At 65.9% G+C, this 56048-nt stretch carries 56 protein-coding genes; 34 read left to right on the plus strand and 22 right to left on the minus strand.

What is annotated here, in order from left to right; translation table 11 throughout:
* Positions 1-633, plus strand: a 633-nt coding sequence (locus FNL14_RS17945) for a zinc-binding dehydrogenase (protein WP_142062748.1), incomplete at its 5' end; no start/stop codon positions are given.
* A gap of 30 nt (positions 634-663) precedes the next feature.
* On the opposite strand, the gene FNL14_RS17950 is transcribed toward FNL14_RS17945, so the two are convergent.
* Positions 664-1812: an ROK family protein gene (locus FNL14_RS17950; RefSeq protein WP_142062750.1), complete on the minus strand. Its 1149-nt coding sequence runs from the start codon at positions 1810-1812 to the stop codon at positions 664-666.
* Positions 1813-2112: 300 nt separating this feature from the next.
* On the opposite strand from FNL14_RS17950, the gene FNL14_RS17955 reads away from it, so the two are divergent.
* Genes FNL14_RS17955 through FNL14_RS17970 form a run of 4 tightly spaced genes read left to right on the plus strand, consistent with a single transcriptional unit; the run spans position 2113 to position 6666 of the window.
* The gene (locus FNL14_RS17955; protein ID WP_142062889.1) at positions 2113-3528 is read left to right on the plus strand and encodes an ABC transporter substrate-binding protein; all 1416 of its coding nucleotides are present in this window, start codon (positions 2113-2115) and stop codon (positions 3526-3528) included.
* Complete coding sequence (locus FNL14_RS17960) at positions 3525-4526, plus strand: carbohydrate ABC transporter permease (RefSeq protein ID WP_142062753.1); 1002 nt, start codon at positions 3525-3527, stop codon at positions 4524-4526. The genes FNL14_RS17955 and FNL14_RS17960 overlap by 4 nt, the downstream gene beginning before the upstream one ends.
* Complete coding sequence (locus FNL14_RS17965; RefSeq protein ID WP_142062756.1) at positions 4526-5455, plus strand: carbohydrate ABC transporter permease; 930 nt, start codon at positions 4526-4528, stop codon at positions 5453-5455. The genes FNL14_RS17960 and FNL14_RS17965 overlap by 1 nt, the downstream gene beginning before the upstream one ends.
* Positions 5455-6666: a trehalase family glycosidase gene (locus FNL14_RS17970; RefSeq protein WP_142062759.1), complete on the plus strand. Its 1212-nt coding sequence runs from the start codon at positions 5455-5457 to the stop codon at positions 6664-6666. Before FNL14_RS17965 ends, FNL14_RS17970 begins: the two co-directional genes overlap by 1 nt.
* Here FNL14_RS17970 and FNL14_RS17975 read toward each other — a convergent pair.
* The gene (locus FNL14_RS17975) at positions 6647-7210 is read right to left on the minus strand and encodes an SGNH/GDSL hydrolase family protein (RefSeq protein ID WP_142062762.1); all 564 of its coding nucleotides are present in this window, start codon (positions 7208-7210) and stop codon (positions 6647-6649) included. The genes FNL14_RS17970 and FNL14_RS17975 overlap by 20 nt on opposite strands.
* Before the next feature lie 101 nt (positions 7211-7311).
* Between FNL14_RS17975 and FNL14_RS17980 the strand changes: the two genes are divergently transcribed.
* Positions 7312-9075 carry a class I mannose-6-phosphate isomerase gene (locus FNL14_RS17980; RefSeq protein WP_142062766.1) on the plus strand — a complete coding sequence of 588 codons (1764 nt, stop codon included), beginning with the start codon at positions 7312-7314 and terminating at the stop codon, positions 9073-9075.
* Here FNL14_RS17980 and FNL14_RS17985 read toward each other — a convergent pair.
* Complete coding sequence (locus tag FNL14_RS17985) at positions 9039-10037, minus strand: ROK family protein (RefSeq protein WP_142062769.1); 999 nt, start codon at positions 10035-10037, stop codon at positions 9039-9041. The two genes, FNL14_RS17980 and FNL14_RS17985, sit on opposite strands and share 37 nt — an antisense overlap.
* Before the next feature lie 80 nt (positions 10038-10117).
* Between FNL14_RS17985 and FNL14_RS17990 the strand changes: the two genes are divergently transcribed.
* The 10 genes from FNL14_RS17990 to FNL14_RS18035 all read left to right on the plus strand — a co-directional run bounded on the left by FNL14_RS17990 (position 10118) and on the right by FNL14_RS18035 (position 19964).
* A complete protein-coding gene (locus FNL14_RS17990) occupies positions 10118-11215 on the plus strand; it encodes a LacI family DNA-binding transcriptional regulator (protein WP_220126200.1) in 1098 nt (365 codons plus the stop codon).
* A 173-nt stretch (positions 11216-11388) separates the two neighbouring features.
* Positions 11389-12453: a zinc-binding alcohol dehydrogenase gene (locus tag FNL14_RS17995; protein ID WP_142062772.1), complete on the plus strand. Its 1065-nt coding sequence runs from the start codon at positions 11389-11391 to the stop codon at positions 12451-12453.
* Positions 12450-13247: a sugar phosphate isomerase/epimerase gene (locus FNL14_RS18000; protein ID WP_142062775.1), complete on the plus strand. Its 798-nt coding sequence runs from the start codon at positions 12450-12452 to the stop codon at positions 13245-13247. Before FNL14_RS17995 ends, FNL14_RS18000 begins: the two co-directional genes overlap by 4 nt.
* Positions 13244-14575 carry a hypothetical protein gene (locus FNL14_RS18005; RefSeq protein ID WP_142062778.1) on the plus strand — a complete coding sequence of 444 codons (1332 nt, stop codon included), beginning with the start codon at positions 13244-13246 and terminating at the stop codon, positions 14573-14575. Before FNL14_RS18000 ends, FNL14_RS18005 begins: the two co-directional genes overlap by 4 nt.
* Positions 14572-16587, plus strand: a complete 2016-nt coding sequence (locus FNL14_RS18010) for a glycogen debranching N-terminal domain-containing protein (RefSeq protein WP_181762695.1) — start codon at positions 14572-14574, stop codon at positions 16585-16587. The genes FNL14_RS18005 and FNL14_RS18010 overlap by 4 nt, the downstream gene beginning before the upstream one ends.
* Positions 16588-16594: 7 nt before the next feature.
* Positions 16595-16825, plus strand: coding sequence for a hypothetical protein (locus tag FNL14_RS18015; protein WP_142062783.1), 231 nt, complete (start codon positions 16595-16597; stop codon positions 16823-16825).
* 50 nt (positions 16826-16875) lie between these two features.
* On the plus strand, positions 16876-17226 hold the full coding sequence (locus FNL14_RS18020) for a GNAT family N-acetyltransferase (RefSeq protein ID WP_142062786.1): 351 nt from the start codon (positions 16876-16878) through the stop codon (positions 17224-17226).
* A gap of 178 nt (positions 17227-17404) precedes the next feature.
* A complete protein-coding gene (locus tag FNL14_RS18025; RefSeq protein WP_142062789.1) occupies positions 17405-18316 on the plus strand; it encodes a serine hydrolase in 912 nt (303 codons plus the stop codon).
* A 48-nt stretch (positions 18317-18364) separates the two neighbouring features.
* The gene (locus FNL14_RS18030; protein ID WP_142062792.1) at positions 18365-19726 is read left to right on the plus strand and encodes an MFS transporter; all 1362 of its coding nucleotides are present in this window, start codon (positions 18365-18367) and stop codon (positions 19724-19726) included.
* Between the two features lie 31 nt (positions 19727-19757).
* The gene (locus FNL14_RS18035; RefSeq protein WP_142062796.1) at positions 19758-19964 is read left to right on the plus strand and encodes a hypothetical protein; all 207 of its coding nucleotides are present in this window, start codon (positions 19758-19760) and stop codon (positions 19962-19964) included.
* A 57-nt stretch (positions 19965-20021) separates the two neighbouring features.
* Here the strand turns inward: FNL14_RS18035 and FNL14_RS18040 are convergent, their stop codons facing one another.
* Both FNL14_RS18040 and FNL14_RS18045 read right to left on the minus strand, forming a co-directional pair.
* The gene (locus FNL14_RS18040; protein ID WP_142062799.1) at positions 20022-20774 is read right to left on the minus strand and encodes a metalloregulator ArsR/SmtB family transcription factor; all 753 of its coding nucleotides are present in this window, start codon (positions 20772-20774) and stop codon (positions 20022-20024) included.
* Between the two features lie 42 nt (positions 20775-20816).
* Positions 20817-22052 carry a mechanosensitive ion channel family protein gene (locus FNL14_RS18045; protein ID WP_255470907.1) on the minus strand — a complete coding sequence of 412 codons (1236 nt, stop codon included), beginning with the start codon at positions 22050-22052 and terminating at the stop codon, positions 20817-20819.
* Between the two features lie 121 nt (positions 22053-22173).
* On the opposite strand from FNL14_RS18045, the gene FNL14_RS18050 reads away from it, so the two are divergent.
* The 3 genes from FNL14_RS18050 (at position 22174) to FNL14_RS18060 (ending at position 24752) form a co-directional block, all read left to right on the plus strand.
* Positions 22174-23148, plus strand: coding sequence for a phosphotransferase (locus tag FNL14_RS18050; protein ID WP_181762696.1), 975 nt, complete (start codon positions 22174-22176; stop codon positions 23146-23148).
* 96 nt (positions 23149-23244) lie between these two features.
* Entirely contained in the window at positions 23245-24192 is a 948-nt protein-coding gene (locus FNL14_RS18055) for a 2-hydroxyacid dehydrogenase (protein ID WP_142062805.1), read from the plus strand.
* A 92-nt stretch (positions 24193-24284) separates the two neighbouring features.
* Complete coding sequence (locus FNL14_RS18060) at positions 24285-24752, plus strand: SRPBCC family protein (RefSeq protein WP_142062808.1); 468 nt, start codon at positions 24285-24287, stop codon at positions 24750-24752.
* Positions 24753-24768: 16 nt separating this feature from the next.
* Here FNL14_RS18060 and FNL14_RS18065 read toward each other — a convergent pair whose 3' ends face one another.
* Positions 24769-26028: an MFS transporter gene (locus FNL14_RS18065; RefSeq protein ID WP_142062811.1), complete on the minus strand. Its 1260-nt coding sequence runs from the start codon at positions 26026-26028 to the stop codon at positions 24769-24771.
* The gene (locus FNL14_RS18070; protein WP_370455881.1) at positions 26025-26402 is read right to left on the minus strand and encodes a MarR family winged helix-turn-helix transcriptional regulator; all 378 of its coding nucleotides are present in this window, start codon (positions 26400-26402) and stop codon (positions 26025-26027) included. The genes FNL14_RS18065 and FNL14_RS18070 overlap by 4 nt, the downstream gene beginning before the upstream one ends.
* Before the next feature lie 208 nt (positions 26403-26610).
* On the opposite strand from FNL14_RS18070, the gene FNL14_RS18075 reads away from it, so the two are divergent.
* On the plus strand, positions 26611-27108 hold the full coding sequence (locus FNL14_RS18075) for a GNAT family N-acetyltransferase (RefSeq protein ID WP_142062817.1): 498 nt from the start codon (positions 26611-26613) through the stop codon (positions 27106-27108).
* A 35-nt stretch (positions 27109-27143) separates the two neighbouring features.
* Here the strand turns inward: FNL14_RS18075 and FNL14_RS18080 are convergent, their stop codons facing one another.
* Complete coding sequence (locus tag FNL14_RS18080; protein ID WP_142062820.1) at positions 27144-28478, minus strand: amidohydrolase family protein; 1335 nt, start codon at positions 28476-28478, stop codon at positions 27144-27146.
* Between the two features lie 173 nt (positions 28479-28651).
* Here FNL14_RS18080 and FNL14_RS18085 point away from each other — a divergent pair, with 173 nt between their 5' ends.
* Both FNL14_RS18085 and FNL14_RS18090 read left to right on the plus strand, forming a co-directional pair.
* The gene (locus tag FNL14_RS18085; protein WP_142062824.1) at positions 28652-29518 is read left to right on the plus strand and encodes an alpha/beta hydrolase; all 867 of its coding nucleotides are present in this window, start codon (positions 28652-28654) and stop codon (positions 29516-29518) included.
* Between the two features lie 97 nt (positions 29519-29615).
* Positions 29616-31322 (plus strand): HNH endonuclease signature motif containing protein, encoded by a 1707-nt coding sequence (locus FNL14_RS18090; protein ID WP_142062827.1) that lies wholly within the window; start codon positions 29616-29618, stop codon positions 31320-31322.
* A gap of 158 nt (positions 31323-31480) precedes the next feature.
* Here the strand turns inward: FNL14_RS18090 and FNL14_RS18095 are convergent, their stop codons facing one another.
* Positions 31481-31882, minus strand: coding sequence for a DUF1801 domain-containing protein (locus FNL14_RS18095; protein ID WP_142062830.1), 402 nt, complete (start codon positions 31880-31882; stop codon positions 31481-31483).
* A 126-nt stretch (positions 31883-32008) separates the two neighbouring features.
* On the opposite strand from FNL14_RS18095, the gene FNL14_RS18100 reads away from it, so the two are divergent.
* A complete protein-coding gene (locus FNL14_RS18100; protein ID WP_091417515.1) occupies positions 32009-32353 on the plus strand; it encodes an iron chaperone in 345 nt (114 codons plus the stop codon).
* A 4-nt stretch (positions 32354-32357) separates the two neighbouring features.
* On the opposite strand, the gene FNL14_RS18105 is transcribed toward FNL14_RS18100, so the two are convergent.
* On the minus strand, positions 32358-33542 hold the full coding sequence (locus tag FNL14_RS18105) for a metallophosphoesterase family protein (protein ID WP_142062833.1): 1185 nt from the start codon (positions 33540-33542) through the stop codon (positions 32358-32360).
* Positions 33543-33727: 185 nt separating this feature from the next.
* On the opposite strand from FNL14_RS18105, the gene FNL14_RS18110 reads away from it, so the two are divergent.
* The 5 genes from FNL14_RS18110 to FNL14_RS18130 all read left to right on the plus strand — a co-directional run bounded on the left by FNL14_RS18110 (position 33728) and on the right by FNL14_RS18130 (position 37204).
* On the plus strand, positions 33728-33919 hold the full coding sequence (locus FNL14_RS18110) for a hypothetical protein (RefSeq protein ID WP_091417519.1): 192 nt from the start codon (positions 33728-33730) through the stop codon (positions 33917-33919).
* Positions 33916-34428 (plus strand): DinB family protein, encoded by a 513-nt coding sequence (locus FNL14_RS18115; protein WP_142062836.1) that lies wholly within the window; start codon positions 33916-33918, stop codon positions 34426-34428. Before FNL14_RS18110 ends, FNL14_RS18115 begins: the two co-directional genes overlap by 4 nt.
* A 221-nt stretch (positions 34429-34649) precedes the next feature.
* On the plus strand, positions 34650-35030 hold the full coding sequence (locus FNL14_RS18120) for a VOC family protein (RefSeq protein WP_091417525.1): 381 nt from the start codon (positions 34650-34652) through the stop codon (positions 35028-35030).
* Positions 35031-35402: 372 nt separating this feature from the next.
* A complete protein-coding gene (locus FNL14_RS18125; RefSeq protein ID WP_370455880.1) occupies positions 35403-36434 on the plus strand; it encodes a DUF1524 domain-containing protein in 1032 nt (343 codons plus the stop codon).
* 62 nt (positions 36435-36496) lie between these two features.
* The gene (locus FNL14_RS18130) at positions 36497-37204 is read left to right on the plus strand and encodes an excalibur calcium-binding domain-containing protein (RefSeq protein WP_255470908.1); all 708 of its coding nucleotides are present in this window, start codon (positions 36497-36499) and stop codon (positions 37202-37204) included.
* 109 nt (positions 37205-37313) lie between these two features.
* On the opposite strand, the gene FNL14_RS18135 is transcribed toward FNL14_RS18130, so the two are convergent.
* A complete protein-coding gene (locus FNL14_RS18135; protein ID WP_142062842.1) occupies positions 37314-37748 on the minus strand; it encodes a nuclear transport factor 2 family protein in 435 nt (144 codons plus the stop codon).
* Between the two features lie 130 nt (positions 37749-37878).
* A complete protein-coding gene (locus FNL14_RS18140; protein ID WP_142062844.1) occupies positions 37879-38277 on the minus strand; it encodes a DUF1304 domain-containing protein in 399 nt (132 codons plus the stop codon).
* Between the two features lie 119 nt (positions 38278-38396).
* Between FNL14_RS18140 and FNL14_RS18145 the strand changes: the two genes are divergently transcribed.
* Positions 38397-39434 carry a helix-turn-helix transcriptional regulator gene (locus FNL14_RS18145; protein WP_142062847.1) on the plus strand — a complete coding sequence of 346 codons (1038 nt, stop codon included), beginning with the start codon at positions 38397-38399 and terminating at the stop codon, positions 39432-39434.
* Positions 39435-39447: 13 nt separating this feature from the next.
* On the opposite strand, the gene FNL14_RS18150 is transcribed toward FNL14_RS18145, so the two are convergent.
* The 3 genes from FNL14_RS18150 to FNL14_RS18160 are packed head-to-tail and all read right to left on the minus strand — an operon-like array spanning position 39448 to position 42581.
* Positions 39448-40701, minus strand: coding sequence for an amidohydrolase family protein (locus FNL14_RS18150; protein WP_142062850.1), 1254 nt, complete (start codon positions 40699-40701; stop codon positions 39448-39450).
* On the minus strand, positions 40702-41190 hold the full coding sequence (locus FNL14_RS18155) for a GAF domain-containing protein (protein WP_255470909.1): 489 nt from the start codon (positions 41188-41190) through the stop codon (positions 40702-40704). It lies immediately after the preceding gene.
* The gene (locus tag FNL14_RS18160; RefSeq protein WP_142062853.1) at positions 41187-42581 is read right to left on the minus strand and encodes an MFS transporter; all 1395 of its coding nucleotides are present in this window, start codon (positions 42579-42581) and stop codon (positions 41187-41189) included. The genes FNL14_RS18155 and FNL14_RS18160 overlap by 4 nt, the downstream gene beginning before the upstream one ends.
* A 109-nt stretch (positions 42582-42690) precedes the next feature.
* Here FNL14_RS18160 and FNL14_RS18165 point away from each other — a divergent pair, with 109 nt between their 5' ends.
* Both FNL14_RS18165 and FNL14_RS18170 read left to right on the plus strand, forming a co-directional pair.
* Positions 42691-43572: a MurR/RpiR family transcriptional regulator gene (locus tag FNL14_RS18165; protein WP_255470910.1), complete on the plus strand. Its 882-nt coding sequence runs from the start codon at positions 42691-42693 to the stop codon at positions 43570-43572.
* A gap of 99 nt (positions 43573-43671) precedes the next feature.
* Positions 43672-44106, plus strand: coding sequence for an SRPBCC family protein (locus FNL14_RS18170; protein ID WP_142062856.1), 435 nt, complete (start codon positions 43672-43674; stop codon positions 44104-44106).
* A 1-nt stretch (position 44107) separates the two neighbouring features.
* Here FNL14_RS18170 and FNL14_RS18175 read toward each other — a convergent pair whose 3' ends face one another.
* From FNL14_RS18175 to FNL14_RS18185, 3 genes are all read right to left on the minus strand, one after another.
* Positions 44108-45406 (minus strand): hemolysin family protein, encoded by a 1299-nt coding sequence (locus FNL14_RS18175; RefSeq protein ID WP_142062859.1) that lies wholly within the window; start codon positions 45404-45406, stop codon positions 44108-44110.
* An 89-nt stretch (positions 45407-45495) separates the two neighbouring features.
* Entirely contained in the window at positions 45496-47172 is a 1677-nt protein-coding gene (locus FNL14_RS18180) for an FAD-binding dehydrogenase (protein WP_142062862.1), read from the minus strand.
* 14 nt (positions 47173-47186) lie between these two features.
* On the minus strand, positions 47187-48092 hold the full coding sequence (locus FNL14_RS18185; protein WP_142062865.1) for an SAM-dependent methyltransferase: 906 nt from the start codon (positions 48090-48092) through the stop codon (positions 47187-47189).
* Positions 48093-48255: 163 nt separating this feature from the next.
* On the opposite strand from FNL14_RS18185, the gene FNL14_RS18190 reads away from it, so the two are divergent.
* Entirely contained in the window at positions 48256-49125 is an 870-nt protein-coding gene (locus FNL14_RS18190; protein ID WP_142062868.1) for a DUF1295 domain-containing protein, read from the plus strand.
* A gap of 122 nt (positions 49126-49247) precedes the next feature.
* A complete protein-coding gene (locus FNL14_RS18195) occupies positions 49248-49583 on the plus strand; it encodes a cupin domain-containing protein (RefSeq protein ID WP_142062871.1) in 336 nt (111 codons plus the stop codon).
* A gap of 9 nt (positions 49584-49592) precedes the next feature.
* Here the strand turns inward: FNL14_RS18195 and FNL14_RS18200 are convergent, their stop codons facing one another.
* The gene (locus FNL14_RS18200) at positions 49593-49958 is read right to left on the minus strand and encodes a DUF488 domain-containing protein (protein WP_142062874.1); all 366 of its coding nucleotides are present in this window, start codon (positions 49956-49958) and stop codon (positions 49593-49595) included.
* A 72-nt stretch (positions 49959-50030) separates the two neighbouring features.
* Positions 50031-50960: an SGNH/GDSL hydrolase family protein gene (locus tag FNL14_RS18205; RefSeq protein WP_142062877.1), complete on the minus strand. Its 930-nt coding sequence runs from the start codon at positions 50958-50960 to the stop codon at positions 50031-50033.
* Positions 50961-51176: 216 nt separating this feature from the next.
* Here FNL14_RS18205 and FNL14_RS18210 point away from each other — a divergent pair, with 216 nt between their 5' ends.
* The gene (locus FNL14_RS18210; RefSeq protein WP_142062880.1) at positions 51177-53327 is read left to right on the plus strand and encodes a glycogen debranching N-terminal domain-containing protein; all 2151 of its coding nucleotides are present in this window, start codon (positions 51177-51179) and stop codon (positions 53325-53327) included.
* Between the two features lie 749 nt (positions 53328-54076).
* Here FNL14_RS18210 and FNL14_RS18215 read toward each other — a convergent pair.
* Entirely contained in the window at positions 54077-55315 is a 1239-nt protein-coding gene (locus FNL14_RS18215) for an MFS transporter (protein WP_142062883.1), read from the minus strand.
* Between the two features lie 147 nt (positions 55316-55462).
* The coding region (locus FNL14_RS18220; protein ID WP_142062886.1) for a DM13 domain-containing protein at positions 55463-56048 on the minus strand (586 nt) is incomplete at its 5' end.

Genomic DNA, 56048 nt, shown 5'->3' on the forward strand with positions numbered 1-56048 from the left:
GGCTCCACGGTGTACGTGGCGGGGGCCGGGCCGGTGGGCCTCGCTGCGGCGACGAGCGCGCACTTGCTGGGCGCCGCCGTCGTGATTGTGGGGGACCTCAACGAGGACCGGCTGGCACAGGCGCGCAGCTTCGGCTGCGAAACCGTGGATCTCAGCAAGGGCGGGCCGGCCGAGCAAATTGAGCAGATCCTGGGCGTGCCGGAAGTGGACTGCGGCGTGGACGCGGTCGGGTTCGAGGCCCGGGGCCATGGCCATGGAAAAAACGCAGAGGAAGCACCCGCCACGGTCCTGAACTCGCTGATGGACATCACGGCGGCCGGCGGCGCCCTGGGCATTCCGGGCCTCTATGTCACCGGCGACCCGGGCGGGATTGACGAGGCCGCCAAGAAGGGCGCGCTGAGCCTCAGCTTGGGCACCGGCTGGGCCAAGTCCCTGAGCTTCACCACGGGCCAGTGCCCGGTGATGAAGTACAACCGGCAGCTGATGATGGCCATCCTCAATGACAGGGTGAGCATCGCCAAGAACGTCAACGCAAAGCCCATCCCGCTTGAGGAAGCACCGCAGGGCTACGCGGAGTTCGACGCGGGGGCAGCCACCAAGTACGTCCTCAATCCGAACGGGTACCTGAGCTAAGGGGGAGGCGCAGTGCACCTCGGGGCATGACTAGGCGAGCCGGGTGTTGACCGCGGCGGGGGAGAAGACCTGGTTGACCAAGAGTGAGGTCATGCCCCGGATGCCGGCATCCTCACCGAGAGCAGCCAGCCGCACGTCCAGGTGCCGGGTGGCCCGGGGGAGCGACATCGGGTACAGGGTTTCCCGGATTCCGCCGATCAGGGATGACGAAGCAAGGTCGCCGGCAATGAGCAGGACAGCAGGATTCAGCAGGCACACCACCGTTGCCATCACCTCGCCCAGCCGCCTGCCTGCCTCGTGCGCGAGCCTCATCGTGTCTACGTTTCCCGCCAGGAGCTGCTGCCGCACGTCGCGGCCGGAGGAGGCAGGGATGCCCAGCTCCGTCAGCCTGCGGGCGATGGCGCCGCCGCTTGCTCCCGCCGCCAGGCAGCCGAAAGAGCCGCACTGGCATTGCAGTTCGGCGAAGGCAGGGTGGCGGACATGCCCGATGTCCCCGGCGCCGCCATCCACTCCCTGGTAGATCTGGCCGTTGATCACCAGTCCGGTGCCGATGCCGGTAGACACCTTCACCAGGCAAAGCGAACTCGTGCCGGCAAAACCGGCGCTGTATTCGCCCACCGCCATGGCGTCGGCGTCGTTCTCCACCAGGACAGGCACAGGGAAGACTTCCTGGATAAGCTCCACGACCGGGTAGGCGTCCCACCCGGGCATGATGGGCGGCTGAGAGGGCCGCAGCGTCCCGGGGTCGACGGGCCCGGGGATGGAGATGCCGAATCCGGAAACCTTGGCCAATGGCATCTTCGAGCGCTTCAACAGTTCGCGCCCCGCCTGGGCAATGGCGTGGAGCACCTTCTCCGGACCGTCGTCCACGGCTATGTCCAGGTGTTCGTCGGCGAGGATTGCACCGCCAAGATCCGTCAGGGCCACCCGGCTGGAGGTCGTTTCCACCGAGGCTGAGATCGCGCAGGAGTGCTGCAGGTTGAAAGCGAGGTCGGTGGGGCGGCGGCCGCCCGAGGGCCGGGCTGTGCCGGCCTCCCGGATCAGTTCGGCCTTGAGCAGGCTGTCCACACGCTGGGCCACGGTCATCCGGGACATGCCAGTTTCTTCCTGGATATCCCCCCGCGTCCGGGCCTGGCCGGACCGGATCAGGTGAAGGACATCCCCGGGTCCCACGTACATAAATGGCTCCTACCGCTCAAAAGGCACTCTTGCAATCCTAGGTGCTCCGGGAGCGCATCGGACAAAACACTCTCCCGCCCATGTCGAATGGTTCTGCAGCTAATGCTAGACAGCTAGGCAACATTTGGATAGCCTTTAGGCACAAGTCCCGGGCCTGTGACTGCGCTCACAGGCCCGGGAAGTATTCAGCACCTGTTCCGGCGGCGCGGCCGAAGTGGCCCGCACCGATTGGCGACGGGGGCCGAGCGCGCGAACCGCGGCACCGCTTCCGGCGCCGCTATAGACAGGAGCATCGAAGTGATGAGAACCAGAGGCCGGTCCACAATGGCCGTGCTGACCGCGGCGTCATTGACCATGGCAATGCTGGCAGGCTGTACACAAAATGAAGGTTCGAACGACGGCGAAAGCCCCAATGGGGAGGCCCAGGCGATCACGGTCTGGACCGCGGACACGCTCCCTGACCGGGTAGCGAAGACCGAGGCCATTATCGAGAAGTTCACCGCAGCCACCGGTGTGAAGGTTGACCTGGTGGGCGTTCCCGAAGACCAGTTCAACCAGGTCCTGACGTCCTCGGCCGCAGCCGGCGACCTGCCGGACGTCATTGGCTCCATCTCCCTTGCCCAGGTGCGCACGCTTGCCGCGAACGATTTGGTGGACGCGGGCACCAACAAGGCGATCGTGGAGAGCCTGGACGAAAGCACCTTCTCAAAGCGCGCCCTTGAGTTGACGCGCGACGGCGACCAGCAACTCTCGGTCCCGGATTCCTCCTGGCAGCAGCTCCTCTACTACCGCAAGGACCTCTTCGATAAGGCAGGCATCGCTGCCCCGAAGACCTACGACGACATCAAGGCCGCAGCCCAGAAGCTGGATACCCCGCAACTGGCCGGCATCGCGGCAGCCAACAAGCCGGGCGAGGCGTTCACCCAGCAGACCTTTGAGCACATCGCCCAGGGCAACGGCTGCGAGATGGTCAACGACAAGGGGGACATCACCTTCGACAGCCCCGAATGTGTGAAGGCGCTGGAGTTCTACCGCGACATGCTTCGTGACTATTCGGTGCCGGGCGCTCAGGACGTGGACACCGTCCGTGCCTCCTACTTCGCCGGCCAGGCTGCCATGGCCATCTGGTCCACCTTCCTGTTGGATGAAATGGCCGGCCTCCGCAACGACGCCAAGCCCACGTGCCCTGAGTGCGCCGCAGACCCGACCTTCCTCGCCAAGAACACCGGCGTGGTCACAGGCATCCAAGGTCCCGACGGCGACCAGCCCGCCCAGTTCGGCGAGGTTGTTTCCTGGACTGTCACCAAGGACTCCGCCTCCGAGTCTGCCCGCAAGTTCGTGGAGTACTTCATGACCGAAGGCTACGTTGACTGGCTGTCCATTGCTCCCGAGGGCCGGCTCCCTGTACGGGCAGGCACGAAGGACAACCCCAACGAGTACGCGGACAAGTGGAAGACCATGCCTGCAGGCGTGGACAAGAAGGAACCGCTCGGCAACTTCTACTCCAAAGATGTGCTCTCCGTCCTGGAACAGGGCCCGGACGAGCTGAAGCGCTGGGGCATCACGCAGGGCCAGGGCGACCTGGTGGGTGCGGCATTGGGTGAACTGCCCATCGCCAAGGCCGTCAGCGACGTCACCTCCGGCGGTGTGGATCCCGCCACCGCAGCCAAGCAGGCTGCGGAATCCCTCAAGTCCATCAAGGATTCGTTGAAGTGAGTTCCACCAAAAAGGACGCTTCTGCAGGGCCGGCGGCATCAACCGCCGGCCCGCGGGGGCGCCGCAAGCTTTCACCGATGGCCCGTGAAGAGCAGCGCGCCGGCCTCACCCTGCTTTCCCCCACGCTGGTCCTGGTGCTGGTCATGGTGGTCCTGCCGATCCTCTGGACCCTGGTCCTCGCCTTCCAGCGGGTCCGGATCCTGAACATCCGCACGGCGGGCATTTTCGGCCCGTACACGATAGCCAACTTCGACAACGTGTTCTCGAGCAGCTTCTTCACCTCGCTCGCCACCACGTTGGCGTACTCCATCTTCGGCACCGCCGGGGCCATCATCCTGGGCCTGATCGCGGCGCTCGCCCTCCGGAAGCCGTTCAAGGGCAGGACCCTGATCCGGGCGTCCATGCTGATCCCGTACGTTGCTCCCATCGTGGCGGTCACGTTCACGTGGAGCACCATGCTTGATCCGCAGTTCGGACTGGTCAATTATTGGGGCAAGCGCCTGTTTGGCTGGGAGGAATCCATTCCCTTCCTCAGTGAGCGGGCCAGGGACGTTTCCTTCCTGGGGCTGGAATTCCAGGTCCCCACAGCGCTGATCGCCGTCATCGTCTTCGAGTGGTGGCGGTCCTTCCCGTTTGCCTTCCTGTTCCTCACGGCCAGGCTCAACGCCGTGCCGGACAGCCTGGAGGAAGCTGCCAGGGTTGATGGCGCCACGCCCATCCAGCGGTTCAACCACATCATCCTGCCCCAGCTCCTGCCCACCATGGCCATGCTGTCCGTCCTGCGCTTCATCTGGACCTTCAACAGCTTCGATGACATCTATCTGCTCACCGGTGGCGGCGGCGGTACCGAAGTGGTGGCCGTGACAGTGTTCAACTACCTGACAGCCCGCGGCGACATTGGCGCCGCTTCCGCCCAGGCCCTGGTCCTGGCAGTGATTCTGGGCTTGTTCGTCGGCGTGTACATCAAGTTCTTCGCCAGGAAAGAGGAGGTCTCCTGATGGCGGTCCCAGTAGAAACGAGGCGCCCGTCCTCCCCGTCGAGGCCGCCGGAGGGTTCCCGCTGGACCCGCGACGTGGTCGAAACCAAGGTTTTCGGAATCCTCCGCTGGGTGGTGATCGCCGGGCTGGTGCTGGTGACGCTGTTCCCCTTCTATTACATGTTCGTCCTGTCCATCCGGCCCCTGGACTCACTGCTGCGGGATCCGGGCTCGTTGGTCATCCCGTTCGGCGAACTGGACTGGGGCTCCTATGTGAGCATCCTGACCCCCCAGGAGAACGGCGGCCAGGGCTTCCTGAAATTCATGGGCAACAGCGCCCTGGTGGCACTGGGCACAGTGGTGATCTCGCTGATCGTGGCCATCCCCGGCTCCTATGCGATCAGCCGGCTGAACTTCTTTGGCCGGCGCCAGGTCAGCGGACTGTTCCTGGCGGTGTACCTGTTTCCCAGCATCCTGCTGGCCATCCCGCTGTTCACCTTCTTCACACGGCTGGGCCTGCGGGGGCAGCTGGTGGCACTGCTGATCGTGTACGTGGCACAGGTCATTCCTGTCACCATCTACATGCTGCGCAACTACTTCGACACCATCCCCACCAGCCTGGAAGAGGCCGCCGCCCTTGACGGCTGCAGCAGGCTCGGCGTGCTGCGCCGGATCAGCCTGCCGCTGGCCATGCCTGCCATCATCTCGAACGGATTGTTCGTTTTTATGATCGCCTGGAACGAGTTCCTCTTCGCCCTGCTGTTCCTGGTCAACACCCGGCCCAACTGGACCGTCTCGCTGGGCCTGTCCCAGCTGGCGGGCAGCATAGAAGTGCCCACCACCGTGCTGATGGCCGGTTCGGTGATCCTGACGCTGCCCATCATCATCATTTTCTTCGCCGCCGAGCGGCTGCTCACCGAGGGCCTCACGGCCGGGGCGGAGAAAGGTTGATGGGGCAGCAGGGCGGTACGCGGGAGGGCGGCACCGCCCAGCAGGACGGACGTACGACGGCGGCACTCGCCGGCGACGTCCGGCGCCTCATGGAGGCGCACTGGCGCCCGGACCACGGCTACAGCGTGCCCAATCCGGGCACCTACCCCCACCTGTGGCTGTGGGACTCCTGTTTCCACGCGATCATCTGGGCGCGGTTGGACGATAACCGGGCGCTGCACGAGATCGAGGCCGTCCTGGCCGGCCAGCTGGCTAACGGGATGGTTCCGCACATGCGCTACGGCGGCGAAGGGCCGGACACCTGGCTGGGGCCCCTGGCGGAGACGTCGTCCCTTACGCAACCGCCCATGTTCGGCCACGCCATCCGGGTCCTGACCGAGGCTGGCATCAAGGTGTCCAGGGAGACCCTTGCCAAAGCGCAGGACGGCCTGGACTGGCTGTGGGAGAACCGGCGCACCCGGGAGGGGCTCATCTATGTGGTCCATCCCTGGGAAGCCGGCAACGACCATTCACCGCGCTGGGACGACTGGGGCGCCCCGGGCCGGACCCCGGAAGGTTACAGCCGTCCGGCCCGCACTGCCTGGAACAAGGAACGCATGAATGAAGTCTCGTTCTCGGATGATGGCGCGGCCGCCTGGTCCACCAGCTTCGTCGCGTGCCCGGCTGCCTTTAATGCCTACACGGCCTTCAACTTCCGGGAGCTGGCTGCCGTCACCGGCGACCCGGCGCTGGAGGACAGGGCCGCTGAGCTGGCGGCCGCCATGGACCGGCATCTCTGGGACGGGGAGGAACAGCTCTGGTCGGACCTGGCCGTCGTGGGCGGCGGAGCATCAGTGAGGATCCCCATCAGCGACGGCGTGATGGGCGCCCTGGTCACTGCCGACGAAACCAAGGCCCGGGCTGCCTTGCGCCAACTTGACGATCCGGCCCGGTTCGGTGCTGCGTTCGGCCCGGCAAACGTGGCCAGGGACCACCCCGCCTACGATCCGGACACGTACTGGCGGGGCCCGGCATGGCCACCGCTGAACTACCTCTTCCAGCAGGCGTTCAAGCGGCTCGGCCTGGAGCAGGAGGCCGCCGAGCTCGCGGAGCTCACGGCCGGAGGCGCCATCACCAGCGGCTGGGCGGAGTACTGGAACCCCGAGAACGGCCGCGGACTGGGCGCCGTGCCCCAAAGCTGGGCAGGCCTGGTCATTGCCATGCAGCAGTAACCGCCCGAACAGCGGCGCGGGCCAGGCAGGAGTGGCCCGCGTCGTTGGGGTGGACCGTGTCCGCATCGAGCATGGACGCGGCATCCCAGCCGTCCGGCTCCACCACCACAACCCCCGGCTGGGCACCGGCGACTTTCCGGAGGGTTGCGTTATAGGTGTCCACCAGGGTGTTGGAGCCCAGGTTGTGCGGGGCATGCAGGCTGAAATCCAGCAGGTGCGGCTGTGCGAGGGCTGCCACCACGGCATCCGGAGAGGCTTGGCGGACCGCTTCGAAAATTGTCCGCAGCGAGTCCGCGTACTGCTGGAGGGACGACGCCGATTCGCCGCCCAGGCGCAGATCGTTCAGTCCCGTCATCAGCAGGTAGAGGGCGGCCGCCGGGGGAGCGTCCGCAGTGATCAGTGCCGCCGTTCCCGTGCTGCTGCTGCCGCCCACGCCCCGGTTGTCCAGTTCCAGTCCCAGCCCGCCGGCCACCAGCGCAGCCATACATGATGCTCCCGTGGAGGCGCCGTCGCCGTCCACCCAGGAATGCCCGTAAGAAACCATCCGCCGCACCGCGGCACCTGCCCTTCGCTGTCAGCGCCTTCCATGGTGGAGCAGCGCAGTTCTGGTAACGTTATCAAGACGAACAGCCTGATTGGAAGACGATGAGCCACAACCCTCCCCGCAGTTACGACAAGTTCCCCACCGTCACTGTGCCCGGCAACCACCAGGCATGGTCCGGGCAGGACGCCTGGCGCGAAATCGCCCGGTCCGGGAAAGGCCCCGTTGTGGTGGACACCTATCCCGGAGTTGACCTGGATGACCTGGTAGCGGCCCTCACCCGGGCCCTCCCGGAACACCGGATCCTGAACGTGGAAGAATCCGCGGCCCATCCCATCAGCCACATCGATGCCCTGATTGCCCCGAACCTCACCGACGACCGCGTGTTCGGGGTCATGAGCCACCACACCCTCAGCGACTTCTACGACGTCGAAAGGCTGACCGACCTCGGCCGCCAAGTCTCGGCGTCGGACGTTCCCGTGATCCTGGTGGGCTGGGGAGCTGCCCTGGTGCCCCTGCGGGAGCGGACGCTGGTCCTCGCCGATATGGCGCGCTGGGAACTGCAGCAGCGGCAGCGTGCCGGAGCCCCCAACTGGCGCTGCAACAACGTTGACGAGGACAACCTTCGCAAGTACAAGCGGAGCTTCTTCGTGGAGTGGCGGGTGGCGGACCGGCACAAGCGGCAATTGTTCCCCGCCGTCGACTACGTCCTGGACACCAACCGTGGCACCGCCGACGCCAAGCTGATCACCGGTGACGCCTTCCGCGAGGGGATGGCGGCCGCCGCGGCTGCCCCATTCCGGGTGGTGCCGTTTTTTGATCCCGGCGTGTGGGGCGGCCAGTGGATGAAGCAGGTCATCGGTCTGGACAGCGACGCCGAGAACTACGCCTGGTGCTTTGACTGCGTTCCGGAGGAGAACAGCATCCTGCTGGACGTGGGCGGGGAGACGGTGGAACTGCCCTCGGTGGACGTCGTGTTCACCCAGCCCACGGCGCTGCTGGGGCCGCAGACCTACGCCCGCTTCGGCGCCGAGTTCCCCATCCGTTTTGATTTCCTGGACACCATGGAGGGCGGCAACCTCTCGTTGCAGGTCCACCCGCTGACGGACTACATCCAGGACCGGTTCGGCATGCACTACACCCAGGATGAGAGCTACTACCTGCTCGACGCCGGTCCGGACGCGGTGGTGTACCTCGGCCTGAAGTCCGGGACGGACCCGGAGGAGATGGTGAAGGCCTTGAAAAAGGCGTCCGACGGCGGCACCCACTTCCCGGCGGAGGATTACATCAATGCGTTCCCGGCGAAGAAGCACGACCACTTCTCCATCCCCGCCGGCACAGTGCATTGCTCCGGTGCCAATTCCATGGTGCTGGAAATATCCGCCACACCGTACATCTTCACCTTCAAAATGTGGGACTGGGACCGGGTGGGACTGGACGGCCGGCCGCGCCCCATCCACGTGGACCACGCCAGCCGGAACATCCAGTGGGACCGCGATACGGAATGGGCGCGGGAACAGCTGCTGGACCAGGTCCAGGAGCTGGGATCAGGCCCGGGCTGGACCGAGGAACGCACAGGGCTGCACGAGCTCGAATTCATCGAAGTGCGCCGGCACTGGTTCACGGACGCCGTGGACCACCACACGAACGGAACCGTCAACGTACTGAACCTGGTGGAGGGCAGCGAAGCTGTGGTGGAAAGCCCCACCGGCAGCTTTGCCCCCTTTGTGGTCAGTTATGCCGAAACCTTTATCATTCCGGCATCGGTGGGGGCGTACACCATCCGGCCGTACGGCAGCGGTGTGGGCCAGAAGCTCGCCACGGTGAAGGCCTATGTCCGCGGGACGGAAACCCGGCGGGCCCAGTAGGCGGCGCCCACCAGGCCCGCCTCCTCGGAACGCTTCGCGCCGTTGATGGGCAGTGTGCCCAGCGCAGGATGCGCCCGTTCAAGGCCACGTCGGATGGCGGGTTGCACAATGTCCCAGGAGCCCGCCATCGAGCCTCCGATGACCAGCATTTCGGCACCGAAGCGGTGGAGATACGGGCCCACAGCTTCTCCCAAAGCCGCGAAGGCATGCTTCAGCACCGCGGCTGCCACGGCGTCGCCGCTCCGGGCGGCCTCTGCAATGTTGTGAACGTCCGGCGCCCCGGTGCCACGGGCAGCGCCGGGGCCGTGCTTTCCGACGGCGGCGTGCTGGTCGGCGGGCACGTGCTGGCCAGCGGCGCCGGCAATCGCTGCAGCGTAGGCGCTCCTGATTGCCCGGCGCGAAACAGTGTCCTCAAGCGGGCGCCCCTGGTATGCCAGGAGATAGCTGCTGCCATCGGGTGGCACGTCGGGGCCGGTCTTTACCGGTACTCCATCGGCCAGGAAGCAGGACCCCACGCCGGTTCCCAGCGTGATGCAGGCGGCGCGCCGACTGTTGCCCGCGGCGCCCAGGGCGAACTCGCCGATTCCAAAGGCGTCGGCGTCATTGAGGAAAGTCATGCTCCGCAGCCCGTGCCCCAGGCGCCGGGCGAGTTGCGTTCCCACGTCCACGCCCCGCAGCTGGTCGAACTTTCCCACATGTTCGTACAGGGCTATTCCGCGGTGATAGTCGAACGGGCCCGGCAATGCCACGCCCCACCTGCCGCTGTGGCTGGAGCCCAGTTCATGGGCTGCCTTGGCAAGGGCGTCCAGCAGGGCCTCCGCGGAAGCATGCGCGTCCAATCCCCGCCGCACCAGGCTGCCGTCCTCGACCTTCCAGCCGCCCTCCGGCCCCCGGACCCGGGCCGCGGTGACGTGCGTCCCGCCGATCTCCAGGACCGGTGTGGACTGGCCGTCATTCTTCATTCGCGCTCCTGGCTGTTGGTAACGTTGACATCGCCCGGCAGGAACCTGCCGTGCGGCACTGCCGAAAGAATTTCCTGGGTATGACCATGTCCCGCAGCAAAGCGTCCGCCACTTCGGATCCGGGTGCGCCGGTCCCGCGTGATGCCGCGGTCCGGGGTGCCCCGACCGTCCGGGACGTCGCAGCCTTGGCCGGCGTCAGTCCGATGACGGTGTCCCGCACCATGGCAGGTGGCCTGAACGTCCGGCCAGAGGTGCAGGAGCGGGTCAGGGCGGCCGTGGAGAAGCTCGGTTACCGGCCCAACCAGAATGCCCGCAACACGCGCCTGCGCAAACCAACAGGCCTGATCGGTATCGCGGTCACCAATCTGGGCAACCCCTACTACGGGCGGTTCGCCCTGGGTGTCCAGGGGGTGGCGTCCGCCCACGGCCGGCAGGTTGTCCTGGGGAGCAGCGGCGAGGATCCGGAGCTGGAGGAACAGTTGCTCACGGAGTTCGCCGGGCGGCAGTTGGAGGGTGTCATTTTGGTTCCTGCGGGTAATGGGCTGAATCCGGAGGGGGTCCGCCAGCTGGCCGGGATTCCCCTGGTTCTCGCCACCAGGACAGTGGACGGCCTGGAGTGTGATGCGGTCCTGGTGGACGACGTCTCCGGGGCTGCCGCCGGGACCGCAGCGCTCCTGGCCGACGGTCACGTTCGGATAGGCTTCCTGGGCGACGTTGAGGGCATCTCCACAGCCCGGCGCCGGTTCCAGGGTTTCCGTATGGCGTTGGAAGGTGCAGGGCTCGGCTTCGACCAGGGGCATCTGGCGCGGGTCCGCGACTCGGAGGCGGCGGCCCGGGCGGTGACGGCACTGCTCACCGGGCCGCATCCACCCACGGCCTTTTTCTCCGCCAACAACCGCACCACTGTGGGCGCGCTGCGGGCCATCTGCGAATGGCGGGCCGGCAGCGTTGCAACCGATGCAGGGACCGCCCCACCCGTGCCCGCACTGGCGAGCTTTGACGACGTCGAACTCGCCGACCTGCTGGGCGTGCCGCTCAGTGTGATGTCCCACGATCCCCGGGAGCTCGGAGCCGCCGCCGCGGAGCTGCTGTTCAAGCGGCTGGCCGGGGAAGCTGCCGGTGGCCCCCACCGTAAGCCGGTCACTGTCCAGCTGCCCGTTTCCGTGCGCCGCTTCTGATCCTGCGATCCTCCCGGAGGCAGCGGGCGGGGCGGCGGGGGAGTCCAAAACCATGTGTTGAAGTTACTGCAGATTCTGCCTAACGTCTATACACAAGTTGGCTAGCGCTTATGCTAATGTCGTTTGCGTCACATCCTTTCAGGACTTTCCCACCACCCTAAGGACCGCCAAAAGTGTCCCGCTTCCTTCGTATTGCCGCACCGCGCAGCGTCGCCGTTATTGACCAGCCGTCCGTCCCGCTGGAGCCGGGGCAGGCGCGGGTCCGGACCATTTACTCCGGTATTTCGGCAGGCACTGAGCTCACGGCCTATCGCGGTACCAACCCTTACCTCACCTCCGTCTGGGACCCGGAATCCCGGCTCTTCCAGCCAGGGCAGGAAGATCTCGGGTATCCACTGGACGGCTGGGGTTATTCGGAAGTGGGCGAAGTCGTGGAGATTGCCCCGCCTGCCGCCCAGCCTTCCGGCACTGCTGAAAAGGATCCTGCGGTCCGTGTTGGCGATGTTGTGTGGGGGATCTGGGGGCATCGTGACGAGGGGGTTCTGGCCGCGGAGTCCCTGCGCGGCCACGTCCTGCCGGAGGGCATGGATCCGCTGGCCGGCGCATTCGTCCGGGTGGGCGCCATTGCCCTGAGCGCTGTCCTTGCCGCCGATCTGGGGCCCGGCTCCACCGTGGCCATCTTCGGGCAGGGCGTCATCGGGCTGCTGGCCACGCGCTTCGCCGTCCTGAACGGGGCCACGGTCATCGCGGTGGACGGCATCGAGGCCCGCCGGAACCAGGCGCTCGCATGGGGCGCCGAACACGCCCTGAACCCGTCACCGGAGCTGGCCGGCGCCATCCGCAGGATCACCAGCGGTGCGGGCGTGGATGTCGCCGTCGAACTCAGCGGAAACTACCGGGCGCTCCACGAGGCAACCCGGGCGGTGGGCGCTGACGGCACGGTCATCGCAGCCGGTTTCTACCAGGGCGAGGCCGCGGGGGTGCGCTTTGGTGAGGAGTTCCACCACAACAGGGTCCAGCTCCTGGCATCGCAAATCGGTTCCGTTCCCAACCGCCTCCGTTCGCGCTGGACGGTCCCGCGGCTTCAGCAGACCGTGGTGGACCATCTTGCCGAGGGGCTGCTGGATGCCCCCTCGCTTGTCACCCACACCTTTTCCCTGACAGATGCCGCAAAGGCTTATGAACTGCTGGACACGGATCCCCAATCCGCGCTTCAGGTTGTATTGGAGTTCTCATGACCATGATTACCGTTCAGGAGCAGCACCTTCCGGGCGGCAGCCTGGAAGAGAAATTCGGCAACGTGCTGGCCTGGGGCTTCGGGGGAATCGAACTCCGCTCAGCCGGAAACCTGCAGTTCCAGGCCCGGCTTCCTGAATTGCGCCGGGCCCGCGACGCCGGAGTGGTGATGCCCACGGCCTGCGTGGACATGGCCCATTTCATTGGCGCGTTCGACGACGAACTCCGGAAGGACGCCGTCGTCCAGCTGAAATCCCAGCTGAGCGTTATGGCCGAGATTGGCGGACGCGGAGTGATGACTCCTGCCTCCTACGGCATGTTCTCCAAGCGGCTCCCGCCGTTCGTGCCACCACGCACTGACGACGAAGACACCGCAGTGCTGGTGGAAGCCCTCACGGCGCTCGGCGAACATGCTGCAGCAGAGGGCGTGGAGATCTACCTGGAGCCCCTCAACCGCTACGAGGACCACATGATCAACACGCTCGCTGACGGCGTCCAGCTGCTCAAGCTGGTGGGGCAGGACGCCGTGCGCCTGGCACCGGACACGTATCACATGAACATCGAGGAAAGCGACCCCGCAGCCGCACTCCAGGACGCCGCCGCGTTCATCGGCCACATCCAGGCCAGCGACTCCAACCGGCTTGAGCCCGGTGCCGGAAACGTGGACTGGGCCCTGTTCGGCGCCACCCTGAAGTCGATCGGCTACGCGGGGACCGTGGCGCTGGAGTCCAGGTTGTCCGGTCCCGCCGAGGACGTCCTTCCCCGCGTTCCGTCCCTGTTGGGGCGCTACCTGTGACCGGCGGTGCAGGAAACGCCGACAGCACCGGCCTGCCGGTCGCCGATCCCGTCATCGCAGCCCGATCCACCGCGGTCCTGGAGGCCAACTGGCGCAAGGGCCACACAGTCCCGGCGGCGGGCCTGTACCCGCACCAGTGGAGCTGGGATTCTGCCTTTATCGCCATGGGACTGGCCAGGATCTCGCCGCGCCGGGCCGGGCAGGAAATGGACGCCCTCTTCGCCGGGCAATGGGACGACGGGAGGCTGCCGCAGATCGTCTTCGACCCCCACAGGGACCAGGAGTATGCACCGGGAGCAGCCTTCTGGCAGTCCCGCAGCATCCCGGGTGCCCCCGCATCGGTAGACACGGCAGGCCTGGTCCAGCCGCCCAACCATGCCTGGGCGGTGTGGAGGATCCACCAGGCCGATCCCGGCGAGTCCCGCCGTCGATCCTTCCTTCAGCGCAACTATCCCAAACTCCTGCAGTGGCACGCGTACCTTTCCGGGCGCCGGGACCGGGGCAATTCCGGCCTGGCCGCCATTGTGCACCCCTGGGAATCCGGCACGGATAACTCACCGCTCTGGGACACAGCCATGACCCGCGTCCCGGCGGACTGCAAAACGGAGCTGAAGCGCCCCGACCTCCGGCACGCCGACCCCGGAGAGCGGCCCAGCCAGAAGGAGTACGGCAAGTACTTCTGGATGGCCGAACGCTACCGTGACCACAACTGCGACGACGCAGACGCTGACTACCCGTTCCTGATGGAGGATCCGCTCTTCAACACCCTGCTCGCCGTTTCGGAACTCGCGTTGGCGGACATCGCCGCGGAACTGGGCCTGCCCGGAACCGCCCACCGGAAGCGGGCCAAGCTCATCACCGCCGCCCTGGAGGAGCTCTACGTTCCGGAACTGGGCTGCTATTCGGCACGCGACGTGACGGACGGAAGCATTATCCGCAAGGCCACCATCAACGGCCTCATCCCGCTGCTTTTGCCGGGAAACGCCCACGCCGATGAGCTGCTCGCAACGCTGAACGGCCCCCGCTTCATGGCAGGCAACGCCCTTCTGGTGCCCAGCTACGACGCCACGGCAGAGGACCACAACCCTGCCCTCTACTGGCGGGGGCCGGCCTGGTTCAACATGTCCTGGATGGTGGCCGAGGCGCTGGACGGGCTCGGACAAACGGACCAGGCGGATTTCCTCCGCGGCAATATCGGCAGGCTCGCCGTCGAACACGATTTTCCGGAATATGTGGACCCATGGACCGGCGCGGCGCACGGCACCCGCAGCTTCAGCTGGACAGCGGCGCTCGCGCTGGATACCACCTATCAGCGGAGCAGGCCGTGACCGCAACCGCCCCGCCATCGGCAGTTTCCGTACTGGTGGCTCACGGTGCCATGATGCGCGGCGGATCTGACGGCAGCGTGGGCCGCGCCGATACTCCTGCCCAAGGCACTGAGGGGCTCTACGTGGCAGACACGCGGCTCCTGTCCCGGTGGATCGTGGAAATCAACGAATCCACCTTCTGGGATGTGGGCAGTGTCCTCGAACCAGGCCGCCGCCGCACTGCCCTCAGCCCGGCAGCCCGGCGAAACCAGACCCACGATCTCTTCGTCCTGCGCACCCAGGACCTCGCCGCCGACGGACTCACCGAGACCCTGTCCATCCGCAACCTCGGGAGGGAACCCATGACGGCGCGGCTGGTCCTGCGCGCCGGCACCGACTTCGCTGACCAATTCACGGTCCGCACTGACGGACGCAACTTCGATCTCAGCGGCGCGGCCACCAGCCTCACAGTCCTGGACGAGGGCTCGCTGACCTTTGACTACACCCATACCCTGGGGGAGCGGACCTTCACAGCCGGCGTCCAACTGACAGCAAATATCGTCCCGGAAATCCGGCGCGAACGGGTGGACGGGCGCTTCGTGGGTGCCGTTCTGTCATGGGATCTGCCGCTGGCCGTCGGGGAAACCCGTGCCCTGACCGTCGCTGCCCTGTCCACCCGCGAGAGCCGCCCCTGTGCGTCCGCTGGCGCTGGATTGGTTGCCAGGGCCGCTACTGGCGGATCTGCTGAACAGACGGAACCGTTGGCGCGCCAGAGCCTTTTGGACCTGGACTCGTTGCTCATGCCGTGTCCGGTTGACCCCGCACTGACCATCCCGGCGGCCGGGCTGCCCTGGTTCCTCACGCTTTTTGGCCGCGACTCCCTGTTGACCTCACTGCTGGCCGGGACCGAACGGCCCGGGATGCTCGGCGACGTCCTGCGCGCGCTCGCCGCCACCCAGGGCGCTGTTGAGAACGCCGGGCGGGTAGAGCAGCCGGGCAAGATAGTGCATGAGGTGCGAATCAGCGAACTGGCCCAACTTGGGGCCGTCCCGTACGGCAGGTACTACGGCACTGTGGATGCCACCCCCTTGTTCCTGATGGCCTTGGGCAGCGTGGAGGATCCCGGGTTGCTCCGCGAACTCGAGGAGCCGGCCCGGGCGGCCGTGGACTGGATCCTGGGCCACGGCGGCCTGTGGGATACCGGTTTTGTCCGTTACACCCCTGACCGAAATGGGCTGCTCCACCAGGGCTGGAAGGACTCATTCGATGCCGTTGCCGGCGCGGACGGCCGGGAACCGGTGGGCGCCATCGCACTCGCCGAGGTCCAGGGCTACACCTGGCGCGGTCTGCGGGAGTGCGCCCGCCTCGCGGCAGGGCAGTGGGGGGACCCCGAATGGGCCGAAGCCCTGCATGCGCTCGCGGACGCTCTGAAGACCCGGTTCCGCAAAGAGTTCTGGATGGAGCACCACGGCTTCCCGGCGCTGGCAGTGGATGGTGAAGGACGCCAGGTGGACGCGCTGGCTTCCAACGCGGGGCATCTTCTCTGGACGGGAATCCTGGACTCTGATGATGCGCGGACGGTAACCACGCGGCTTCTCCGGGACGACTTCTTCACGGGCTGGGGCATCCGCACGCTCGCCGCCGGCCAGCACTACTACCACCCGATGTCATACCACAATGGCTCCGTGTGGCCCCATGACACGATGCTGGCCGCCGAGGGCATGGCAGCGTATGGCTTCCTGGACGAGGCCCGGAAGGTGGCAGGTGCCATGCGGGAGGCGGCAGCGCACTTCGGCAACACACTTCCGGAGCTGTTCGCCGGGTTCTCCCGCACAGATTTCCCCGTGCCGGTGCAGTACCACCACGCCGGCTCGCCCCAGGCCTGGGCAGCCGCTGCCGGACTTGCTGCTGTCCGGCTCGCGGGCCGGGCCGGCGATGGACGGACCGGGCTTCAACAGGCGCATGCCGCCATCGCATGGAACAGTCCCACGGCAGCCGGGCTCGCAATGGAAGCTGGGCCCGCCAGTGGTTAATCCGCCGATGCCCGGCACACAGGAGACTACAGCCGGGGCCGGCAGTGCCGGCATGGTGGAGGTCAGGGTGCGTGATGCCGGGCAGGCCCGACGTGCCGTGGCTGACGCCATCCTGATGGTGCGGGAAGCGGCCGACCGGTATTCCACCGGAATCATGATCACCGAGCTCGGCGAAGGCTGGTACGTGGTGCGGGCCCACCCCGCAGTGCCCCACGGTCTTGTGCGGGAGCGGAAATAGCGCGGGCCGCTGCCGAGTTATCATGTGCAGAGCCCATCGAAGGAGTCCCCTTGAGTGAGATCACCGTCCGCCACAACGCCGGCCGCGAGCGTTTCGAAATCCTGGACGCAGGCAGCGTGATCGGCAAGGCGGCGTACAAGGAGTACGACGACGGCGGCTCGCCGCAGCGGATTTTCTACCACACAGTGATCAACGAGGAATACGGCGGCCAGGGTCTGGCAGGCCAGCTCGCCACGGTGGCCCTGGACGAAACCGTTAGCGCGGAGATGGGCATCGTCCCGGTGTGCCCTTTCATCAAGAAGTTCCTCACCAAACACCCCGAATACGCGGACAGCACTGTCCGCGTGGCACCGGCCCACCTGGAGTTCCTGGACTCTGCACTGGCTGCCCGCACCCGCTGACGGTCTTTGCACCCCCGCTTTCCGGGGTGCAAAGTCCATAGAAGGGTGCGGATTAAAGACACGTCCGCAATCCTTACAGCCGGCTCCCAACCTTGGATGATCTAATCGACACCGCATCACGTGCCCTGTGGCCCCACAGGACGTGGATCGGTTTGTTGAGGTGGAAGAGGTAACCCGTATGCGGGACCAGGAGAGGCGTGCTGCAGCGCGGGATGTGGCTGTGCCCCGGCGGGACCGGAAGAAGCTTGCGCTGCTGTTCACGGCCGTGGCGCTGGTGATCGTGGCGATTTTTGTTCTGGCCGTAGTTCGGTCAGGGCCCCTGGCCGCAACCGGCCCGGTCCCGGGGGCTGTTCCCGAAGCGCCTGTGGCCGTGGCCCCGGATTCCCTTGAGGACAGCGTCCAGTCCATCCTCGACGAAAATCCGGACTACCGGATCGGGCTGGCCATGGCCGACATCTCCGGCGACGCCGCACTCACTTTCGGCGACCAGGAGGACTTCACGGCCGCCAGCACCGCGAAGATCATCACAGCCGCCGCCTACTACCACCTGGTGGAAACCGGGGAAGCAAGCCTCGATGACCCGCTGGGGGACTACGACGCCGCGTTCCAGCTTGAGGCGATGGTCAACGAGAGCAACAACGATTCCTGGCTGCTGCTGATGGATGCGGTGGGCTATCCGCGGCTGATCGACTACGCGTCCTCCATCGGCATCACCTACGACCCGGAGAAGAACCTCCTGACCCCTGCCGGGATGGCCCTGGTCCTGAAACAGCTGTACGCCGGAGACCTGCTGAACCCGGACAACACCAAACAGTTGCTGGGCTACATGCAGGACACCAACAATGAGGAACTGATTCCCGCCGGCTCCCAGTCCGGGATCGAAGTGTTCCATAAATACGGCGAGTTCGACGGCGAACTCCACGACGCCGCCATCCTCGCCTACCGTGGCTCAACCTTTGTCCTGGTCATCTACACCGAGAACGAGGACGGCACCCAGGATGAAGGGCAGGCCAAGGTCATCAGGGAGCTCACCGGCGTCGTGGAAAAGGCCCTGTTCCCGCCCGTGCAGGCAGGCAACAAGGCGCCCTAGCGGTCATCAAAGTCGCTAACGTCCGCACCGGTGGGTAAGACTGTTTCCGTGAGCAACAATCCCCGGACTGGCTTGGCGGTCGCCGGACTCAGCCTGGGCACGGCCCTGAACCCCCTGAACTCCTCCATGATCGCGGTGGCATTGGTGGTTCTCCGCGCTGACTTCGGCCTCGACGTCGCGGCCGTCACCTGGGTGGTCACCTCGTTCTACCTCGCCTCGGCGGCCGGACAGCCCGTGATGGGCAGGCTGGCGGACCGTTTCGGGCCACGGCGGATGTTTATGCTCGGCATGGCACTGGTCGCAGTCACCTGCGCGCTGGCGCCGCTCGCGCCGAACTTCGCCCTGCTGTGTGTGGCGCGGGCATTCATGGCGCTGGGTACGGCAACGGCGTATCCCAGCGCGGTGGTGATGGTGGGCGCCATAGCCCACCGGGCAAACGTTGACTCGGCCCGGCCGCTGGGGCGGCTGCAAATGGCGAACACGTCGGCCGCCGCGGTGGGCCCGGTGGTCGGCGGCCTGCTGGTGAGCCTGGTGGGCTGGGAGGCGCTGTTCCTGATCAACGTGCCGCTCGCGCTGGCCGCGCTTCTGATCGTGCGGCAGGCTGCTCCAAGGGACGAGGCCCGGGAGCACGGCAGCGTGGCCGAGCTCGTTAGGGACTCGGACATTCCCGGCATCCTGGCTTTTGTCTCAGCCCTGCTGCTGGTGATGATGGCCGCGCTCAATGTGGCGCCGGGCTACCGCTGGTGGATGCTGGCGGCCGGTACCGTCACCGCGGCCCTGTTCGCCTGGCGGGAGCTGCGTTTCAACCGGCCGTTCCTGGACCTTAGGCTCCTTGGCCGGAACCGGCCGTTGATGCTGGTGTACCTCGGCTTCGCGGTGTTCAGCAGCGTGTACTACTTCGTGTTCTTCGGCCTGCCGCAGCTGCTGCAGGAGGCGGGGGGCTACGATCCCGGGGTTGTGGGCCTGCTGATGCTGCCGCTCGCCGCGATGTCCGTTGTGGCAACCCCGTGGGCGGTGAGGGCCATCGGAAGGTTCGGTGTGCGGCGGGTGCTGATTGCCGGCGTCGTCCTGCTGACGGCGGTTGCCGCCCTGATGTGGCTGCTCACCGGAACGCTCGTGATTCCGCTGGTGCTGGTCCTGACGGCGCTGATGGGCGTTCCTTACGGCACGGTCAGCATCGCCACCAACCAGGGTATGTTCGTCTCCACCCGGCCGCAGGAGCGTGGCGTTGCGGCGGGCATCTACCAGACCTGCCGGTACGTCGGCGCTATCACCGCCACGGTGATGATCGGCGTGTTCGCGGCTGGCGGCGTACACCAGGAAAACTGGGCGCGGATGGTCCTGGCCATGCTGGTCCTGTGTGTGGTGACGTTCGGTGTGTTCCTGCTGTGGAGGCAGCGGACGGACTAAGCGTCTCGAGAGCCTGGTTTATCGTGGAGGTATGGCTTCTCCAAAGGCGCAGCTTTACCTCGATATCACCGCAAAAGGCCTCTGCATCCTGGGCGTGGCGTTGATGATCTTCGGCCGGGGTGCATGGTTCTACGTTGGGGTGGCCATCGTTGTCCTCGGAGTATTGTTCATCGGCGGGTCGCTGATGGCCACCCGCAACCTGCGGCGCAGAGGGTGGGACGGCACGCGCCGAACCTGATGGTGCGGCACCCAGCCGCCGCCCTCCGTCGTCCGTTCCTCAGCTGTTCAACGGCACTCAGGTGTACATCAGCGAACCCGGCGTGGTGAGCTTTTCGCCGGTTTCCAGCCAGGTTTTCAGGCCGGAGAGGATCATCGGCCACCCGCCGTAGAGCTGTTCGTTGGCGCCTTCGCGGAGGTCGCTGTGGGTGACGGTGAGGCGGCAGGAATCGCCCACGGGCTCGATGTCCCAGGTAACCTTCGAGGTCCCCTCGGCCTTGACGTCCTCGCCCCAGAGGGCGCGCATGGTCTGCACCAGCCGGCGCGGCGGGTCCACCTCAAGGTTCTCGCCTTCGCCCAGGGGAGCGCTGGCTTTGACGTTGTTCATGGTGAAGCTGCCGCCCGGTGTCCAGTCCGATTCGATGGTGTTCCCGAACTGGTACTTGCTGCGGATGTCGCTGTCCGTGATGGCTTCCCAGAGCCGCTCCGGCGTGGTCTTGATGTAGATCTCGAAGATTTTTTCCATGGGACTTTCCAATCTGGATTTGAGGTCGCTGAGGCCAGCGGCCCATGGTTCGGCGTACTTGCTCACCCAGCGGTCGTGGACGAGCCGGATGGGCACCGGATTCAGGAAATGCAGCTTTTCCCGCCCCCGACGGCGGACCACCACGAGTCCGGCTTCTTCCAGGACCTTGAGGTGCTTGGCGATCCCGAAACGCGTCATGTCGAAGCGGCCCTCGAGGGCGCCGAGGGTCTGGCCGTCTTCCCGGAAAAGCTCGTCAAGCAGGTCCCGGCGGGTAGGGTCTGCGAGTGCCTTGAATACGGCATCCATAGGAACCATGTTAGGTGACCATATGGTCACATATCAAGGGTTTTAGTTCCTGGATGCCAGCGTCTGGTCCCGGTCCTGGAACACCTCGTCGCCGGGGCCCGTGAAGGCGCGCGAACGCTGGACGGCCTCGATCGAGCCGGTGAACAGTTGGGACTCGTGCGGGTCCGCGGGGGTTCTCGAGCCATCCCGGGCCGAGGTGCCCAGCCCCCGCAGTGGCTGCTGACGGCGCGGGGAGGCACCGCCGTCGGACGCTGCCTCGGTCCAGCGCTGCTGGGGGAGTGCCTCCGGATGCCCCTGCTGGAGGAAGGTGACCATGGCCTCGCGAATGAGGCAGCGCAGGTCGAAGAGCGCAGCGCTGTCCGCGGCGCTGACCAGGATGCGGACGCGGACGAACCCGCCGGTGGCATCGGTGATCTGCAGGACACCTACCCGCTCATCCCACAGGTCCGTGCCGGCGAGGACACTGCGCAGTTCGGCGCGCATGTCCTCCACGGGGGCGCGCCAGTCGAGGTCGAACTCCACGGTGCCCATTACCTCGGACTGGCGGCGGGTCCAGTTTTCGAACGGTGTGGTGGTGAAGTAGGTGGACGGCAGGATCAGCCGCCGGTCGTCCCAGATGTGGACCACCACATACGTCAGCGTGATCTCCTCGATCCGGCCCCACTCCTTCTGGACCACCACCACGTCATCCACGCGGATGGCGTCCGTGAAAGCAAGCTGCATGCCCGCGAAGACGTTCACCAGCGAGGTCTGCGCCGCGAGGCCGGCGACAATCGAGATCACGCCGGCGGACGCCAGCAGTCCGGCGCCGAGGGCCTGGATGGCCGGGAACGTGAGCATCACCGAGCCCACGGCCAGGACCACCACCAGGGCAACGCCGATCCGCCTGGCCAGGATCATCTGCGTCCGGAGCCGCCGGGCCCGCCGGTTGTCCGCAACGTCAACGCTGTACCGCCCGAGCACCACCGCTTCGATAATCAGCAGGACAGCCACGCCCAGCCAGGCGAGGGAGCCGATGAGGGCTATCAGCAGCAAATGGTCGACGCCGGGCAGCCAGTTTTCGCCCCCGGCCGTCAGCCCCAGCGCGGTGCGGACGCCGATGAGGCACAGCGCCAGCCGCAGCGGTTGGCGGGCCACCCGGGAGGTGGCCTGCAGTTCGGGGCGCTTGCGGTTGAGGCGCAAAACGAGCTTGCGCAGCAGCCAGGACAGGACCAGTCCTGCGGCCACAGCAAGCGTGACGGCAATGAACGGCATGGCGGGGTTGAGTAGGTCTTGCATCCGTTAACCACTACCAAGTTCGGCTGGAGGGGTCGAAATTGACTTGGGGCTCTCCGCCGTGTGCGCGGGATGCCTGCATGTCAGGATGGTCCTTATGCTGCCGTTGAGCCAGATTGCAGAAGTGCGTACCACCGTCGACGGTGAATGGCGGTCGCCGGTGGCAGATGCTGTTGGAGCGCACTGGGATATCCCGGGTGGAGTCCTCCGGTACTGGCGTTCCTCGGCCGCTCACGTTTTTGTTGTCCCGCCTGGGGGTGACGCTCGCGGGGTTCTCTACGCACGCTTTGCTCCGGCCGGTTCGACGGCGGGAGCCCGCCTTCATCGAGGAGCCGGGCTGCACGCGCGGCTCAGCGACGCCGGAGTACCTGTGGCGCCGCTGGTGTGGTCCCGCGGGGACGAGGCCTTGGAGCTCGTCTCCACGCCGCTGGGAGAGATGGTGGCGTGCGTGGTGCGGCGGGCGGAGGGTGAGGAATTGGAGGTGGAAGAGCTCGACGCCGGGGTTGCCGCCACCTGGGGCGCTGCGCTGGCCGGCTTCCATCAAGCCGCCGGCCAGGTGGAATCTGCGGATGGTCACGAGCCATCGGACGTGTTTGCCCGCCTGATCACATATCCGGACCAGGACATTTCGGACGCTGCCCACGTCCTGAACGCGCTGCTTGATAGCTGGGCACCAGGACCGCTCGTGATGGGGCACGGTGACTTTGAGCTCGACAACCTCCGGTGGTCGCAAGGGCAGGCAACCTGCTTCGACCTCGACGAATGCGGGGTGATGCCCGTTGCCGCCGACGTGGCGTCGGCAGTCCGGGACCTCCTCGGCAAAAACCCGGGGACTCCGGAACACCCTGAACTCCTGGAAGCGTTCCTGGCGGGCTACGGGCAGGGCACCGGGCTGGCCGTGAGTCTTGGGGAGCTGCAACTGCACCGCGCGGCGCTCGCAGCACAGCAAGTCCTCGAGGCGCGCACCGTCCTTGCTGCGGATGCAGCTGTCCTCGAGTCTGAGGACAACGGCTGGCTCAGGGAGCTGAACCGCTCGTTGGCCAGCCACTACGCCGAGCAAAGGGATATTGTCCTCGCATCGGCACACGTACTCTCTTAGAGCTGGCTTGCGGAGGGGGCATCCAACTGCAAGCCCTCCCCAGTGCCGACTAGGATCATCTTTTATGAACCCTTCGCTCCAGAAACTGGTGGCTGCATGACCGAGCCGCTGCGGGTGGCCCTGCCCGATCAGAAACTCATGGATGCGCTGGAGGCGACTGCCGGCGTCGAACTTCTCCTCTGGGACCTTACCGGGCCAGCTCCCGAAGGCCGGATTGACCTGCTGGTTCCGCCGTACATGGGCAAGCCGGGGGCGCTGGCGGCCCTTGAGGGGGTGGACGTTGGGCTGGTCCAGAGCCAGTCCATTGGGTACGACGGCGTGGCGGACGTCCTGCCCGAAGGGTGCATTTTCGCCAACGCGGCGGGGGTGCATGAGACGTCGACGGCGGAACTCGCCCTGGGCATGATGATCGCCAGCCAGCGTGGCCTGGCTGATTTTGCCCGGAACCAGGCCAGCGGAATATGGGACAACAGCCAGCGGCCCAGCCTTGCGGACCGGAGCGTGTTGCTGGTGGGCTACGGGGGAGTGGGCAAGGCCATCGAGGCCCGGCTGCTGCCGTTCGAAACCGAGGTGACCAGGATGGCCAGCCGCGAACGCGAGGACGCCGGCGGAAAAATCCACGGGATCGACTCCCTGTATGAGCAGCTGCCGCTGCACGAAATTGTGGTGGTGACCGTTCCCCTCAGCGAGCAGACCCGGCAACTGGTGGACGCGAAGTTCCTGGCGGCAATGCCGGACGGGGCGCTGCTGGTGAATGTGGCCCGCGGCCCGGTGGCGGACACCGACGCGTTGCTGGCGGAGACGTCCTCCGGCCGGCTTCGGGCTGCCCTGGATGTGACAGACCCTGAACCCCTGCCGGCCGATCATCCGCTGTGGACCACGCCAGGCGTGCTGATCACACCGCATGTGGGCGGGGCGAGTTCGGCGATGTTCCCGCGCATGGTCCGCCTGGTCAAGCGGCAGATCGGGCTGATGCTGGAGGGCAAAAGACCTGTGAACGTGGTGCTGGGTGTTCCCCAACGCGGGGTCACTTCCGGCCCTTAAAACTCTCTTTTTTGGGCCAAAAGTGACTTCGCGTTGGGGCTCCGCTGGCTTGAAGCTACCCAGGCGCGGTCCCCACTCCTATGCTTAGGGCCATGTCCACTTATGAAGTCCGCCGCAGCGCGGTCATCCCTGCTCCCGCCGAAGACGTTTTCCCGCTGGTCAACAGCTTCCACGAGTGGACCAAGTGGTCGCCGTGGGAGACCGTGGATCCGGGCATGAGCCGGCGCTACTTCGGCAGTGAGGCCGGTGTGGGCGCAGGCTACGAGTGGAGCGGCAACCGCAAAGCCGGCAGCGGAACCATGGAGATCGTCGAGTCGGAGCCATCCAGCCGGATCCACGTCCGCCTGCAGTTCACCAAGCCGTTCAAAGCCCTGAACCCCACCACCTTTACCTTCACCCCCGTACCCGGCGGCACCGAGGTCAACTGGGTGATGACCGGGGAAAACAAGGGCGCTGCCAAGCTGTTCGCGCTTTTTATGAACATGGACAAGCTGGTGGGATCGGACTTCGAACGCGGGCTGAAATCCCTGTCCGAAGCAGTGGCGGCCCGGAAGAGTTGACCCCGCAGCCGGCCGGTTATACGGCCGGCTCGCGCCGCCTGCGGAACACTATCCTCAGGTTGTCCCGGAAGCTGAGGCTGTTCCGGCGGCTCACCACGATGACGGCGAACAGTGCGGTGGCCAGTACCACGGCACCGCCGGCGGCCACTGACCAGCGGGCGCCGAACTCGGAGCCGATCCAGCCCATCAGCGGCGCACCCACGGCAGTTCCGCCCTGGAGGATGGCAAGGTACAGGGCCAGCACCCGTCCGCGGAACTGCGGTTCCACGGAGAGCTGGATGCTGGTGTTGCAGCTGTTCAGGAACGTGATGGATGCCAGGCCAACCGGTATGAGCACGGCGGCATAGAGCCAGAACGACGGCGATACGCTGGCCAGGAGCGTGAACGCACCCAGGCCCAGCGCCCCGCCGAGGAGATACCGCAGCCGCGGGCCGGCCCTGCGCGCCGCCAGCAGCGCACCGGCCAGCGTGCCCACCGCCATAATGGAGCCAAGGAGCCCGAATTCACCGGGTCCCACCCCGAACTCGACGGTGGTCATCAGGGCGTTGGTGATGGGGAAGTTCATGCCAAAGGCGCCCAAAATGCCCACCATAAAGAGGATCAGCACCAGATCCGGCCTCCGGCGGACGTAGCGCACGCCTTCCGCCACCTGGTGTTTGCTGCGGGACGGCCGGACCGCAGGGACCAGTTCCGAAGTCCGGATCCGGAACAGAGAAATGATCACGGCGGCAAAGCTGGCCGCGTTGAGCAGGAACACCGGTCCGGTGCCCACCCATGCGATCAGCACCCCGGCGATGGCGGGTCCGGTGAGCCGTGCGGTGTTGAAGGACGCTGAGTTCAGTGCCACCGCGTTGGAGATGTTGTCCTGCCCCACAAGTTCGGAAACGAACGCCTGGCGCGATGGCGCGTCGATGGCGCCGGCGATTCCCAGGCAGAGTGCGGCCAGGTAGGCATGCCAGAGCTGGGCGGTGCCCGTGACCACCAGGAGTCCCAGCACCAGCCCGGTCACACCCATGGCCACCTGCGTCCACAGCAGGATGACGCGCTTGCGGTAACGGTCCGCCAGCACTCCGCCGTAGGGGCCGAGCAGCAGCATGGGCAGGAACTGCAGGCCAGTGGTGATGCCAAGGGCGGCGCCCGAGTGGTTGGTGAGGACAGTCAGCACCAGCCAGTCCTGCGCCACCCGCTGCATCCAGGTCCCGATGTTGGAAACAATGGCCCCGCCGGCCCAGATGCGGTAGTTGCGGTTATCCAGGGCACGGAACATGGCGCTCATTTTCCGCTCATCTCCTGCATGATGTGGGCGGCCCGGCTCAGGATCTGCCGGTCCTCTTCGCTCAGCCCGGCCACGCGCTGGGCGAGCCAGGCCGTGCGCTGGTTGCGGGCTTCCGCCAGGACTGCCCTGCCGCCGTCGGTGATGTCCACGCGGACCTGGCGGCCGTCGTCGGGATTGGCCGCCCTGGACACGAAGCCCTGGTCGGCGAGGGCGTTGACGATGCGGGTCATGGAGGGAGCCTGTACGTGCTCCCGCTCGGCCAGTTCGCGGAGCGTGGTGGGGCCGCTGCCGTGCAGTTGGGCCAGCACTGTGTATTGCCCGGGGGTGATGACCTCGCCGGTGGCTTCGACGCGGAGCCTGCGGGATGTGCGCATCACGGCAGTGCGGAGTTCAATGGCGAGGGTGTCGGAGGAGGGGGATTCCGTGGTCTTGCTGTTGTCGGTCTTGGTTGTGGTCACTGTGGTGTTGCGCCTCCCGAAAATGCTTAGCATTGCTAATTAGTCCTGCTAATAAGTATGCTTCTGCGCAGGACTCAGGGCAAGGGTTCCGAAGGTTGACGTTCATCACTGGTTAGGCTGGGGCATGGATTACGTGCTGCGCCAGGCCACTCCTGACGATGCAGAAGCCGTGGTGCTGATGCACACACTGGCGCACGAGGAGTGCTATCCCCACCTGCTGTCCCCGGCCTTTTTTGCGGCCCGCCGGCAAGCAGTTCCCGAGCGGGTGGCCCGCCGTCGTAATCACCTGGACGTGGAGGACCCCCGCATCCTCGCTGTGGACGCCAACAACGAGGTGGTGGGATTTGCCGACGCCGGACCAGGCCGCGACGAGGATGGTCCCGTTCCGCTGGAGCTGTATTCGATCTACCTCCTGGGCCGCGCGCAGGGGATGGGTTTGGGGACGGCCCTGCTGGGCGCGGCAATCGGGGAGTCACCGGCATACCTTTGGGTGCTCGAGGACAACGTAAGAGCCCAGGCTTTCTACCGCAGGCTCGGCTTCCGGCCCGACGGCAGGCGTGGGCTGCTGCCGCCGGAGTGGGAAGGCCTGCCGGAGATGCGGATGGTCCGGGCGGGCCAATAGGCGGTTACGCTGCGCTACTGGCCCGCGTCGAGGACCTAGAGTTCGTTCCGCACCACCGCGCCCTGCGCCACCACAACACGCACCTTCTCCAGGGCGGAAGCGTCGGTGAGTGGATCGGCGTCGACCACCACCACGTCGGCCAGTGATCCACGGACCAGCCGCCCGACGTCGTCCTGTCCAAGAAGGCGGGCCGCGTGGACGGTGGCAGACTGCAGCGCTTCGAGCGGCGAGAGCCCGGCCTCGGCGAGCAGGCGCGCCTCGGTGCCGATGGGCGTAACGTCGGTGCCGAAGGAGTCGGTGCCGGCCACGATTGTCACGCCCGCCTCCTTTGCTGCACGTACCGCGGCCCGCAGGATGGGCGTGTACTCCATGCCCCGCGCTGCCAGGATGGGATTCGTGGAAGTTGCCATGCTGGTGATCGCGTCCATAGTGGGCGTGAAGTAGGTGCCGCGGCGGGCCATCTCGGCGATGGTGTTTTCGGAAACGAAGACGCCGTGCTCCACGCTGCGCACCCCGGCGCGCACTGCGCCGTCGATACCTTCTGCGCTGTAGGCGTGGCACAGGACGCCGGCCCCGTTCGCTGCTTTGACCACGGCGGACAGCTGTTCCTGGTTGTACACCAGCTCGCGCGGATCCTGCTCGGGGAGACCGGCGCGGGGGTTGGCGCGGGTCTTGATGACCTTGGCGCCGCGGCTTAGGTTCACGCGCGTGAGGTAGGCAAGGTCCGAAGTTTCCTTGACGCCGCCGGAGAGGGTGGCCAGGGGTGCAAGGTCGGGATCGGCCAGGAGTGAATCGCCGAGGTCAGGCGAGATGAAAAGGCCGGCGGGCGTCATCCGCGGGGAGACGCCGGGCGCCCACTCCGGGAGGGCGGCGAGCGCCACGTCCTGATAGAAACTGCTCGAACCGCTGCGCACGCTGGTGGCGCCGCCCTGCAGGATGGCGCGGGCGTCGGCGAGCGCGTTCGCGTGGACGTGCACATCCACCAGACCGGGGAGCACCCACCGGCCCGAGGCGTTCAGGACCTGCGCACGCCCGGCGACGGCGGCCACGGCCTTCCGCGTCTCGTCGCGCGTTCCGGCGGCGGTGACTTTGCCGCCGTCGAGCACCACAACACCGTCCTCGACGGCGTCTCCGGTCTTGGGATCGACGATGGTGCCGCCTTCGATGATCAGCGGCGGATTGGTCAGGGGGCTGCCGGGGTAGCTGGGACCGGAGGGCCGGTCCCCGGCATGCGCGGCCGGGGCGCCGCCGAGCTGGGCGGCAATGCTGGCCACTGAGATTCCGGCGAGGGCTGCGGCGCCAGCGAGGATTCCGCGGCGGGGAAGCCTGGCGCCGGGTGTGGGGGCAGAGGTGTGGTCATGAAGGCACATCGTTGTCTCCTTATGGCTGGATCGCCCGATCCGGGCGCGGGCTTCGACGATGCTACGTCGCTACTGGCCGGTATTGAACAGCCGTTCTGGGATCCCAGCCAAAGGAAATGGGATGACTTCTTCGCTCCGGTGCCATCCTGAAACTGGTACACCATTCATCGAAGGAGTATGCAATGGCTGCAACTGTTGAGGCCGTCCTCCATGACGGCTCCGTCATTCCGGTCAGCGTTCACGGTGATGGCCCCGCGCTGCTGCTGCCCGTCCGCCTTGAGCCATATGCGCATGAGCAGGCGGAGACGATACGGAAGTGGGGCGGGGATCCCGAGCTGGGACCAGCCCTGGTTGACGGGCTTTCCAGATCTAACCGGTTGGTCGTGGCCGATTACGAGGGCCACCGGATGGCCCATCCTGCTGCGGAGACCCTTACTCCGGACAACCTTGCTGCTGACCTCCTCGCTGTTGCCGACGCCAGCGGGACAGATGCCTTTGGCTACTACGGCTACTCCTGGCTCGCGCTCGCCGGGCTTCAAGTGGCCCTCCGCACTGACCGTCTGCGGGTGCTCGCGATGGGCGGGTTTCCGCCGTGGGACGGGCCTTACCGGAGCATGCTGGCAGTAACGCGTGCCGCGCATGCCGCATCTACCCGAGGGCCTGACCCGTCGGCAATTTCTATCGCTGAGGCGGAGCCGGGGGACTGGGACTCAGTGGCCGTGCAGACCACCGAGGCCCAAACCCGCCAGTTCGTCACCTTGTATGAGGCGTTGCAGGATTTCGACGACGTCGGTGCTGCAGTGCCGGCCGGGATGTTCCGTCTTGCGTTCGCCGGGGCCAACGACCAGATCGACTACAGCGAGCAGTGGGGCGGTGTCCGGGTGAGCATTGGCGAGCCGCTCGCAAAGCACCGCGACGAGCTGGAGGCCGCCGGCTGGGACGTCCAGGTCCTCCCTGGACTGGATCACCTGGGCGCGATGCACAGTTCAGTGGTCCAGCCCCTCCTCGGGGCGTGGTTAAGGAAGGTCGGCTGGGTGCGGGACGCCTAACCTTGGCTGGGGCGCCCGTCGAAGAGGTTTTCACCCCAAACCCCTGTCACCCCACGGTGCCAAGGTGATTGTCAGACCCCCTTGCGATGATTGATGCATGGGGAAAGCGGCGGTGGCGAAGGCGTTTGAGGACATCAAGGCCGCCCTTGCCGTGCTCAACGCGGAGGCGGAGGGCTGTGGTTCGGAGCCCTTCTCGGATGCTGATCCGCTGGCGGGGCTGGGAGATGGGTGCCTGGACATCCTCGCCGGGGCGCGGGCGGCGGAGGCCGGGTTCGCCGCTTTGAAGGCCCGGGCTGCCGTGACGTATGCGGACACTGCCCACGCTATTGCGGGGCCCGAGGCCCCGGTGCAGGCGCTGGAAATGTCCGTTGCCGCGGAAATCGGCGCCCTCCTGGCCCTCGGTCCCCGGGCAGCCGGCGCGTTCCTGGCCGCGTCCCACGCCATAACGAAGGAACGGCCGCTGGCGTTCTCGGCGTTGCAGTCCGGGACGATCACCTGGCCGCATGCCCTGGTCGTGGTGGAGGAAACGGCCGGCCTTGACCCCGCCGGCGCCGCCGCACTCGAGGCCCACTTCCTGGACCCCGGCGTGCCCCGGCCGGCCACGGCCGCCCCGATCGGGGAGCTGCCCGCCTACCGGTTCCGGGCCAAGGCCCGGAAGTGGCGGGAGCGCCACCACCCGGAATCCATCGAAAAACGCCACGCCAAATGCGCCGCGGACCGGCGGATGGAATACACCCCGGACCGCGACGGCATGGCCCGCGTTTCCCTCTACGTCCCCGCGGACCAGGCCTCAGCCATCTGGAACCGCACCACCGCCCTCGCCCGCGGACTCCAAGGCCCCAACGAACCCCGCACCATCACACAACTCCGCCCCGACATCGCCGCCAGCATCCTGCTCGGCGCCGGAACCGCGCTTCACCCCGGCCCGGAAACCAGCCCAGAACAAAGCAGCACAGCACAAAACACCACAGGCGAAGGAAACGAGGGACAAGGCAACCCGGTAACCACCGAAGATGGCGACCAGGACAGGATCGGGCTGGCCTCGCTCTCGCCGGTCGACATCAACGACACCGCCACCGGCACCACCGAGTACGAGAGCACCGCCGACCATGAGGCCCCCGGCGCCGCAGGAGACGAGGCCAACGCTGACAACGGGTACGCGGATCTCGGCAACGTCCCGGTACCCAGGGCTGACGTCCTGGTCACCGTCCCGGTACTCGCCCTCTTCGACATCACAGACGAACCGGCAAACCTGGACGGCTACGGTCCCATCCCCGCATCGATGGCCAGAAAACTCCTCGCCAACGGTGCGAGTTCCTTCTACCGTGTGCTGGTGGATCCACGGGACGGGGCGCCACTGGAAATCGGCCGCACCAGCTACCGGCTCACCAAAGCGATGAAAAAAGCCCTGCAGCTTCGGGACGGGAAATGTACTTTCCCCGGCTGCAACAACCCGTCCCTGGACAACGAGGCAGACCACCTTCAAGCCTGGCAGCATGGCGGGAACACTGAGATCAGTAACCTGGCCCAGCTCTGCCCGAAACATCACCGCCTGAAACACGCCACCGGCTGGACGCCCACCACGGCCACCCAACACGAGCCACCCGGATGGACCTCACCCACCGGCCGCCACTACAAAGCCGAACACCACGACTGGGAACCACCACACTGGCCACAACAACTGAAGCCAGGACAACTGGGGCATGCCCGCATCAATCCGACCTGCCTGCCCCCGGATTTCGTCTACGGCCCCTCCCCAGGAGAACAAGAACTCGAACGGTTCCTGCACGCCCCACCCGCCTGACTCCTCGCTGGGTTTCCGGTTCAGGGTTTCGACGCTGCATCGAAGGGTGGCTTCCCAGCCGCTCCCTGATCTCGCCCGCTTGGTCAGGGAATCCGGCGGCCGTGGCCCAGGCTCAGCCACCGAAGTGCACGGTGCTCAACTACCGCGACGTGGAAGGGTCAAGCGCCGGAACCTGCCTTGGCCTTCCGCCAGCCTCCGGAACGGTTGGTGGCGATGATCCCTCGGAAGATCTCGAGCAGGGGCTCCTCCTGGACGGGGTCACCTTCGTAGTACGAAATCATCCGGCCCGTTTTGTTGCCGTGGCCGCCGGTGATGATGTGGTGCGGGTCGGGGGTGAGGCCGCCGTCGTACAGAAAGACGTTGACGTGGTCCTTCGCTGCGAGCAGCGCGCAGATGTTGCCCTGCAGGACGAAGTAGGGCTGGACGGTGCGCTTGATGGTCTCCTCGACGGCTGGATCAGCGGCGTGGACCAGATCCCGCACCTGCTGGCAGATCGCCTGCTGCCACGGCGGAAGGGGCTCGATGTACTGGTCAACGCGGGGGTCTTTCTCGTAGCTCATCGGCGAACTCCTTCGAATGTCGGCGCCTCTACGGCAATGGTTCACCGTTCCATCGAAGAGGGGAAGACGTGGCCGTGCGGGAAGCCGCGCCCCGGCGTCGTACGTTCTCGGGTCTAAACTTGCCGCATGGGTGCCGTTGACGATTCCCTCGCCGCCATGTCCGGGACCGACCGCGCCTGCCTGCAGCGCGTTGTCGAGCTTGCGCGGAGCCTCGCGCCAGACGCCGTCGAAGGGATGAGCTACGGCATGCCCGCCCTGAAACTGGACGGCAAGCCGCTGATCGGCGTGGTAGCGGCGGCCAAGCACCTGTCCATTTTTCCGTTCTCGCCTGCAGTGGTGGATGCCGTCGCGCCGAGTCTCGAAGGCTATTCCCTGTCCAAGGGGACGGTCCGGTTCACGCCGGACCATCCCGTTCCCGATGACGTGGTGGCGGAGATGGTCCGGCTGCGGATGGCGGAGATCCGGAAGTAGCTCCCTAGAGTTGCGCCGGGTCCAGCGGCAGCGGAGTAATGGGCTGGTCATTCGCCGTCAGGTCGATGCCCAGGTCTTTGGCGAAGACCAGCCGGGTCAACTTGTAGATTCCCGCATGGTTTTCATCGAGTTCGAAGACACGGGCGCCGCGGAGCCTGTTCCGGTCGGCGCCCGGAAGCCCGTACGCGCCAAAGCCGGTCCCGGGCCCGTAGCCAAGTTCGACGCCGTAGTAGTTGCCCGCGTAGGTGTTGACGTGGTCGTGGCCCACGAAGTAGCCGCGGACATCCCCGCGCTCCAGAAAGGCGTTGAACAGGCCGGAGTTGAAGGGGCCCGGGCACTCGTCTTCGTTCCGCTCGCCCACGATGTTGTGCTTCTTCGCGGCACGCTGGTGGTCTGCGTCCGTCCGGGAATCGAGGCTGGCGAACCACATGTTGCGGTGCTCGTGCAGGGCGATGTGCCCCCACATCAGGGACGGAATTTTCCTGCCATACTTCTGTTCCGTGGCGATCGAGAGGTTGCGGTACCAGGTGACCTGGTCCATGCGTACCCAGTCCCAGTCCGGATAACCAGCGAAATCCTGGCCGTTAATGCTGTCCGGGGCGTAACGGCCGGTATCGATGAGCCAGAGGCCGAAAGCAGGGTCCTTGGACTTCGAGGACTGGACCAGCAGGAGCGAGTTGGAGGTGCCGGTAAGGCCGTCGATGGAGTCGCCGTTGATGTTGAAAGAGTAGCTTTGCAGGAACTGCAGCATTTTGTCCTCGGTCATGCCGGTCCTCGCAACGGAATCTTCATCGTGGTTGCCGAAGGTGACAGCCCAGGGGATCTTCCGGCTTTCCATGGGCAGGACCACATGGTTCAGTGCCTGCTTGACCTCCAGCTCGGCATCGCACCCGCCGTTGATAACGTCCCCATTGATCACCACGAAGTCCGGCTTCTCCGCGTCCAGCGTGCGGTCCATCAGCTCGATGGTCCGGCGGTCCGTCTGTTCGTCGTCCTGGGTGTCGTTGAACTGGATTACCTTGAACTTGCCGTCGGGGCGGAAGGCGAGGCTGGGCTTGGGCGCCTTAGCCCCCGGCGCCGCGTTAGCCCCTGTTCCAGCGGCGACTGCGACACCCAGTGCGCCAAGGGTGCCGGCGGCGGCCAGCGCCGCCCGCCTGCTGAAGCTGGATTCGTTAATTTTGGTGGTCATCGTTGCCTCTCTGCACATGGTGGGCGCCTCCACTTCCGGCCGCCGTCCCTGTGAGAGTAGGAAACTTCGGCGTCCGGGTTCCTAACGCACGGTAAACAGCGCATGCGGCGGCGGGCCGCGGTCTCAATCTGCGGCCGGCCCGGCAGGTTCCTCGACCCCTTCCACCGCTTGTGAGACCATCCGGTATGGGTGAAAACAGCGAAGAGTTGGACAGCGCCGGGGTGAATGACCAAGTGCAGGAGCCGGGAAATCCGCCTCCCGCGGCCGAACAGGGGCGGTCGATTGGTGACCGCCGGCGGGATGCGGAAGCCAAATTGGAGCAGCATCTGCGTGACGCGCGGAGCAAGGAAACGGAAGCCGACGGGCAGCAGCAATGAAATCGAACGACCTGCTGCTGGATGCGTTCGGCAGGATCCGGGAAACGGTGGAAGCAACTCTTGAAGGGCTCGACGACGGGTCCCTCACCGTCCGGCCGTCGGGAACGGGCAACTCGATCGCATGGCTGATCTGGCATCTGGCCAGGGTGGAAGATGTTCAGGTTTCGGATGTTGCGGGGCTGGAACAAGTATGGTTCACCCGGGATTTCGTGGGCCGTTTCGGACTGCCGCTTCGCCCTACCGATACGGGCTACGGGCACTCAAGCGATCAGGTGGATGCTCTGCGGGCTCCGGCGGAAGTGCTGCTTGAGTACTATGACGCGGTCCACCGGCAGACGGTTGATTTTCTGCAGAAAGTCAGCGACGAGGACTTGGACCGTGTGGTTGACACCCGGTGGGACCCGCCCGTCACGCTCGGCGTGCGGCTGGTGAGCACCGTCGCGGACTGCCTTCAACACGTAGGGCAGGCCGCGTATGTAAAGGGCCTGCAGCGGAAACCCGCAGAATAAACTTTCCCTATTTCGCTGGCCACAATTCAGTTCCATAATGGCCACATAGGCTTCGGGGACCCTCGCGCCGGTATGGCTGGCGGGGCGTTGCAGAGTCCCAGGTAGCCGCCCACAGCAGGGCGGAGTGGACGGCCACGCAGCCGCGGACAGAGACGTTCCGGGACTGCAATCGGGGGAGAGCAGCGCCATCATCGCGATAAAAATGCACAAAGGAATTTATTATGCTCAAAGATTCAGCAATCATTGCTGTTCTTCCGGCCAAGGACATCAACAGGGCCAGGGACTTTTACCGGGACAAGTTGGGCATTGAACCATCCGGTTCCATGGAAGAGGACAGCCTCATGTATACCTGCGGGAAAGGGACAGGCTTCCTCGTTTACCAGACGGACAATGCGGGGTCTGCCAAGAACACCCAGATGGGGTGGGAAACGGACAACCTTGACAAGGAAATGGAGGACCTGCGCAGCCGCGGCGTGACGTTCGAAGACTACGATTTTCCCGGCCTGAAGACGGAAAACGGCGTTGCCACCAGTGATTGGGGAAAGGCCGCCTGGTTCCTGGACAGTGAGGGAAACATCCTAAATATCACCCAGCGCGCATAGCCGGCAAAAGCCCGCGCGAGCCTCCTGCCCGCGCGGGCTTTGGGTACTGCGCACGCGATTATTAAGTGCAGAGCCTGCTGTGCGACGGGCATATCAAGGTTGGATCAAGAGAAGATCAAACTTGCCTCAGGTTCTTGCGAATCCCGGCTTTCCCCTCTTTTTGGCGAATAGGCTCCCAGCTGTAACCAACGCGGCTTAAGCAAAAGGCCCGGCTCATTGCCGGGCCTTTTTTCATGGGGGAAAACATTGTCAAAGTTTGGGAAGGTGCCGGGGCCTGCACGGAGACCGCGGCGGACGCGGAAGTCCGGGGCAGTTGCCCTTGGGGTTTCTCTGGCATTCTTTATCGCCGGCGCCATCGTCCTGCCTCGTGTTTTGTCCGCGGATCTGGAGACGGCAGCTTCAGCCAGCACAGCAACGGCGGCCCCGGCGGAGGCGAGCCCGACTGCGGAAGCTGCGCCGGCGCCGTCGTCCGTTCCCTCCGCCTGGGAGACTGCGGAGCCGCTGGCCCGCGAAACGTCCAACGTTGTGGCGCAGGGTGCCGCTGCGCCGAACGCGCCCGCCTTCACCACTAAGGCGATCGATCTGCTCGCGACACTGCCCATCAAGGGCCGGGCGCCCAAGACGGGCTATGACCGGGCGCTGTTCGGGCAGGCCTGGGCGGACGTTGACCGCAACGGCTGCGACACCCGCAACGACATCCTTCGGCGTGACCTGACGGACGTCACCTACACCAACAGCGTGCCCTGCAAAGTGCAGACCGGCACGCTGGCGGACCCGTACACGGGCGCCAGCATCAGCTTCCTGCGGGGGAGCGGGACCAGCACCGCCGTGCAGATCGACCATGTTGTTGCCCTCAGCGATGCCTGGCAGAAGGGCGCGCAGCAGCTGACCGCTGAGCAGCGGACAGCCTTCGCCAACGACCCGCTGAACCTCCAGGCCACGGACGGTCCCACCAACCAGAAAAAGGGCGACGGCGACGCCGCCACCTGGCTGCCGCCAAACAAGGCGTTCCGCTGCGAGTACGTGGCGCGGCAGATTACGGTGAAAGCGACGTACAGCCTCTGGGTGACCCAGGCGGAGCACGACGCAATGGCGAACATTCTCGCCGCGTGCACGGGGCAGTTGGCCCCCACGGAACAGCAGGCGGTTGCTGCTCCAGCACCACCTGCATCAGCACCGCCTGTGTCTGCCGCGGAACCGGCGCCCGTTGTTGCGGCACCTGCTCCGGTTGCAGTGGTGCCGGCTCCCGCTGCCCCTGCGGCAGTTGTTCCTGCACCGGCCGCCGTCTTCTATGCGAACTGCGCGGCGGCAAAAGCCTCCGGTGCAGCGCCCATCCTCACAGGCCAGCCCGGTTACCGGGCAGGGCTGGACCGCGACCTGGACGGCGTTGCCTGCGAAAGCTGACTCAAAGTCTTGGGGCTTTCAGGCCCCATGTTTCACCATCACAAACATTCCTAGGGGGAAAAGTGAAAAAGACACTGACATTAGTTGTCCTGACCGGACTGATGCTGACCGGATGCGGTGGCGGCAAGCAGGCAGCCGTGCAGGCAACTGAAACTGCAACCGCCGTTGCCGCAGTTGCAGAAACGGTGGTGGTTCCAGGCGTTATAGGCCTGACTTTGGACAAGGCCACGGAGCAGTTGGAAGATCTCGGCTTCAAAGTTGAGGCTGTGGACACCGTTGACGGCAAGTCGATCATGGTGAAGAAAAACTGGCAGGTGATTTCCCAGGACCCCACGGAGAGTGCCCAGGCTGCAAAGGGTTCCACGGTGCACCTCGGGGTCACTTCCCTTGAAAAGCTGGCCGCGGAAAAGGCCGCCGCGGAGAAGGCGGCTGCCGAGAAGGCTGCCGCCGAGCTGGCAGCTGCTGCAAAGGCTGCGGCAGATAAGGCAGCGGCCGACAAAGCCGCCGCAGACAAAGCGGCCGCGGACAAGGCTGCGGCCTATGCAGCCGCTGCACAAGCAGCGAAGCCCGCACCGGCTCCCGCTGCACCCGCTCCTGTTGTTCCCGCTCCCGCTCCCGCTCCCGCTCCCGCTGTACCAGCGCCGGCCGCGGCCTACTACGCTAACTGTGCCGCTGCCAAGGCGGCAGGTGCAGCACCGGTGCGTGCCGGAATGCCGGGCTATGGCAGGCACCTCGACAGGGACGGCGACGGCATCGGTTGCGAAAAGTAGGGGCCACTGCTGAGCTGACTCATCGTCGGATGAGCGCCTATTAGACAAGATGCCGTGGACGCCCTTTACGGGTTTCCACGGCATCTTCGGTTGTTTTTGGCCAAACCCCTCAGTGCGAGGTCATCTCCCGCATCAGCCCGAGCTGTGACAGGAACTCCACCTGGTCGAAGTAGAAATGGTGAGACGTGATCTCGCCGTTCTCCACTGTGGCCACGTCGCAACTGCGGATCCTGAGTTCCTTGCCGGTGGGCTGCATGGTTTCGCCGGAGGGCATCCGCAGGGGCCCGGTGTTGGTTCCGATCACGATGCCCTCATCGATCGCCACGTTCCCGGACTCGTACCGTCCCATCTGGTTGTACCGGACGTCCGGCATTGCTTCCCAAAGGTCAAAGAGGTAGCTCGTGATGGCGTCACGCCCGCGGATCTCCCCCTGGTCGGGGGTGTAGGCCACGGCGTCGGCGGCGTAGCTGCTGGCGAGTATCTCTTTGTCTTTTGATTCCATGGCCCGGTTTAAGCGGTCCATGACCTCGCGTGCCTGTCCCATAGTGGACCTCCAATTTTTGGGCGGCCTCACGGAAGCGGAGGCCGCTTCATGGATTGACTTCGGCTGCTTGCCGGAGCCAACTACATTTCACGCCTGGCCCGGATCGCTGTCAACGAGCCGTGCTATCGGTTCAGAACGGCAGCGCAACCAGTGCGATCAGCGCCGGCACCGTGGCGCCTAAAGTCCCGGGGATGCTGTCGCCCCTCCTGGGATAGTGGCCCTGCATGTCCGCCAGGAACATCGCCGGGGCGGTCAGCACCATGTTCAGACAGCAGTAGACCACCAGGGTATGACCAACCACCACGTGGCCCAGGTTCACGGCCACCACCCCGGCCAGGAGGCCCAGCCCGATCACCAGATTCCGGAATCCGGTGGGAATGGCCCACATCATTACGGCCGGAACGTTTTGCGGCGGGGTACTGAGGAACTTCTGCGCCCCCGGCCGGTGCATCAGGAAGCTCTCCAGCGGGAACACCACGATGTAGATCACGGCGGCGAGTACCGCGAAAATCTGGGATACGGCGTTCATGTAGGAAGAGTACGACGGCGTTGCGCGCCGCCCACATCCCCCGCACCGGGGTTCCGGGTGCTTGCGGAATCCCCACTGCAGGGGATTGCGTCACCGCCCGGTGGGCAGATACTGGAGCTATGTGGGAGGAGCGCGCTGAACGCGCGCGGCGGGAGATCGCCGCCCTGGCCGCGGGCGGACTGGGCCTGGCTGAGCTACATGCCGCTGCGCTCACCGTGGTGCAGCGGGAGGTGCCGTTCGAGCAGGGTTGCTGGGCCGGCGTCGACCCCGAGTCTCTGGTGATGACCTCTGTTACCAACTGGAGGGACTGGGGCGTGACGGAGGAGTATGCCGCACGCTTCGCCGAAACCGAGTACGCCGGGCAGGAACCGAACCGGTTCGCCGAACTGTCGCTGCGCCCGCAGCCCATCGCCCGGATTTCCGACGCGCCGCACCGGGACGTGACGGGCAGCGTCCGCATCAACGACATCCTCAAGCCGCTGGGCCTGGAGCACGAACTCCGCGCCGCATTCCGGGTGGACCAGGCGTGCTGGGGAGTGGGCAGCATCTTCCGGGAACCGGGCCCTGATTTCTCCGACCGGGAGGTGGACTTCCTCGCCGCCGTCGCAGACACCCTGGCGGCCGCCAGCCGGATCGCCGTGCGTTCAGAACATGCCGGCCGCCAGGCAACAGCCGGGCCGGTGATCGTCACCGCCGGACCACACGGAGAGCTGAAGGCAGCCACCGCGGCAGCGGCAGCCTGGCTGGCCGAGGTGGAGGACGCCGAACCGGGACGCTTCACCATGACCCTGCACTCGGTTGTGGCACATGCTCATGCCTCGAGATCTGGCACGGCCAGGGCAAGGATGAGCGGCGCCGGAAACAACTGGGTGGTGCTCCAAGCCAGCCGCCTGATCGCCGGCGATGATCCTGAACAGATGGTGGTCACCGTGGAGCCGGCCACCACCTATGATCTGGCTACCCTGCTGTTGACCGCCTATGGCGTCACTGCCAGGGAGCGGGAGGTCTGCCTGGAGGTTCTGTCCGGGAGAACGACGGCGGACATCGCCCGCCACCTGTTCATCTCCCCGCACACTGTCCACGACCACCTTAAGTCGCTCTTCGGGAAGGTGGGCGTGGGCAGCCGCGGGGAACTGGTGGCCAGGCTTGTCGCGTAGTGACCGCCCTCGGCTAAATATTGACCACCTTCCCGTTCTGGACCAGTACGTCCAAGTGGTCGGCAATGTCAGCCAGCACGGCGATGTCCTCAAGCGGGTCCGCGGACAGCACCAGCAGGTCGGCGTCCGCCCCCGGCGCCACGACGCCGAGCTGGCCCTCCCGCTCCAGCAGCCGGGCCGCCGTCGTGGTGGCCGAGCGGATGGCATCGATGGCGGGCTGGACCTTCCCCAACAGCCGGAACTGTTCGTTCTGGTGGCGGTGCATGCCGCCGAGCAGGTCGGTACCGAACGCCATTTTGACCCCCGCTTCGTGCGCGCGGCCGATCGCTTCGAGGCCGCTGTTGAGGACGGAGTCCACCTTGGCCCACATCTCTTCGGTCAGGCCGAAACTCCTTCCTTCCTCCTTGAGCGCCCAGTAGGTCACCAAGGTGGGCACCAGGAAGGCGTCCTTTTCGAGGAAGAGGCGGAGGCTTTCGTCGTCGAGCAGGTTGCCGTGCTCGATGGAACGGACGCCGGCCTCCAGCGCGCGGTTGATGGCCCGGGCCGTGTAGGCGTGCGCGGCGACGTATCGGTTCGCTGCCTCGGCTTCCTCTACGGCCGCGCGCATCTCCTCCATCGAGTATTGGGTGGAGTCGATGCGGTCTGTGGGGGATGAAACGCCGCCGGAGGCCATGATCTTGATGTGGTGTGCGCCCTTGCGGATTTCATCGCGGGCGGCGGCGCGGACGGCGTCCACCCCGTCGGCCACGCGGCCGATTCCGCAGCATCCCCGCCCGTTCGGATCGTGGTCTTCACCGGGCAGGCGCATGTCGCCATGGCCGCCCGTCTGGCTCAGCGCGTGCCCGCAGAAGTGGAGCTTCGGGCCTTCCAACAGGCCTTCCTGCTGTGCCATCGCCAAGCCGAAGTCCGCGCCGGAGAGGTCCCGGACGGTGGTGAAGCCACGGCGCAGCATCTGGCCCATGATCCGGGCCGTCTGCGCGTATACGTACGACGCCGGCGTGTAGGTCAGCGACCGGAAATCGGCACTGGAGGCCACCACGTGGACGTGGCAGTCAATGAGCCCCGGAAGGACGAACTTTCCGGTTCCGTCGATGACCCGGGCACCGGAGGGTGCCTCGGCGTCCGGACCAACGTGGCTTACTTTCCCGTCCATGCTGACGACGTCGGCAGTCGAGTAGGTGCCTGCGTCCACGTCCAGCACGCTGGCGTTGCGGATCACCAGGACGGCCGTTTCTTCAGCCGGGGCCTGGGTGTTCGGGGTGCTCATTTAGATGGTGTCCTTCCCATGGACATCGTGGGGATGGGCGGCAAAGGCTTCGGTGAGGCCCGTCAGGTTCCTATTGACGACGGCGACGGCGGCTTCCACGCTTTGCTGCGTGTAGCTGCCTTCAGCGTCCAGCAGGGCGAGGACACCCACCACGTTGCCGCCGTCGAGCACGGGAACGTTGATGACGGCACCGCAGCCGAGCCGCTGGATGAGTTCGGAATCGGCGAAGACCTCACGGAGCGAGGCCAGATCCGGGGCCAAGAACGGCTTCTTGTCTTCGATCACCGTTCCGAGCCAGCCGGGGGAGATTTCCACCGTTTTCTCACCGCCTACCGGGTACTCCGTCGGATGGCTGGTGAAGAGCCGCCGCAGGCTGGACCGCTCCGGGATCCACTGCAGCACAGTGAAAAGGATGACGCCGGGATCCTCCCGCATGGCGTCGAAGACCTGCTGGAAGACGACGTCCGATTTCATTGATGTTTCTGTCATTTCTGTCCCGTTCCCGCGGGCGCCGGATCATGCTCGGCGCGGGCGTTGATGTCTTCGAGGGATTTGCCGGCGGTGGAAGCGCCGAAGATGACCACGCCCAGGACGCCGATGGTCAGGACCACCGTTGTCATCACGAATACCCCGCCGAAGCCGAGCGCCACGGAGAAGATGCCGATGATGGACGGGGCCAAGATGCTGCCGATGCGTCCCACGGCACTGGCCAGGCCGACGCCGGTGGCCCGCATCCAGGTGGGGAACAGTTCGGGCGTGTAGGCGTAAACCCCGGCGTAGGTGCCGTTCAGGAAGAAGGACAGGGTTGCCGCGGCCACCAGGATCGTGCCCGAATCGTTGGACTGGCTCAGCCAGAAGGCGCTGAGCGCCGATCCGGTCAGGTACAGGGCGATGGTGTTCTTCCGGTCGATCCGGTCGTTCAGCCAGGCGGCGGAGAAGTAACCGGGGATTTGTGCGAGGTAAATGATGATCGAGTACTCGAAGCTTTTGGTGACGGTGATGCCGCGGCCCACCAGCAAGGTTGGGATCCAGGAGAAGAAGCCGTAGTAGGAGAACGTGATCACGAACCAGATCAGCCAGATCACGGCGGTCCGGCGGCGCATGGCCCTGGACCACATGAACTTCAGGGCATTCCAGATGCTGATCTTCTGCTCGTGCTTGGTGATTTCCTCGGTGGCTGGCGGAAGCGCGGCAAGGTTCTTGCCGGTTGCCTTCACCACGCTCTGCTCAAAGCGCTCCACCACGTCGGTCGCTTCGGCGATGCGGCCGCGGCTGATGAGGAAACGGGGGGATTCGGGCAGGCTGCGGCGCCACCAGAGCAGGAGGAGGATCGGGACGGCGGTGACCACCTGGGCCCAGCGCCATCCGTCCTCGCCCATCGGGACGATAAAGCGTCCAATCAGTGCTGCACCCACGAAGCCAAAGGAGAAGAATCCGGCCAGTGTTCCAATGAACCAGCCGCGGCGCTTCGGCGGAATGAACTCGGACAGGAACGGCGCGATGATGACGCTTTCTGCGCCGGCACCCAATCCTGCAAAGATCCGTGCAATCAGGAAGACCTCGAAGTTGGGGGCCATGGCGGCAACTACGGACATGAGGCAGTAGAAGGCAAGCGCCCAGAGCATCACCTTCTTGCGGCCGAAGCGGTCGCCCATCCATCCCGAGAGGATGGCTCCGAAGAAGAAGCCGAGCGGGGCAGCGGACCCCACCAGGCCCAGGCTGGCGTTGCTAAGGCCCCAGAGTTCCTGGATGCGCGGGAGCAGGAAGGCGACCACTGCACCGTCCATGCCGTCGAACGAGTAACCAAGGCCTCCAATAAGGAGAAGCTTGTAGTGTGGGCGACTGAGAGCCAGGCGGTCCAAGCGTGCTGTAAGTGACATTGGGGATTCCTGCCAGAGTGGGCCAAGTTGTTCATTTTGAGGGGGATGCACAAGTCTGTGCAGATGTGATGTAATCGAAATTACGCCAGAGTGTGAGGTAGGTCAATAGGTGGTGCAACAGGAAACCAACTCGTCGTCGGTCACTGAGTGGCTGGACAGCCGGGTGCAGGGACGAAAACTTGCTGCCCGCCAGATGCAGGTCATCGGCGTCCTCCGGTCCCAGCCCCGGCTTGCCTCCTACGGTTCAGTCAGCGACATCGCGGCAGCGGCGTCGTCGAACGCTTCCACGGTGACCAGAACGGCGCAGGCGCTGGAATTCAAAGGCTGGGCCGACTTCCAGTTCGAGCTCCGCTCGCGGTTCCTGGCATCCCTGAGCGCCCTCGAAGTTGCGGCCGAGCACAACGGCCACATCAGCAGCCCTGCCCAGGCCGCCGTCTCCACGGACCGGGCCAACCTCGCCCACCTGGAGCGCACGCTGGACCCCGCTACCGTCCGTTCCATCGCGGAATTGATCGCGGGGGCGCGCCAGACCCTGATCGTCGCCGCGGGCAGCTACGCCATCCCGGGCAAGGCACTGGAGCACAACGCCGTCATTGCCGGCTACAACGTCCGGCTGCTCGACGCCGACGTCGCCGCACTCACAAATACTCTCGCGAGGGTGACCTCGGAGGACTTTGTGATCGCGATCAGCCTGTGGCGGGTTTATGACAGCACGGTGCGGGCCATGGAGATCGCCCACAATGCGGGCGCCGCCATCGCTTCGATCACGGACAGCGCGGGGTCTCCCGTGGCGGAGCATGCCGAGCAGAGGATTGTCGTTCCCACTGAAGGTGCGGGCTTCTTCCCGTCGCTGACCGGGGCCGTGGCGGCGGTGCAGGCGATCGCCGTCGAACTCGCTTCGCTGGACCGGGAGCGGTCCAATAAAAACATCGCCGCGTCGGAACGGACCTGGGACCAGATGCGGATCATGCATCCGCGCTCTAGCTCCTAGGACCGGGAACTACTTACCCGCCAGAAGGGACCCAGGCATTGCGCTGAGGGCTGCCCTGCCCTCGGGCGGCGTCGCCCCGGCAGCGCATACAGTGTGGACATGACCCACGCCGAGAACGAGACCACTATCAGCCGTTCACCGGAAGATGTCTACGCCTTCCTGGCCGACGGGTTGAACAACGCGGCCTGGCGTTCCGGAGTCCAGGCCATTTCACTAAAGAGCGGCCAGGCGGGAGCCCTCGGCGCTGTCTACCGGCAGACGCTTGCGGGGCCAGGCGGGCGGTCCATTCACGGCGATTACGAGATCACTGCAGCGGACCCCTCCAGGCTTCTCGGCTTCCAGGTGGTCGCCGGTCCCGCCAGGCCAACCGGTGCCTACCACCTCACCCCCGCGCCGGGCGGGACGGCGGTCCGGTTCACCCTGGACCTGCAGCCGAAAGGGCTCATGAAAGTCCTCGCTCCAATGGTCCAGCGCACCATGGAAAAGGAAGTCTCCCAACTGGCCAACCTCAAGGCTGTCCTCGAGGCCCGGTAAATCATGCCTCCGGCTGACCTTCCAGGGGCGAGACGTGGATCCGTGAGATCCGCAGCTTGTCCATCGCGGTGACGGTCAGCAGGTGTCCTGCCACTTCCACGCTGTCGCCCACCCGCGCCAGTCGGCCCAGCCGAGCGATAACGAACCCGGCCACTGTCTCATAGTGCCCTTCAGGCAGTTCAACACCGGAAGCCGAAGCAAACTCCTGAAGGATCAGCGCGCCGTCGACATCTCCTGAACCGTTGGCCTTGGTGACCTGGTCCTCGGGGTCCGCACCGGCGTCGTACTCGTCGTAGATTTCGCCCACCAGCTCCTCAACGAGGTCCTCCAGGGTGACGATCCCGTCCGTGCCGCCGTATTCGTCCACCACGAGTGCGATGTGCTGGCCCAGCCTCCGCATACGCGACAGGGAGGGCAGCACCCTGTTGGTCCCCGGCAGCGGGAGGATCTCCCGGACGATGTCCCGCACCAGCCCGTCGTCGTAGTTTGCATCCCGGGGCATAAGGTCGCGCAGATGGATGAAGCCGAGGACGTCGTCGGGCGTTTTGTCGATGACGGGATAGCGGGAGTACGGGCCGTCCCGGACCATGGTGCGGGCTGCCGCGATGGTGAGGTTGCCGTTGATGAACGTCACCTCGGTTCGCGGGCGCATCACCTCCTGCAGCGAGCGTTCCCCTGCCCCGAAGACGTCCGAAAGGATGATGCGGCTGTGTTCTTCCAGCGCCTCGCTCTGGGCCACCATGTCCCAGAGTTCTTCCGAGGTGACGCTTTCCTGCTTTGCATTTGGGTCGCCTCCAAGTAGCCTCACGACGGCGTCCGTGGACACGGAGAGCAGCCAGACGGCGGGCCGCATGATCTCGGAAAGGACATGCAGGGGAGGACCAAGGATCTTGGTGAAGCCGACGGCGCTCTGCATGGCGAGCCGCTTGGGTACCAGTTCGCCCAGCACCAGGGAGAGGTATGCCACGAGGAGCGTCATGCCGATGAACGAGGCGGGCTCGGCCGCGGCGCCGAAGCCGATGCCCCGCAGGAGGGGTTCGACGTCGGGCGCGATGGTCGAGGCGCCATAGGCCGCGGAGAAGAAGCCGGACAGCGTCACGCCGATCTGCACTGTTGAGAGGAACCGGTTGGGGTTCCCGGCCAGTGCTGCGATCCGGGCGCCGCGTTTTCCTGACTTCTCCATCCGGCGCACCTGGCTCTCGCGGAGGGACACCAGTGCCATTTCAGTGCCGGAGAAGACGCCGCCCAGCAGCACAAAGAAGAGGACCAACAGGAAATTGGCCAGGGTGTCGCTGTCCATGATCAGACACTACCCAACCGCGCTGCGGGGTGGGGTGCGGACGGAACGTGCGCGGGCACACGGCCTGACGGATCTAAAGATCGCCGCGTCTACAGCCTGTCTGCCAGCGACCGGCCCACAGTCCTTCCGGTGAAGAGGCAGCCGCCCAGGAATGTGCCTTCCAGCGCGTTGTAGCCGTGGGCACCGCCGCCGCCAAACCCGGCGGCCTCGCCGGCGGCGTAAAGGCCGGGGATGGGGGAGCCGTCCTGGCCGAGGGCCTGGCCGGTGAGGTCAGTCTGGATGCCGCCCAACGTTTTCCGGGTGACAACGTGCAGCCGCACGGCAATCAGCGGTCCGGCCGCGGGGTCCAGGATGCGGTGCGGCTTCACGGTGCGGAACAGCCGGTCACCGAGGTAGCGGCGGCTGTTGTGGATGCCCGTGACCTGGATGTCCTTGGAATAGCGGTTCTGGACTTCCGCGTCACGTTCCTCGATCTGGCGCCGCAGGTGCTCGTAGTCCAGGAGCGGTTCGTCGGTGAGGCCGTTCATGCCCTTGACCAGTTCGATCAGGTTGTCCGCCACCACGAAATCGGCGCCGTGGTCCTTGAACGCTTCGATGGGAGCAGGGGCGCCGCGGCCCAGCCGGGCCTTCAGTAACAGCTTCAGGTCCCGGTTGGTGATGTCCGGGTTCTGCTCTGAACCGGAAAGGGCGAACTCCTTTTCGATGATTTTCTGGGTGAGGATGAACCAGGAATGGCTGTACTGCCGGATATCCGGGGTGGTCCGCAGCAGCTTGAGAGTGCCCAGTGTGTCATAGCCGGGCAGGCCGGGTGCGGGAAGCCGGCGCCCCAGGGCATCGAACCAGAGCGACGACGGCCCGGGCAGGATCCGGATGGCGTGGTCCGGCCAGACAGGGTTCCAGTTCTGGATTCCTTCCGTGTAATGCCACATGCGGTCGCGGTTGACCAGCCGGACGCCTGCCTGGTCTGCGATGTCCAGCATCCGCCCGTCCACATGCTGCGGCACGCCCGTGATCATCTTCGCTGGCGGAGTGCCGAGGCGCTGCGGCCACCATTTGCGCACCTGATCGTGGTTGCCGCCAATGCCGCCGCTGGCGATAACCACAGCCTGGGCGTGCAGCTCGAATTCGCCAGCAACATCCCGGTTGGAGGCGACGCCGCGCGGCGACGAATCGGGTGCCAGGATGCTGCCCCGCACTCCGGTGACCCTGCCGCCGTCGAACGCTAAACCGTCCACACGGTGGCGGAAATAGAACTTCACCCGCCCCGTCAGCGCAGCAGCCCGCGCCTTTTCGGCAAAAGGTTCGGAAATGCCGGTGCCCGTTCCCCACGGGACGTGGAATCTCGGGACCGAGTTGCCATGGCCGCCGGCCCTGCCATCGCCGCGTTCGGCCCAGCCCACCAGCGGGGTGAATTTGATGCCCTGTTCCTGCAGCCAGGGGCGCTTCTCGCCGGCCGCGAACTCGACATAGGCGCGTCCCCACTGCTGCGCCCATTCGTCTTCGGGATGCTCGCCGCCGAGCCGGTCCCACTGCGCCGAGCCCTGCCAGTCCTGCCACGCCAGCTCAAAGGAATCCTTGACCCGAAGCCTGCGCTGCATGGGCGTGTCCACCAGGAAGAGCCCGCCAAGGGACCAGTACGCCTGACCGCCCAGGTTTGCGCCGTTCTCCTGGTCGAGGATGACCACGCGCTTGCCGGCCATGACCAGTTCGTTGCTGGCCACCAGCCCGGCAAGTCCACCGCCGATGATAATGACGTCCGCGTCCATCGTGGTTCCTCCGGCTAAGGCCGCCAGGCGGTGACGAAGCCGCCGCGGGAATGGTCGTGTGGGGGCTGCTCGGGCTTGGCGCGGTGGGCGGGGTCAGCCGGACTGAGCGACAACGTGCGCCCGTAGGTTTCGCAGAGGTCCTGGACCGCGTGCCCTTCGCAGCGCCACCCTGCACCTGTCAACAGTTTCTCCGGGTCCGGCGGGTCGGCCCGGGCTAGGAGCTCGCTCATGGGCAGCCCGGTCTGCAGGCTGAAGTCGCGGAGCTTGGCTTCGAAGTCTTCTGTCTTGGGCAGCGGTACAGCACGCTCGATCACAGCGCGTGATCCCGGACCGGACAGCTCCATCACCTCCGACAGCACAGCCTTTTGGGCCGCGGAATTGAGGTAGGGGAGCAGGCCTTCGAGGACCCAGGTGGTGGGCTGGCCGGCGTCGAAGCCGACCGCCAGGAGGAGTGCCCGCCACGGCTCGGACAAGTCTGCAGCCAGGGTGATGAGCTCGCACGACGGCGGCGGCGACAGGCGTGCGAGCACGCCGGCTTTGAAGTCCAGGACGTTGGCGTGGTCGATTTCGAAGACCTGGCTTCTCTCGGGCCAGTCCAGCCGGTGGCTGCGGGTGTCCAGCCCTGCGCCGAGCACCACAGTCTGCCCCGTGGCCGGCCCGGACTGGAGGAAGTCGTCGATGAACCTGGTCCGCACGCCGATGTAGATCGAAGCGAGCAGGAGAGGCTGCTGCAAAGGCGACAAGGCCCCGGGATCGGAAGGCCACGACGTCGGGAAATCCACATGGGAATGGGCCGCCTCTACGAGCGCGGCAGCGAACCGGTCCTTCACCAGGGCATCGGGCCGGGAGGTTTCCACGGCCCGGCCCGCAGCCACGGCGAGGGCGGTCAAAGACACGCCCTGGTCCTCGAACTCCGTCATGTGGTGCCCCTCCTGCGGGTGGTCAATTCTCCTGACACGGAGCCTACCCCCGGGGACTGACACTCTCCTCCTGCTTCGCTCACAGCATGGCGCACGCCACCCATACAACACCGTCCCCGCTCCGAAGACTATGTGAGCGAGCGCCGTTGAAAGGACCAACCGCATGAACGAGAAGAGCCGGAAGGCACTCATCAGCGTCCCCATCGCCGTGGGGGCGGGGGTGCTTATTGCCGTGGCCGGAAGCCAGGGCGGCTCCACGATGGGCGGGCTGCCGGTGTTCGCGCTGGGGGTGGCTGCCGCGTTTGTGATCCAGTGGCTGGTGTTCGTTCCGTCCTACAAGGCGCAGACGGAAAAGTTCTACGACCTCACCGGCGCCCTGACCTATATCGCCATCACGGTGTTCGTGGTGCTGGCAAGCCCGGGCGTGGATGCGCGCGGACTGCTGCTGGCGGCCATGGTGGTCCTGTGGGCGGTCCGGCTTGGCAGTTACCTGTTCCGGCGGGTGATGAAGCACGGCAAGGACGACCGCTTCGACGAGCTCAAGACTGACTTCGCCCGCTTCCTGAACACCTGGACCCTGCAGGGCCTGTGGGTGGTGCTCACCGCTGCCCTCGCGTGGGTGGCGATCACCTCGGACAAGAAGGTGGGCCTGGACGGGTTCTTCTGGGTGGGGCTGCTGGTGTGGGCCCTGGGTATCGCGCTGGAGACGGTGGCGGACGTCCAGAAGACCCGCTTCAAGGCCAACCCCGCCAACAAGGGCCGCTTTATCAACACCGGCCTCTGGTCCAGGTCCAGGCACCCGAACTACTTCGGCGAGATCACGCTCTGGGTGGGCATCGCCATCATCGCCCTGCCCGTGCTGCAGGGCTGGCAGTGGGTTGCCCTGGTGTCGCCGGTGTTTGTGGCGCTGCTGCTGGTCCGGGGCAGCGGCGTGCCGCCCCTCGAGGAGAAGGCGGACAGGAAGTGGGGCGGCCAGCCCGACTATGAGGCCTACAAAAAGGACACCCCCGTCCTGGTTCCGAAGCTCACGTAGCGGGCTGGGATCAGGGCGTACGACGGCGGCACCCGGCCAGGTGCCGCCGTCGCGGTTCTTTTGTGGGCCGGAATTGGCAGCGTTAGCTCGATCCGGGCGCGGCCCGTGGGTACGGTGTCCTCATGCAGAAGATATCGATTGATGCCCTGGCCCGTCAGCAACTCGAAGCGGCCGTATCGGAATCCAGCGGACGTGCTTCAGACACGGTGTTCGGCGGCCACGAGAAGAGGCTGCGCCAGACCGTCATGGCCTTCCGTGCCGGCACTCAGCTCAGCGAACACCTGAACCCCGGCGAAGCCACAGTGTTCGTGCTCAAGGGATCCGTCTGGCTGAAGTCCGGCGGCGAGGCATGGCAGGGCAAGGCCGGGGACCTCCTGATCGTCCCGGACCGGATGCACAGCCTGGAGGCCGAGGAGGACTCGGCGGTGCTGTTCACAGCGGTGAAGCTGGACCGGTAAGCCACCGCCTCACCCTGCGGTGATCAGCTCACACAACACCGCTGCTTCGCTGATACCGGGTTCCTTGGTGGCAGTCAGCAGCGTCAGGGGACCCTGCCCGGCAAGGGTGCGGAGATGGTCAAGGGCTGTGGCTGCGGCAGGCTCCTGGAGTTCCGTCCGGTAGCGCCGGCTGAACTCATCGAAAAGCCGGGGATCGTGGGCGTACCACTTCCGCAGTTCGGTGGACGGGGCTACGCCTTTGCACCAGTCATCGAGACGCGCCTTTTCCTTGGTCAATCCGCGTGGCCAGAGCCGGTCCACAAGGACGCGGGTGCCGTCTGCCGGAAGCGGATCGTCATAGATCCGCCGTACCTTCACTGGATGCTGCATCGGCATGAACTGGCCTCCTTTGCGCGGCACCCCCCGTATCGGTTGATCCAATGTGGAGAAATCCCGCTCACCCAAACGCTAACTCTTCACTTGGGCCAGGGCTGGTGCCGGCGGGTTTCCGGCCGGGAACACCGGGCCGGCGAACGGGCGTTTGGCGCGCAGCTCCCCGTCCGTTCCGTGGGGGCGGACCTGCCTGACCACCCAGGGGACAAGGTATGCCCTGGCCCAGGACAGGTCGCTCGCCCTTGCCTGGCGCCAGCTGCTTGCCGGCAGGCTCTTGGGCTCCAGGGGCTGCAGGGTGTGCGGGACGTTGAGGGCTTCCAGTACCGCCATGGCGACGGTGTGATGTCCCAGCGGCGAGAGGTGAAGCCGGTCAGGGTCCCACATCCGGCGTTCCCTGAGTTGGGTCAGCGCCCACAGATCTGCGATGTGTGCGCCGTGGCGGGCAGCAAGGGCGCGGACGTTTTCGTTGAAGATGGCCACCTTCGCACGGTTGCGGCCCAGGACCAGGGTGGAACCCCAGTCCGGTCCGGTGAACAACACGATCGTTGGGCCTGCCTGAGCCAGTTGGCTCACACCGGCCTCGAGTCTTGCTGCCAGCTTGTCCGGATCAGTGCCGTGAAACACCATGTCGTTTCCGCCGGCTGACAAGGTGACCAGGTCCGGCTGCAGGGCCAGTGCCTTGCCGATCTGCTGGTCCATGATCTGCTGCAGCAACAGGCCCCGTACTGCCAGGTTGGCGTAGCCGAAATCGGCCCGGCCCGCAGCCAGTTCTTCGGCAACCCGGTCAGCCCACCCCCGCAGTCCTCCTGTGCTGGCCGGTTCCGGATCCCCGACCCCCTCGGTGAAGGAATCACCCAGTGCCACGTACCGGCTCCACGGGTGCACGCCGTCGTCAGTCTGCAGGCTTCGGGCAACGTTGCGGCGCTCCGCGCGGGAGGGCCGGGCGCCTGCTGGTCCATCATCCTGAACCAGACTCCGGGCAGCGGCTGGGCCACGCCACCTCATCGCCGTGCCTCCCTCCGGTGTGGAAGAACGTTCTTATATGGTGATAACCGTCTGACCCGCAATGATGTTCCCGTTCCTCCCGCTAAAGGCCCACAATCTTCTGCAGGGTCCGTGCATGGGCAACGACCCGGCTGGTGGCCTCTTGCCGGAGGCAACAGGATCTCCGATAGTTAGGGAAGAAGTTTCGACCGTGAAGTGCTGTGGAAGAAGCCGAAGATGGCCAACGGGGATGTCGAGAATAACGCCGGCTCCGTTGGTCCCGGAGCAGTCACCCTGATTCAGGGGACTTCATTCTGCATTTCGTCCTCCAACGGGGATATGGCAGCGGGCCTCCCTCACGGAGTGTTCTTCCAGGACACCCGCTTCATCAGTGATTGGGCCCTGAAAGTCCAGGGCCTGCCGGTTGAAGCGTTGTCGGCGAGTACGCCGGACCCTTTCCACGGCGTCTTCGTCGGAAGGGCCCGCAGGCCCGATCATGCCGATACCTCCCTCCTCATTGACCGGGAACGAAAGCTGGGAACAAGCCTGACGGAGATAGTCACGGTGCATAACTACTCCAGGATTCCGCAGCACTGCCACGTGGAGCTGTTTGTTGACGCCGACTTTGCCAGCCTGTTCGAGGTGAAGGAAGGTAAGCGGGTTCCCCGGCACCGGTCGCGTCGATGCATTCAGGACGGAGTAACGCTGGAGTCAGTGCGGGAGGGCCACACCCGGCGCATCACCGTCGCCTGCCCTGGTGCCACGGTCGAGGGGGACAGGCTGGTGTTGGCCGCCACCATCGAAGCCCACGGGCACTGGTCATTCACCATCTCGGCCACACCCCTGCTGGAAGGGACTGCCGGGGAGCCGGACGCCGAAACAGGCGCGCCCGCAGCCGATGCCGTCCGCCGTGTCATGGAATGGCGCAAGTCCATGCCGACGGCCAACCTGCGGAACCGCTCGGTGGAGAAGATCATCCGGCGCAGCCAGGAAGACCTGGGGTCCCTTCGCATTTTCAACCCGGAGCACCCTGACCGGGCTGTGGTTGCTGCAGGTGCACCCTGGTTTATGGCACTGTTTGGCAGGGACAGCCTCCTTGCCTCTTTTATGTCCCTGCTCCTGGATCCTTCCCTGGCGAAGGGGACGCTCCTGACCCTGGCGGATTACCAGGGAACAAAAGTGGATGCAGCCTCCGAGGAAGAGCCGGGGAAAATCCTCCATGAAGTACGCCTCGGCGCCAGCGCCGGGCTCGCACTGGGCGGCAGCGGCGTGTACTACGGGAGCGTCGACGCGACCCCGCTGTTCGTCGTCGTCCTGGCCGAGCTGAGCAGGTGGGGGCTTGACGATGACGCCACCCGCCGGCTGCTTCCGGCGGCAGACCGGGCCATCCGGTGGATGGAGGACTGTGGTGACAGCGACGGCGACGGCTTCATCGAATACCAGCGGAAAACGGAGAAGGGCCTGCGCAACCAGGGCTGGAAGGATTCCGCGGACGGAGTGAATTTCGCGGATGGGTCCCTCGCGGAGCCGCCCATCGCCCTCTGCGAAGTCCAGGGGTATGCCTATGCCGCCTACCTCGGCAGGGCGCTGATGGCGATCGCCGCGGGTGACGGAGCCACGGCGGATGCCTGCCTGGCCAAAGCGTCCACACTTAAACGAAAATTCAACGACCAGTTCTGGCTCCCGGACCGCGGCTATTACGCGATCGCCCTCGACCGGGACAAGAAACCCGTCGACGCCCTGGCTTCGAACATGGCCCATTGCCTGTGGACCGGAATCGTTGATGACTCCAAGGCGCCGCAAGTGGTGGAACACCTGATGTCCCCCGAAATGTTCACCGGGTGGGGGATACGGACACTGGCATCGAACATGGGAGCCTACAATCCAGCCAGCTACCACAACGGATCAGTGTGGCCCCACGACAATGCGATCGCCGCCGCAGGGCTGATGCGGCACGGCTTCGTCAAGGAGGCCCGGAAAGTGGCGTACTCCCTGCTGGAGGCGGCGGACCGTTTCGGCGGGAGGCTGCCGGAACTCTTCTGCGGACTGGACCGGGCGGCCTACCCTGACCCCGTCCCGTACCCTGCTTCCTGTTCCCCGCAGGCCTGGGCGTCGGCCGCCCCCGTCCAGCTCATCCGGACCCTGCTGCGGTTCGATCCCGGGCTGCCTTGGGACGAGGTCTGGCTTGCACCCACATTGCCCCCGCACAACACGTACTTCCACTTCGAGAATGTCCCCTTTTCCGGCGATGACAACCGGCTCTCAATCCACATCGACGGTGAAACAGTCAACGTCCGGGGCCTGCCCGAAAACATCAGGCTGCGCCGTGAGCCGCGCCCGCCGCTGAACGAACTGGTCAAGATGCGTTCGGCCCTGGCCACCGACTAAGACTGGCGCCGGCCTGGCGCGGAACCGTCACAAGCTATCCCTTCGCCGCGTACGCCTTCGGCACGGAACACGGGGGAGACGGCGTCGTCCGGCTGCGCCAGGCTCGGCAGGTAAGGCGCCGGCCCCTAAACGAGTACCGGCTACTCGTGCCGCACCCGGAGGGTGTTGCATAAGCTTGCTGCACAGCGCAGTTGAGATTCACGGCGCTGAGGTCTCCGCCCGTTGAACTTCCTGAGGGCATTCTCAGGTACCAGGCCGGGGCCGGCGACGAGAGTGTCCGTCTGAGACCACGGGCACCACCCCCCAGCCGTCGCCGGCTCCTTTCTTTGGGTTCGCAAGAGGCAGAAGCGTTAGCAGGTGCCCGCCGCCGGATAGCCGTAAAGCACGTAGCCAGATGCCGGAAAACAGGTAAGCCGCGTGCAGGGTCCCGCGCCTAAACTGAGCCATGGATGCGATCCCGGCGGTGTTCCTTATTTTTGGTGTGGCATTGGCCTGGCTGGGCTTGACCGTATTCGTACTCCTTAGGCTGCGGCGCCGCAGGCATGGATCGTCGCTGGTAGCAACAGCATCCCCTCCTGCGGACCCCACAGTGAGCCACGTTCACAGGCCCTGGCGCCGCATCCACCCCGCAACGGGCCACCCGCCGGGGCGGCGGCGCGGAATGGGTGCCAGGGGAATCCGCAGTTGAGCCCGGCTGGAGCGGGGCGGACCACTACCGGGATGCAGCGGCTCGGAGTCATTCCAACGGTCTAGTGCAGGCTCTCGCGCTCGCCGACAGGCCGCGGGCTCTTCCACGTGGACTCGCGCGGGCCCGGCGGGTAGGCCGCCGTCTTCCCCGCCCAAGCGATCACCAGCGCTGCAAGAACCGGAATCGCAGCCGCTGCGGGAACCAGCAAAGGCCCGGCAACAACCAGCGAGGCCGAGCCGTAGAGGGCGCCGATAGTGATGCCCAGCTGGATGGTCAGGACCGTCAGCCCGTTGGCTGCGTCCTTGTTCTCACGGCCGGCCCGGAGGATGGCGGACTGGTTGTAGATGCCGATGGCCCCCAGCCCCGCGCCCCACACGGTCATCAAAGCCAGGGCGAAGAAGAGACTGCCACCCACAAACGGCAAGGCAAGCATCGAAGCCGCAATTGCCGCCGTCGTCATCAGCAGCGAACGGCGCGGGTGGGAATCCACAGTCATGCCCGCGATCCAGATGCCCAGCAGGCCGGAGACGCCCAGGACGGTGAGGGAGAGGCTGATGGCGTAGTCGGGCAGGCCGGCTTCGCGGATGTACGGGGCGATATAGGTGAAGAGCGCGAAGTGCGCCAGGACAAGCAATGGCCAAGCGATGGCCACGGACTTCACGCCGGGCTGGGCGATGGCCGCGCGCATGGACGGACGGGCTTCCCCGGCGCCGCGCTTGACGGACGGGAGGAAGAAGAACCCCAGCACCGCGAGGGCCACACCGAACCCGGCGAGGGCAAGGAACGCTGAGCGCCAGCCGAGGACTGTGCCCAGCGCAGTGCCAATGGGTGCGCCGATTGCCAGGCCCAGGCTGTTGCCGCTGAACACAACTGCCAGGGCCTTGCCCACCTTGTCCGCCGGGACCACGCGGGCGACGTACGGGGCCATGGTGGTCCACAGGAGCCCGTGCGCCAGGCCGCCCACCAGCCGGGCCACCATCGCGAAGGTGAAGTCCGGGGCCAGGCCCACCAGCGCGTTGCTCAGGGCGAAGGTCAGGACAAGCGCCACCAGCAAGGGTCGCTTGGGGATGTTGGCCAGCAGCCGTGCGGCGGGCACCACGGTGACCACAATGACGGCGGCGTACGCCGCGGCGAGGTAGCCGGCCACCGGTTCGGACACGTTCAACCCGGTGCTGATCTGGGGGAGCAGGCCGGACGGGAGCAGCTCGGTGGTGATGGCGGTAAAGGCGATGGTGGCCAGGACCATCATGGCGGCCAGCGGAAAACGCTGGGGCGCCGGCGCGGAAATCGCGGAGGACATTAAGGGGTGTTCCATTCAAGGGGGAGGGAGAGTGGAACCGGACGCTTCTGGCCTAACAGTTCCTCTAACAAGTTTACCCGGTGAACTAAGGGCTTCCGTGCATGTTCCGGCGTGGCGCAGCGGACATCCAACTGGTGCCGGGGCCGGCTATGTGGTCAGCTCGGCGGCGGCGAAAGACACAGTGAAACGGGCGCACCAGATGCTGACCGAGGTGTAGTCGCCCAGGTTCGTCGCCGCCGGGATCTCATAGTTCTGGTTGCCTTTGTTGGCCTTGAGGGAGCCCAGGTCGAGATAGCGGCCGTCGTCGAAAAGGTACCAGCCTGCTGTTCCCTCAACCACCGGTGCATCAGTGAGCCATACGTGCAGATCGGGGCCGTCTGAGGTGTCCAGGCCTTCGAAGCGGAGGATCCGGCTTCCATCAGGGAGCTCGAGGATTTTCACCGTTCCCGAGCTGGCGTGTTCGTGGGAGATGAGTTGGCCTGTTGCCAGTTCCCGCGGAGCGGCGACGGCGGAGGGTGCGGGGCCGGCGGAGGGTGCGGGGCCCGCGGAGGGTGCGATACCGGCCGAAGGCGCAGCGCCGGCGGACGGAGTGGACGGCGTTTCCGCGGGTCCCTGCGACTGCGAGGCCGGGGCGGGGGCAACCGGAAGATCCTCGATGACTGTTGAGCTGGTGAAGATCCGCCAGGGCTGGAACAGGTAGAGGCCCGCCGCCACCACGATAGCGGCAATGAGA

Origin of the sequence: Pseudarthrobacter sp. B4EP4b, assembly GCF_006680095.1 — a bacterium.
Lineage (GTDB): Bacteria > Actinomycetota > Actinomycetes > Actinomycetales > Micrococcaceae > Arthrobacter.

Coding starts and splice junctions, on each gene's coding strand:
- FNL14_RS18215 (WP_142062883.1), bottom strand. CDS start 55,315: ATGTCCTCCGCGATTTCCGCGCCGGCGCCCCAGCGTTTTCCGCTGGCC.
- FNL14_RS18060 (WP_142062808.1), top strand. CDS start 24,285: ATGTCCACTTATGAAGTCCGCCGCAGCGCGGTCATCCCTGCTCCCGCC.
- FNL14_RS18205 (WP_142062877.1), bottom strand. CDS start 50,960: ATGAGGTGGCGTGGCCCAGCCGCTGCCCGGAGTCTGGTTCAGGATGAT.
- FNL14_RS18070 (WP_370455881.1), bottom strand. CDS start 26,402: ATGCGCACATCCCGCAGGCTCCGCGTCGAAGCCACCGGCGAGGTCATC.
- FNL14_RS18175 (WP_142062859.1), bottom strand. CDS start 45,406: ATGGACAGCGACACCCTGGCCAATTTCCTGTTGGTCCTCTTCTTTGTG.
- FNL14_RS17985 (WP_142062769.1), bottom strand. CDS start 10,037: ATGAAGAATGACGGCCAGTCCACACCGGTCCTGGAGATCGGCGGGACG.
- FNL14_RS18095 (WP_142062830.1), bottom strand. CDS start 31,882: ATGAGCTACGAGAAAGACCCCCGCGTTGACCAGTACATCGAGCCCCTT.
- FNL14_RS18150 (WP_142062850.1), bottom strand. CDS start 40,701: ATGAGCACCCCGAACACCCAGGCCCCGGCTGAAGAAACGGCCGTCCTG.
- FNL14_RS18160 (WP_142062853.1), bottom strand. CDS start 42,581: ATGTCACTTACAGCACGCTTGGACCGCCTGGCTCTCAGTCGCCCACAC.
- FNL14_RS18195 (WP_142062871.1), top strand. CDS start 49,248: ATGCAGAAGATATCGATTGATGCCCTGGCCCGTCAGCAACTCGAAGCG.
- FNL14_RS18055 (WP_142062805.1), top strand. CDS start 23,245: ATGACCGAGCCGCTGCGGGTGGCCCTGCCCGATCAGAAACTCATGGAT.
- FNL14_RS17975 (WP_142062762.1), bottom strand. CDS start 7,210: ATGGTTTCTTACGGGCATTCCTGGGTGGACGGCGACGGCGCCTCCACG.
- FNL14_RS18145 (WP_142062847.1), top strand. CDS start 38,397: ATGTGGGAGGAGCGCGCTGAACGCGCGCGGCGGGAGATCGCCGCCCTG.
- FNL14_RS18075 (WP_142062817.1), top strand. CDS start 26,611: ATGGATTACGTGCTGCGCCAGGCCACTCCTGACGATGCAGAAGCCGTG.
- FNL14_RS18100 (WP_091417515.1), top strand. CDS start 32,009: ATGGGTGCCGTTGACGATTCCCTCGCCGCCATGTCCGGGACCGACCGC.
- FNL14_RS18040 (WP_142062799.1), bottom strand. CDS start 20,774: ATGGATGCCGTATTCAAGGCACTCGCAGACCCTACCCGCCGGGACCTG.
- FNL14_RS18170 (WP_142062856.1), top strand. CDS start 43,672: ATGACCCACGCCGAGAACGAGACCACTATCAGCCGTTCACCGGAAGAT.
- FNL14_RS18115 (WP_142062836.1), top strand. CDS start 33,916: ATGAAATCGAACGACCTGCTGCTGGATGCGTTCGGCAGGATCCGGGAA.
- FNL14_RS18015 (WP_142062783.1), top strand. CDS start 16,595: ATGCCCGGCACACAGGAGACTACAGCCGGGGCCGGCAGTGCCGGCATG.
- FNL14_RS18200 (WP_142062874.1), bottom strand. CDS start 49,958: ATGCCGATGCAGCATCCAGTGAAGGTACGGCGGATCTATGACGATCCG.
- FNL14_RS18155 (WP_255470909.1), bottom strand. CDS start 41,190: ATGACAGAAACATCAATGAAATCGGACGTCGTCTTCCAGCAGGTCTTC.
- FNL14_RS17980 (WP_142062766.1), top strand. CDS start 7,312: ATGAGCCACAACCCTCCCCGCAGTTACGACAAGTTCCCCACCGTCACT.
- FNL14_RS18045 (WP_255470907.1), bottom strand. CDS start 22,052: ATGCAAGACCTACTCAACCCCGCCATGCCGTTCATTGCCGTCACGCTT.
- FNL14_RS18065 (WP_142062811.1), bottom strand. CDS start 26,028: ATGAGCGCCATGTTCCGTGCCCTGGATAACCGCAACTACCGCATCTGG.
- FNL14_RS18025 (WP_142062789.1), top strand. CDS start 17,405: ATGCGGGACCAGGAGAGGCGTGCTGCAGCGCGGGATGTGGCTGTGCCC.
- FNL14_RS17970 (WP_142062759.1), top strand. CDS start 5,455: ATGGGGCAGCAGGGCGGTACGCGGGAGGGCGGCACCGCCCAGCAGGAC.
- FNL14_RS17990 (WP_220126200.1), top strand. CDS start 10,118: ATGACCATGTCCCGCAGCAAAGCGTCCGCCACTTCGGATCCGGGTGCG.
- FNL14_RS17965 (WP_142062756.1), top strand. CDS start 4,526: ATGGCGGTCCCAGTAGAAACGAGGCGCCCGTCCTCCCCGTCGAGGCCG.
- FNL14_RS18105 (WP_142062833.1), bottom strand. CDS start 33,542: ATGACCACCAAAATTAACGAATCCAGCTTCAGCAGGCGGGCGGCGCTG.
- FNL14_RS17955 (WP_142062889.1), top strand. CDS start 2,113: ATGAGAACCAGAGGCCGGTCCACAATGGCCGTGCTGACCGCGGCGTCA.
- FNL14_RS18140 (WP_142062844.1), bottom strand. CDS start 38,277: ATGAACGCCGTATCCCAGATTTTCGCGGTACTCGCCGCCGTGATCTAC.
- FNL14_RS18120 (WP_091417525.1), top strand. CDS start 34,650: ATGCTCAAAGATTCAGCAATCATTGCTGTTCTTCCGGCCAAGGACATC.
- FNL14_RS18090 (WP_142062827.1), top strand. CDS start 29,616: ATGGGGAAAGCGGCGGTGGCGAAGGCGTTTGAGGACATCAAGGCCGCC.
- FNL14_RS18210 (WP_142062880.1), top strand. CDS start 51,177: ATGGCCAACGGGGATGTCGAGAATAACGCCGGCTCCGTTGGTCCCGGA.
- FNL14_RS18180 (WP_142062862.1), bottom strand. CDS start 47,172: ATGGACGCGGACGTCATTATCATCGGCGGTGGACTTGCCGGGCTGGTG.
- FNL14_RS18135 (WP_142062842.1), bottom strand. CDS start 37,748: ATGGGACAGGCACGCGAGGTCATGGACCGCTTAAACCGGGCCATGGAA.
- FNL14_RS18190 (WP_142062868.1), top strand. CDS start 48,256: ATGAACGAGAAGAGCCGGAAGGCACTCATCAGCGTCCCCATCGCCGTG.
- FNL14_RS18085 (WP_142062824.1), top strand. CDS start 28,652: ATGGCTGCAACTGTTGAGGCCGTCCTCCATGACGGCTCCGTCATTCCG.
- FNL14_RS18185 (WP_142062865.1), bottom strand. CDS start 48,092: ATGACGGAGTTCGAGGACCAGGGCGTGTCTTTGACCGCCCTCGCCGTG.
- FNL14_RS18110 (WP_091417519.1), top strand. CDS start 33,728: ATGGGTGAAAACAGCGAAGAGTTGGACAGCGCCGGGGTGAATGACCAA.
- FNL14_RS18000 (WP_142062775.1), top strand. CDS start 12,450: ATGACCATGATTACCGTTCAGGAGCAGCACCTTCCGGGCGGCAGCCTG.
- FNL14_RS18080 (WP_142062820.1), bottom strand. CDS start 28,478: ATGTGCCTTCATGACCACACCTCTGCCCCCACACCCGGCGCCAGGCTT.
- FNL14_RS17950 (WP_142062750.1), bottom strand. CDS start 1,812: ATGTACGTGGGACCCGGGGATGTCCTTCACCTGATCCGGTCCGGCCAG.
- FNL14_RS18035 (WP_142062796.1), top strand. CDS start 19,758: ATGGCTTCTCCAAAGGCGCAGCTTTACCTCGATATCACCGCAAAAGGC.